The following is a 57,671-nucleotide window of genomic DNA, read 5'->3' on the forward strand; positions in this document are numbered from 1 at the left end:
CCGCCACTCGGGCTCACTCCCCGAAATCCCACTCGGTCCTGCGCTTCGGCTTGAACCGCGCGCGGCCGCCGTTCGCCGCGCGGATCGGACCGAAGACCTCGTCCATTCCGTTGGCTTTGATCTCCCAGACCCATTCCATCAGTTCACCGAGCCGGCCCTTGGGAAATCCGCGCTCCTTGAACCATGCGAGGTATTCCAGCGGCAGGTCGTGGATCGGAAAACCATGCGGCGGGTGCTCCTTCCGCCCGTATTTGCCGAAAGGCATCCGGGTCCGGCCGATCTCCTCGAGCAGGTTCCGAAAGTCCTCGCGGTCGATTTCGTTCACGCCCGTATCATGACCGGGATGGATTTCCCGTGCAATCCCGCCGCCCCGGGCTTCACTTCGCTGCGCATGCCGGTCCAGCCGACACCGCCCAAGCTGTTCGAGGATTTCGAAGCCGGACGGATCACCCGCGAGCAACTCCACGCGGGCCTGGCGTGGCATGCCCGGGGGCTGGTCGAGGAAATCGTCGAAGCCCACGAGGATCCTCACGGCACCTGGTGGGAGGGCATGCTCGCCAAGCGCGCCGCCGCCCGCCTGGCCAACCGCCACGGCATCTGGCGCGTCCGCCACGTGCTGGCGGCTCTCTCCCGATTGCCGGACTTCGAGCCGGCACGCTTCCTCTGGAATGCGCTGCATCCCGACGTGCCCCTCCACGTCTTCTTCCGCCTGAGAAGCCGGCCCGCGCTGCGGCTCGTGACGATCGCCAACCGGCACGGACATCTTCACGCCACGATCGAGTACGACAGCGACGCGGGAGAACGTCGCCGCGAGACCTATCTGCTCACGCACTCACGCCACGGCCTCGAAGCCGATCCCCGGCCGATCTATTCCTGAAGGCCCACCTGTTCTGTTCGTAGTTCCTCCTTCAGGAGGTCTTCCGGCGCCGTGGAAAAAGCCAGACCCGATCAGCAACCACAGCCACCGCCTCCGCAGCAACCGCCGCCTTCCGCTTCCGCGAAATCGTCGGCGGTCGGCACCCGGCCGAGCTCGAGGGTGAGTCCGACATACTTGCCGATCGAGCGCTGAAGCGTCTCAAGCTCGCCCTGGGCATCGAGGAAGCTCTTGGCCACCGGATTCGCCAGCAGCTCCTCGCGCGCCCCTTCGAACTCGCGAATTTCCGCCTCGCCCAGTTCGACGCCGGACTGCTGCTTCTGCTGCAGCTGGCTGCCGCGCTCGTGCACGCTCTGATACATCAGCTTGGCGGCATCGTCATCGAGGAAGGTCTCGACCTGCTTCTGCAGTTCGAGGAAGCGTTCATCATCCGCGATCGCGGCGCACAGTTCGCGGGCTTTGGTCATCACGGCGGAGTCGTCGGCGAGCATCGTCATGGCCCCGCCGTAACCTCTCTTTCGCCTTGTGGCAAACCCAGATAGCACGAAGTCGCCCGGTCACACCCTCTCCGAATTTCCCCGCCGGGTTCATGTTTGCTTCACACGACAGGTGTCGTCTTCCGGGGTGAAACGATTCCGTCGCTGGTTCCTCCGCCTCCTCGGTTGGCTCGTCGTGCTGGTGCTCGCGGCTCTCGCCGTCATCGGCTGGCTCGGCTCCTCCCATCTGGTCAGCCCGGAGCGCCGGGTGCTCCAGGGCTACCATCGGCAGATCCTCAGCGATCCCGCCGACTTCGGACTCGCCGTCGACCGATGGTCCGGGCCGGCCGACACCCCGGCCTTGGTCGTCACGGCTTCCGCCGCACCCGGCACGGCCCGCAAGGCGCGCGAACTCCGCCGACTGATCCCCGACGCTCCCCGGTGGGCCAGCACCGTCGGGACGGTGGTCCTGCTGCATGGTCATCGGGGCCGGAAGGAGGACCTGCTGCCGGTCTGCGAGCGCTTCTGCGCCGCGGGTTTCCGCTGCGTGGTGATCGACCTCCCCGGCCACGGCGATCATCCGTCGCGCTTCGCCACCTTCGGCCACGAGGAAGTCGGTCTGCTCGGCGAAATCCGGAATGCATTTCCGGATGATCATCCGTGTTTTCTCTTCGGCATGTCCCAGGGCGGTGCCATCGCCCTTCAGGCCGCCGCCAGCCAGCCGGAGCGCTGGAGCGGGGTGATCAGCGTCGCCGCCTTTGCCACCCTCGACGAGGCGCTGATGTCATCGGCCCGCGACTTCCACCCGGTGGCCCGTCCGCTTTCCCCGCTGCTCGCGATGTCCGTTGCCATCGCCACCCGCTGCCGCGCGGGATTTTTCCCTGCGGCGATCCGGCCCATCGATGCCGCCGGTGCGCTCGATCTCCCGGTGCTGCTCGTGCACGGCGGCGCCGACCGGTTCATTCCCGTCGAGCACGCCCGGCGTCTGCATCGAGCCCTGCCCTCTCCGCGCAAGGATCTGCTGATCATCGACGGTGCGGGGCACGGACGGGTTCTCGCCGCCGATGCCGCGAACACCTACGCCGCCTGCGCCCGCTTCATGCTGCAGGCCGCCGAATAGCCGCCACCGCAAATCCATGCGCCATTACTGCGCGATTTATACTAGCGCGAGCCGGGCACCCCCATAGATTGGCCCCAACGAAATTCCTGATCCATGGCGAAGCTGAACCTCACCCTGAAAGTCTGGCGCCAGAACGGCCCCAACGACCGCGGCAAGATCGAAACCTACGATGCAAAGGACATCCCCGAAGAGGCGTCGTTCCTCGAGATGCTCGACATCGTCAACGAGCGCCTGATCGACACGGGGGCGGCGGAGCCGATCCATTTCGACCACGACTGCCGCGAGGGCATCTGCGGCACCTGCTCGCTGACCATCAACGGCATCCCGCACGGCAAGGACCGCGGGATCACGACCTGCCAACTCCACATGCGGAAGTTCCGCGACGGTGACACCATCTGGATCGAGCCGTTCCGTTCCCGGGCATTCCCGGTCATCAAGGACCTCATCACCGACCGCACGGCCTTCGACCGGATCCAACAGGCCGGTGGATTCATTTCGGTCCGCACCGGTGCCGCACCGGATGCTCACGCCGTCCCCATCGAGAAGGAAGCCGCCGAGTCCGCCTTCTCCGCCGCCGCGTGCATCGGCTGCGGTGCCTGCGTGGCATCGTGCAAGAATGCGTCGGCCATGCTCTTTGTCGCCGCGAAGGCCTCCCACCTCGGGCACCTTCCGCAGGGCGAACCGGAGCGCGAGCGCCGGGCACTGGCCATGGTCCGCCAGATGGACGAGGAAGGCTTCGGCGGATGCACCAACCAGTATGAGTGCGAGGCCGCCTGTCCGAAGGAGATCAGCGTCGAGCACATTGCCCGCCTCAATCGAGACTACGGCGTGGCGATGTTGAAGGATCAGCTGGTCCCGGCCTGAGGACCGACCCGATGATCATCCCCCTCGATGGGATTGCCCGGACCCATCGCCCGCGTGCTGGCCGACAGTCTGGCACCTTCGATCGCCCGGTGGAGCTCCCGCCGGGAACTCGAGATCTCCGCGGCAGGGGGACCGCTCGATGCCGACCTGCAGGACTTCGCCGATGAGTTGGGCATCACGGAGCCGGCCGGGATCCGGGTTCACTTCACGTCCGAAGTCCCCCTGCCCGCCCCGGCTTTGCTGATTCGATTCGCGAAAGCAATCGGACTCCCCGTGTTTCACCCCGCCGGAATGGCACTCGGTCGCGCCATCGCCGCGAACCGCCCCGACAATGCCCTTCTCCGCCATGAACTCGTTCACCTCGCCCAGTATCAACGCCTCGGCGGTCACCTGCCCTTCATGCGCCGCTATCTCTTTGAATGCCTGCACCATGGCTACCTCGATTCGCCCCTGGAGATCGAAGCGCGGGAGAGCAGCTGAAAGCGTCGGATTCCAGCGGGCGGCCGAGTCGGAAAGGGGCGAAGATTCGTTGCGAAGCAGCCGCCACCGGCCGCTTGCGGACCCCGCAAATTTACTTTAGTTCTCCGAAATACCTGCGATAAGTCGGCATCAGCCGTCCCGTATCCCGCGTCGTCCGTATGCGACTTGGCTTCGTTCCCCTTTCCCTCTTTCTATTCCTGCTTCCGGTAGTTTCCGGAGGCGCGGTCACGCCTCCCGACCGCGCGGGCCTGATCAGCATGACCAGTTGGCCGGCGCTGTCGCCCGATGGGGCGAAGGTCGTTTTCGAGTGGCGTGACGATCTCTGGGCCGCTCCGGTCTCCGGGGGGCGAGCCTCCCGCATCACCGCCCACCCGGCCCGCGACAGCTATCCGGTGTTCTCGCCCGATGGCAAAACGCTCTATTTCTGCTCGACCCGTAGCGGGGCCCTGCAGTTGTTTTCCATGCCCTCCGAGGGCGGTCCGGCCACCCAGCACAGCTTCCACTCGGAGGGCGGCACCCTGGAATGCCTCGCCCCGGACGGCCGCACCGCCATCATTCGCGGCGAGCGCGACGAGCCCGGGTTCCGGCCGACCCGCCTGATCGAGATCGATCTCAAGCGCGAAGCTCCCGAGCGTTACGTCTTCAATGCCACCGGACGCTCCTCGGCGTGGATGCCCGATGGTTCCCGTTTGCTTTTCTGCCGCGATGGCGAGGCGCTCTACCGGAAAGGCTACAGGGGCCCCCGCGCCTCCTCGATCTGGGCCTACCATCCCGACAACGCAAGCTTCACCCCGCTGATCAAGGAAGAGGTCGAAGCACGTTGGCCGATGCCGCGTCCCGACGCGAATGGCTTCTACTACGTTTCCGAGCGCGACGGTTGCTTCAACGTCTGGAGCCACTGCCTTGAAAACGGCGACGACCGGCAACTCACGAGCTTCACCGACGACGGCGTCATGCTTCCCTCGCTCTCGGCCGACGGCTCGACGATGGTCTTCCGGCGCGGCTTCGACCTGTGGCGGTTTCATCCCGGCACCGACAAACCGCCCGAACCGATCGTGATCTGGCAGGCCGAGGATCTCGCCGACAACTCCAGCGAGGTTCGCGAAATCGACGGCACGGTCGATGCCGACTTCTCCCCGAGCGGCCTCGAGATCGCCTTTCGGGCCGAAGGTGAGCTGTGGGCGATGGATACCGTGCTGCGCGAACCCAACCGCATCACCCACACCGATGGCCGCGAGGACGCCCCGCGGTTCTCGAAAGACGGCCAGTATCTCTACTTCACCTACGACGACGGCCTGGAGCGCAACATCTGGCGGATGTCGCGGAAGGACCCCGAGGAGTTCTGGTGGCGCGCCGAGTCCTTTCACCGCGAACAGGTGACTTCCGGGCCGGAGCCGAAGAGCCGGTTCTCGCTGAGCCCCGACGGCACCCGCCTCGCCTGGATCGCCGGCTCTGGAAATCTCACGGTCGCCAATGCCGATGGCAGCGACCCGCGGATCATCTTCCGCTCGTGGAACGCCCCGACCTTCGACTGGTCCCCCGACGGCGAGTGGATCGTCTTCGCCGCCCAGGACCACAACTTCAACCGCGACATCTACATCATCCGCAGCGACGGCAGCAACGAGCCCTTCAACATCTCCCGCCACCCCGACTTCGAGGGTTCCCCGCGCTGGTCGCCCGACGGCAATCGCATCGCCTTCACCGGGCGCCGCCTCAACAACGAGATGGGACTCTTCTACGTCGACTTGCGGTTGGAGGAGGCCTTCCGCAGCTCCCGCGACCTCCGCGAGCGGGAGGCCGAAGCCATCATGCGCGACGACCCGCTCTACCAGCAGGAAGACCGCGACAACTCGCCGGAGAGTGATGAAGAACCTCCCCAGGAACTCGTGGAGCGGCCCCGGGAAGATCCGCCGGCCGGTCCATCGCAGGTGGGCACGGCGATGCAGATCGACTTCGAGGGTCTCAGCGACCGGGTCGTGCGACTCAACACCCGCGGCATCGAGCCCGAGCGGGTGATGTGGACCCACGATGGCGAGGCCATCCTTTTCCAGTCGAAGAACAGCAGCAACGACACCCTCTACTCGATCGAGCCCCGGCCCAAGGCGAGCATGGAGTCGATCGCCGACCACCGGGGCCTGCCGATCCGGGCCGAAGAGGACCGCATCTTCTGGATCGTCGACCAGGCACCCGCCAGCCTCCGGAAGGGAAAGCTCAAGCGCTACGAGGTCGAGGCGCGGATGGTCCGCGACCGCGTCGCCCACCAGCGGCTCTGCTACCGCCTCGTCTGGCGCACGCTGCGCGATCGTTTCTACGATGAGAAGATGAACGGCTGCGATTGGGACGCGATGCGCACCAAATACGAGGAAGCCGCCGCGCAGGCCCCGGACTCCCGCACCTTCGACCGGGTGATTTCGATGCTGCTGGGCGAGCTCAACGCGTCGCACCTCACCTTTGTTTCCGAGGAATGGCCCAAGGGATGGGAGAACGAAGGAGCCGAGTTTCAGAAGACCCGGCACATCGGCATCCGCTTCGAGCGCGAGGGACCGGGAGATCCCCTGAAGGTCGGCCACGTGATCGCCGACAGCCCGGCCGACAAGTGCCTGCCTCCCATCGAAGCGGGCGACACCATCGTCCGCATCAACGGCCGGCGCGTCGATGGCTCGATGCCCGTCCACCGCTTCATGAGCGGCCGCATGGACCGCCGCATCCAGATCACCATCCGCAAGCCGGAGGGCGAGACCCACGACTACGAACTCGAGCCGATTTCCTACGAGAAGGCCACCGTGCTCGCCGAGAAGGAGATGATCGCCGACAACCGACGCCGGGTGGAGGAATGGTCCGGCGGTCGTCTCGGATACGTCCACATCGCCCGCATGTTCTGGGACGAGTTCGAACGTTTCGAGCGCCAGATCTACGCCGCGGGTCATGGCAAGGACGGCCTCATCATCGACATTCGCGACAACGGAGGCGGCTTCATCACCGACCACCTGCTCACCGTCCTTTGCCAACCGCGCCACGCCCTGACGATTCCGCGCGACGGCAACCCCGGCTACCCGCAGGACCGCAAGGTGTATGCCTCGTGGCACAAGCCCATGGTCGTCCTCTGCAACCAGAACTCCTACTCCAACGCCGAGATCTTCGCCCACGCGATCAAGACCCTCGACCGCGGCAAACTTGTCGGCGTAACCACCGCCGGTGGTGTCATCTCCGCCGCCAAGGACCGCATTCTCGACGCCGGCACCCTCCGCGTTCCCTTCCGCGGCTGGTTCCTCCCCGGGACGGGTGAGGACATGGAAATGAACGGCGCCACTCCCGACATCCTGGTCGAAAGCGGCCCCGCCGACACCATCGGCAACACCAGGCCGCAACTCCGCACCGCCGTCGCGACCCTGCTCAAGGACGTCGAACACGCGACCGAGGAACCTTTCGTTCCGAAATACCGGAATCGCTGAAAAGCCGCTCGCGTGGTCTTTTCAAGAACCCCGGAGGAGTGACGCCCCGGACGACCGGGATGCCAACCCCGGGCCTCGGAATCCGGAACGACCACCGGGCGCGGAAAGGGCGGTGGGGAAGCCGTCAGCAATCCCCGGCGCTCTTCCCGCCCTCACGCAGGGTTTCATACCAGAGATGCACGCCCGTCATGATCGCCGAACCGAGAAACCAAATTCCCATGCCGGCAGAAAAGAGCATCGAATACCAAGCCGCCTTGATCGCAAGTCTCCAACCCAGCTCATTCACCGTCCAAATGACGGAGTAAAGACTTAGCCCCCCAAGCAACCCATCGAAGAGTACCACGCCGCATCTGCTCAATTTGGATCGACGAAGAATCGCATGCAGGTGGAGCCAAAGCATCAACCCCATGATCAAGGACCCGAGTATGAAGATCATCGGGGTCATCACACTCGGATCCATGTAGATCGCGGCGCTGACCTGACGCATGAGCAGCAGGCCAAGGAAGCCCACCGTGATCCACGCATGAATCCGATGGATCTGCTCAAAGCGCCTGACGTTGAGTCTCACGACGGTGTCGCGTGGCGGGCTGCATAAACGATCGAACCGACCGACGCCCACAGCAGAGCCACCACGGGCACGGATACCGGCGACATGCGTCCAAGCATCAGGAGCACGGGCAGCCACCCGAGGGTCAGCACCATGCTCGAGAGCACTATCACCCACCGTTGCCATGAAAAGCGGACGTGCACCACGCTCCATGCCACTCCCACGGTCATCGGCACCGCCCAGCCCCAGGCCCAGATTTGACCGAGTGGCTGGAGACCTTCTCCAAGTCCCAACTCCCCCGCCCGACGCGCGAGCTCGGCATCGAGTGCCCGCAAGGGACCGAGGAAATCCAGCACGCCCGCCACCACCAGCGCCATCGACGCGATCGCCAGCGTGGCGAACAGCGGATGGGGTTCGGGCTTTTGCGCAGCAGCTTGGGTCATGCCGGGCGGGACGCTAACGCCGAGCCCCCGCCATCACAAGCGTCGCCCGACCTCCTGCTTGCGCCCGTCGCGAACCGGGTGCCGTTCGGGATCCGCGAACGATCACTTGCCGCGGGGCCGCTTCAGGCCTAGAAACCCGCCGCCATGGCAGGCTTTCTATCCTCGATCTACAAGAAGCTCACCAATCAGGCGGAGGTCGACTGGGACGAGCTCGAGGCGGATTTTGTCGCCGGTGATCTCGGGCCGAAGCTGGCGATGCAACTGGTGGACGAACTTCAGGATCTCGGACGTGCGATCTCCGCGGATGATGTCGCCGAGGTCGCCCGCCGACGCATCGCCGAACGCCTGCCCAACGATCAACCACCGCCGCTCCCCCCCTCTGCAGACAAGCCGTTCGTGTTTCTCATCGTCGGCGTGAACGGCGTCGGCAAGACCACCTCCTGCGCCAAGCTCGCCCACTGGCTTCAGGGCCGTGGCGCCCCCACCCTGCTTGCGGCGGCCGACACTTTCCGCGCGGCGGCGACCGAGCAACTTCAGCGCTGGGGTGACCGCCTCGACATTCCGGTCGTCACGGGTCCGGCGAACTCCGATCCGGCCTCGGTCTGCTACAATGCCCATCAGCAGGCGATCCAACAGGGCGTGCGATACCTGATCTGCGACACCGCCGGTCGCCTTCACACCCGCCACAACCTGATGGAGGAACTTGCGAAGATCCGCCGGACTCTCGCCAAGCAGGACGAGAGCGCTCCCCACCTGACGCTCCTCACCGTCGATGCCACCACGGGCAGCAACGCCCTCCAACAGGCCAGGCAATTCCACGAGGCATCGCCGCTCGACGGGCTGATCGTCACCAAGATGGATGGATCGGGAAAGGGCGGCATCATCGTTTCGATCCACGACCAACTCGGCATCCCGCCGCGGTTCATCGGAACGGGCGAGGAACCGGAACAGTTCGCCCTGTTCCGGAAAAGCCAGTTCCTGGAGGAGCTGATTTGAACGACGCCCCCGCCATCACCGGACTTGGGGTCCTGGGTGCGCTCGGCAGCGACCTGGAGTCTCATCGCGCCGCCCTCGCCGAGGGGGCGCAGGTCCTGCGCCCGCTCTCTGAAATGAAGGGTGGACCCGAAGGCTTCGGCCATCACATCGCCGGCTGGATCGAGTCGCGGGAACGCCTCAACGACCGCAAATGGTCCCCCTTGTCGATGGCGGCCATCCACGTCGCGGCCGAGGCCCTGGCACTGGCCAATTGGTCCGACGCCGAGCGCTCCGATGCCGTCGTCTTCTTCGGCACGAGCCGCGGATCCCTCGCCGGCTGGACCGAGCCATGGCCGGAGCGCCGCGACTTCGATCTTCTCGCGGCGACCAACTCCCTGCCCGCCGAACCGGCAGCGGCCGTCTCCACCACCTTCGGCATCGCCGGCCCCTGGCAGGTCTGTTCCACGGGTTGCTGCGCCGGCCTCGATGCCCTGGCCCTCGCCGACCTCTGGATCCGGACCGGGAAGACCGCCCGGGCCCTGGTGGTCGCCGTCGACCTCCCCCTGGTCACGCCCGTCCTCACCGCCTACGCGCGCACCGGACTGCTCACCGACGATCCACGTCAGGGCATGATTCCCGCCGAAGCGGCCGCCGCCGTTTGTCTCGAGCCGGCCGGCAGCGATGGCCGGACCCGGCTTCTCGGCTGCCACGCGATTGCCGACGCGACCGCACTGGTCGGCAGCGGTCGCGATGCGGCTCGCCTTGCCTCCCTCCTCCGGGAAGCTTCGGAAATCCACGGCAAGCCGGACCTGCTCATTCCTCATGCCAGCGGCACCGCCAGCAACCATCGGCTCGAAAGCATGGCCATCGAGGACAGCCTCACCTGCCCGGTCGCGCGCTACAAACCCCACACCGGACACGGGGTCGGGGCCGGCGGGCTGTTGGAGCTTGCCCTCGCCTGCGCCGGCATCTTCCCCCGCGATTGCGGCGAGGCCTCACCCAGGAGCATCTTCAAGCTCGCCTCCGCACTCGGCGGACGACATTCCCTCGCCTGCATTTCACGATGACACCCGTCCGCCTCGAAATCTCCATCGACCGGCAGGAACTGACCCTCCTCGCCGGCGAAACCGTGCTTCAGCGCTGGCCGGTCTCCACCGCGGCCAAGGGGGTGGGTTTTGATGAGGGAAGTTATCGCACACCGACCGGGCGCTTCCGGATCTGCGAGAAGATCGGCGACGGAGTACCCGCCGATACGATTTTCCGTGGCAGGAAACCCCACGGCCTGTGGAAAGGCGGTCACGATGATTGCGATCTGATTCTCTCGCGCATCCTTCGTCTCGAAGGGCTCGATCCCGAAAATCGCAACTCCTTCGATCGCTACATCTACATCCATGGAACGAATCAGGAGGAACAGATCGGAGCGCCCGCGAGCTGCGGCTGCGTCCGCTTGAAACGTCGGGACATGATCGACCTGTTCGACCGGGTCGATTGCGGTGCCGAGGTCGTCATCCACCCGCCGACCCGGCCCCGGGGAAAGCTCATCTTCTTCGACTGCGACTCGACGCTTTCCTCGATTGAAGGCATCGACGAACTCGCACGCGCCGCCGGCCCCGAGGTGTTCGAGCAGGTCGAGTCGCTCACCCACTCCGCCATGAACGGCGAGATCCCGCTCGACGAGGTGTTTCGCCGGAGGATGGAGTGTCTCGCTCCGGATCGCGGACTCTGCGAGCAGGTCGCACGGCGCTATGTCGAGACCCTCACACCCGGCAGCGTCGAACTTCTCGATGCGCTGCGGGAGGAGCAGTGGACACCGGTGATTCTTTCCGGGGGCTTTGCTCCACTCATCGAGCCGCTTGCCACCCGACTCGGGATTCGACATGTCGAAGCCGTGCCGATGTTCCACGACGACGAAGGCCGCTACACGGGCTACGGTGAGGATTACCCGACCACGCGGAACGGCGGCAAACCTGAGATCATCCGGACTTGGAAGCAGGCATGTCTGCCGGAGAGGGTGGTCATGATCGGCGATGGCATCTCGGACCTGGAGTCTCGTGAGGCATGCGACCTGTTCATCGGTTATGGCGGTGTCATCGAACGCGCACGGGTGAAGCAGGACGCCGATCTTTGGATTACGGATTTTCGTCAACTCACCCCACAAATGATCGAAAGCGTCCTGGGCGCTTCCTCATAACTTACCTAATTGAAGCAAATTAAGGCATTGCATAAGCGGAGGAAGGGAGATAAGTCCGGCTCCTAGCCATGAGCAGCAAACCAAAAAAGACGGCCAAGAAGGCCGCAAAGAAGTCCGGAAGCCGCGGTAAGCGTTACACCCCCGCTCAGAAAAAAGAGGTGATCGACTTCGTCAACGAAGTGAACGCCGCAAAGGGCCGCGGTGGCCAAAGCTCGGCCTCGAAGAAGTTCGGCATTTCTCCTCTGACGATTTCCAGCTGGCTCAAGGCCGGTGGATCCGCTCCGAAGAAGCCCGGTCGCCGTCCGGGTCGTCCGGCCGGCTCCAAGGCCAAGGCGAAGACCAAGGCAAGTGCCGGTGGTTCGCTTGAGAAGAAACTCGTCGAGCTCCAGAGCCTCGCCAAGCAGATCGATGCCGCCGAGAGCAACCTCAGCTCGCTGCGTAAGAAGTTCGACAGCCTCAAGGCGTCGCTCTGATCGCCGAAAACAATCCTATCAACCAGCCCCGTCGCCTCCAAGGCGCCGGGGCTTTTTGCATCAACCACCCGAAGGCCAGAACACATCCTTCTCGATATCCGACCAGATGACTTCCTCACCCTCGAAGACAAAGCGCCCGAGAAACGATCGCTCGTCGAGGAACAGCGGCATCCAGTGGATGTCATCCTTCCACATCCGGTCATAGGGAATGTCGTCGAGGCGACACCACAGCGGTGCCGCTTCATCGGTCTCGGTCGGCTCGCCCTCAAAGCTGCGGGCGAGATAGACGTGGCACAGGATGTCCTCGACGTCCGACATGGCGAAGTGAAGTTCGCCGAGCTTCTTCGGTCTCTTCACGGTGATGCGGAGCTCCTCTTCGGTCTCCCGGATGGCGCACTGCACCGGGGTCTCACCCGGGTCGATCTTGCCCCCGGGCCCGTTGACCTTTCCCGCACCAAGACCCCGCTTCTTCTCGATCAGGAGGATCTCTTTATCGCGGACCACGAACATCAGGGTGGCGTGGACCGGGGCGCTCCAGCTTGCCCAGTCGATCGGTGAGTTCTCCATCGGCATGGCGGGTTGAAGCACGGCTGATGCCGCCACGCACGATCAATCGGTGGATGTCGCCGCGGCATACGCCTCGACGCTGTCGCAGGTGCACACGAGATTCCGGTCACCGGCGACATTGTCCACCCGCCCGATCGCCGGCCAGAACTTGTGCAGCCTCAGGCCTGGAAGCGGGTAGGCCGCCTGCTCGCGGCCGTAGGAGTGCCCCCAGTCATCCCCGCAGACATCCTCCGCCGGGTGGGGCGCATTCTTCAGCACGTTGTCCCTGGCATCGGCCTCACCGTTGGCCACCGCCATGATCTCGCCCTGGATCGCGATCAACGAGTCGCAGAAACGGTCGAGCTCGGCTTTGGCCTCCGACTCGGTCGGCTCGATCATCAGCGTGCCGGCGACCGGCCAGCTCATGGTCGGCGAATGGTAACCATAGTCCATCAGGCGCTTGGCGACATCCTCGACGGTGATGCCGCTCTTCGCGGAAAGTTCCCGCAGGTCGATGATGCACTCGTGGGCGACCAGGCCCTTGTTGCCCGTGTAGAGGATCGGGTAGAAGGGCGACAGACGCCGGGCGATGTAGTTGGCGTTGAGGATCGCGATCCTGGTCGCCTCGGTCAGCCCCTCCGCCCCCATCATGGCGATGAACATCCATGAGATGACGTTGATCGACGCGCTGCCCCACGGCGCCGAGCAGACGACGCCCGAGGCATCGCCAAGTTGTCGGTGACCGGGAAGGAATGGCACCAGTTGCTCGGCCACCCCGATCGGGCCGACACCCGGACCACCTCCGCCGTGCGGTATGCAGAAGGTCTTGTGAAGATTCAGGTGGCAGACGTCGGCACCGATCCTCCCCGGACTGGTCAGGCCGACCTGCGCGTTCATGTTCGCGCCGTCCATGTAGACCTGGCCGCCGGCGGCATGAACCCGCTCGCAGATGTCGATGATCGTGGCTTCGAAGACACCGTGGGTCGAAGGGTAGGTCACCATCAACGCCGAGATGCGTCCCTCGTGACCGTCGATCTTCGCCTGCAGGTCGGCGACATCGATGTTGCCCTGGTCGTCGCAGGCGACCCCGACGACCTTCATTCCCGCCATCACCGCCGAGGCCGGATTGGTGCCGTGGGCGGAAAGAGGAATCAGGCACACGTCGCGCCCGGTGTCACCGTTGGCCTCGTGATAGCGGCGGATGGCCAGAAGGCCGGCATACTCGCCCTGGGACCCGGCGTTGGGCTGCAGCGAGACGGCGGCGAAGCCGGTGATCTCCGCCAGCCAATCCTCGAGCTGGCCGAGCATTTCGCGGTAGCCGGTGCTCTGGTCGGCAGGAACGAAGGGGTGCATGTTCGCCACCGTGTCCCAACTCAGGGGAAGCATCTCGGAAGTGGCGTTCAACTTCATGGTGCAGGACCCGAGCGGAATCATCGATTCGTTCAGGGCGAGGTCCTTCGACTCGAGGCGCTTGATGTAACGCAGCATGCCGGTCTCGGTATGATGCGAATTGAAGACCTTCTGGGCGAGGAAACCGCCCTGCCGGTCGAGCGACTCGTCCCAGCTCCGGCCGTCCGTGCCGCGCTCGGGGGCATCCGCTCCAAAGACTGCCGCAATCCGGTCGAGGTCCTCCCACGAACTCGTTTCGTCGATCGCCACGCCGACGGTCGACCCGTCGATGCTCCGGAGATTGATCCCGGCCTCCGCAGCCGCCGCCAACACCTTTTCGGCGTCAACACCCGGGATGGTCAGTGAGTCGAAGAACGTCCCGTTGGACGGCTCGATGCCAGCGGTCCGCAGGCTCGCGGAAAGGGCCGCCGTCTTCGTCTGGATCACCACGGCGATGTGCCGCAAGCCGTCGGGGCCATGATAGACCGCATACATCGAGGCCATCACGGCGAGCAGCACCTGGGCGGTGCAGATGTTGGAGGTCGCCTTGTCACGGCGGATGTGCTGCTCACGGGTCTGGAGCGAGAGTCGCAGGCCCGGGCGCCCCTTGGGATCACTGGAGACGCCGATCAGGCGCCCCGGCAACTTGCGCTTGAGGCGATCGATGCAGGCCATGAAGCCGGCATGCGGTCCGCCGAAGCCCATCGGCACCCCGAAGCGCTGGGCGACGCCGACGCAGATGTCCGCCCCGAACTCACCCGGCGGCTTGAGCAGCGTCAGCGCCAGCAGATCGGCCGCGACGATGGCCACACCCTTGGCGGCATGAACCTTCTCGAAGAACGCGCTGAAGTCATCCACCGAACCGTGCGTGTCGGGATACTGGACCAGTGCGGCAAAGAACCCCTCACCCGGCTCGTAATTCCGCCAGTCGCCGACCTCGATTTCAATCCCGAGCGGCTCGGCCCGGGTCGTCACGACGTCGATGGTCTGCGGATGGCAGGCATCGGAAACGAACATCACCCGCCCCTTCGGCGCACCCGCCAGCGCCAGGCTCATCGCCTCGGCGGCGGCGGTGCCCTCGTCGAGCAACGAGGCATTCGCCACATCCAGCGCGGTGAGCTCGGTGACGAGTGTCTGGAAGTTCAGCAAGGCCTCCAGCCGGCCCTGGGCAATCTCGGCCTGATAGGGCGTGTAGGCCGTGTACCAGCCGGGGTTTTCCAGGATGTTGCGCTGGATGACTCCGGGGACAAGGGTGCCGTGGTAACCCTGGCCGATGAAGCTCCGCTTCACCTCGTTCCGCGAAAAGATCGCGCGCAGCTTGTCCAGCGCCGCCGGTTCGCTCAGCGGCTCCGGCAGCTCCAACGGTTTCTCGAGGCGGATCGCCGCGGGCACGGCGTCATCGATCAGCGTGTCGAGGGAATCGTAGCCGACGGTATCCAGAAGGCCGTCGATTTCGTGACCAATGGAGCCGAGGTGGCGGCTGGCAAAATCTGAATGCAGGGACATGGGAAGTTCGAGGGGCTGGCTGCCCGCGCAATGAGGCCGGGGACTGGAAAAACTCAACCGATCATCCCGCGGTAGGCGGCGGCATCCATCATCGCCTCAACCTGCGCCATATCGCGGACCTTCAGCTTGTAGATCCATCCCGCGCCGTAGGGATCGGTGTTGACCAGCGCCGGATCGGCCTCGACCGCGTCGTTCACCTCGACCACTTCGCCGGCCACCGGCGAGTAGATGTCGCTGGCGGCCTTGACGGATTCGACCACGGCGGTCGGGTCGCCCGCATCCACCGCCCGGCCCACCTCGGGAAGCTCGACAAACACGACGTCCGTCAATTCTTCCTGGGCGTGGTCGGTGATTCCGATGGTGGCGGTGTCGCCCTCAAGGCGCACCCACTCGTGGGATTTGTCGTAGCGAAGATCTTCGGGAATGTTCATGGACGGGAGTCTTATCCTTTCTGGTGGGTCGGCTTGTAAAACGGTTTCTTCACGATCACCGCGGGAAACTGGCGCCCCCGGACGTCGATCTGCACCTCGGTGCCCACCTTCGCACACTCGCGTGGCAGGTAGGCCATGCCGATGCCGCGACCGAGACTCGGCGAAAGCACGCCGCTGCTGAGTGTGCCCAGGCCTTTGCCGTCCGGTCCAACCACCGCATAACCGGCGCGTGGCGGAGCGCTCTTGCCGGTGCACTCGATCGCCACCAGTCGTTCGTCCGGCCCCGCTTGCTTCTGGGCCGCCAGCCGCTCGCGACCGATGAAGTCACCCTTTTCCAGATCCACGAAGAACCCGAGCCCGGCCTCGATCGGCGTCCGCTCCGGCGAGAGATCGCTGCCATTCAACGGATAGCACATTTCAAGTCGCAGCGTGTCCCGCGCCCCGAGTCCGCAGGGACTGGCTCTCGCGTCGATGAAACTCCGGAAGGCGGCGGCACCCTGCGAGGCCGGACAGAAATACTCGAAGCCGTCTTCCCCGGTGTAGCCGGTCCGGCACACGATGCCGCCACCCGGCAAGTCGGCGATCCCGTTGCGCGGCGGAAGATCGGTGTCCGGAAAAACCTTCGCCCAGGCAGCGGGCGACTCCGGTCCCTGCACGGCCATCCCGGCCCACTCGGCGCTCTGGTCGATCAACTCGGCCCCCGCCTCGCCGTGCGCCTTCAGCCACGCCAGGTCCTCATCGGCCTTGGCGGCATTCACCACGAGGAAGAACTCCCCAGCCCTCCGGCGATACACGATCAGGTCGTCGATCACCCCGCCCCGCTCGTTGAGCAAAAATGAATACTGGCCCTGACCGTCGCCCAGCTTGGCCACGTTGTTGGCCAGCAGGCGGTTCAGCCAGGCCTCCGCGGATTCGCCGCGGACGATGAACTGCCCCATGTGGGAAATGTCGAAAATCCCGGCGCTGCCCCGGACCGCCTGGTGCTCGTTGAGGATCGAGCTGTACATTACCGGCATGTTCCAGCCGGCGAAGGGCACCATCCGCCCCCCGAGTTCCTCGTGCAGGGCTTCGATCGGTGAGTGTAGCAGGTTTCCGGACACGCGGCGCAATCTGGGGAGCGGACTCCGCGAAGTCAAACCCGCGGGGAAATCCTGCCGATTATCGACCGCCTTTTGGCGCAAGTGCCTTTTCCATACGGTCGAGATAGCGGGAAATCGGGTCGTCCCTCTCGACTCTCGGCCGCTCGGCCAACTCCCGCTTGAGCCGCAGGTAGTCATCGAAGCTGCCACTCAGTTCACTCGCTCCGGAAATTTCCCAGTAGTCGAGAAAATCCCGCCCCCGCAGGGCTCGCGCCTCCATGATCGTCCGGGTGTCCTCCAACCCGAGGCGCAGACCCTCGATGACCTGCTCGTCCTCGCCGCCCGCCCAATCAACCAGCAACTCCTGATACTCGAGGAGCAACGGGCGGTAGGAGGGGAAGCAGCGATAGCTCAGCCGGTTCAGCGATTCCTGCGCGGAACGAATGGCGATGAGCCGGTCCGCCTCCGACAAGTCTCCGGCCTCCGCGTGCCGGCTCAGCGGTATCTGTTTCATCTGCCCGCCCAACTGGAAGCGGAGCCGCAGGGCACGGTCGAGTTCCCGCTCGGTCTCGGCAATGCTCATCGAGTCGGTTAGCGGGGCATCCGCCAACTTCGCCAGGGTCAGCGCCCACCACTTTACCAGGCCGTTCTGCGAGAGGTTCAGACTGGGAAAATGTCGACGCAGCAGGATCGGCATCTCGCCTTCGAAGCGGGCCACTTCTCCGCAGAACGAAGCCAGCGACGCCCGGCCGCCCGGCTGTTCCAGCAGGGCCATGACGAGGGCGCCCGACAATACCCGGAATACTTCGCGCGACACTCCGTCGAGCCGGGCATGGGTGGTATCCCCCATGGCGAGAACCTCATCGACCACAAAGGGCAGATCCTTCTTGAAGACACCTTCGTAGAGTTGCCGGTCGCCCGCCCCCCGCCGCCAAAGATCCGCCTCGAGAAGCCCTTCCACCAGCCAGACCGGAGCCTCCAGCGGCCCACCGAGACCACCGGGTGCCACTCCCTCGAGCGACCGATCGTAGATCAGCCCCCGCCACATCGCCCGGCGCATCTGCTCGTGATCGATCCCCCGGGAGAAATCGACGTGCACGTTCAGCAGGTAGGTGTCGCGGGTGAAGCGCAGCTCCATCGCCAGCGGACGCGCCCGCGGCGGATCTCCGGGCGCCCCGTGAAGCAGGATCTCGATCGGCATCACCACCGCTTCCTTCTGGAGTCCGAGCAACTCGTGAAGCCGCCCGCGCTCGCCCTCCGCCTGCAGCGCCAGCGACGCGCGCACATCCGCCGTTCCGCCGGACACGCCAAACTGGCCGCTCGCCGTTTCCACCCTCCCGCGGACGGCTAGCCCGGGGTTGACCCGGGGCCCTTCGAGCCGGGTCGGCGCTTCACCGGTATCCGGCACGATCGCATCGGTGTCGAGCAAGGGAATGGCCTTCGGAGGATCCTCGGCGACCAAGAGAGTCACCGCTCCACAAAACACCAGGATCGATGCCCGCTTCATCATCGTCCCGAAGGCGACGGGATCCCGGGCATCGACGGGGCGGACTGCATCACCAGCTTGCCTTCCTCGATGCGGATCCGCGCCATGTCGTCAATGAAATCAAGCGCCTTCTCAGAGCGGGTTTCAGTCTCCGAGCGGTAGACCGATGCCAGCTTGGTGAACGACGGCAGAACCAGGTGGAGGAAACCCTCGGGCACCGGAAGCTGGCCGAACCGTCCACCCACCGACGGCCGCGGCAGGCTTTCGTGATAGAGGCCCCCATTGCGGAAAACCTGGGTCGTCACCCGTCCGTCCGGCAGTTCCATCTGCTCGACGCGCAGGTACATCGAGAGCGTCAGCGTCCGCCCGGCAACCTCCCGTTGGATGATCACCTCGGCGCGGTCGTCCTCGAGCCTCACCGCGACGTCCCGGATCTTCACCTGATCCGCCAGAAACCCGGTCTGCTCCGCTTTCAACGTGTCGCGCAGGTAGAGATTGATCTCCCCTTCGGTCAGCGTCAGCGGATATCCTCCGTCGAACGCGTTCTTCATCACCTGCGGCAGGTCGCGAGACTTCTCGCCCACGGCCCCCGGGCCCCGGCCCTCCAGATCCGACAGGTCCTGCGGTTGCACGATGGCCACCACCGCCGCTCCCACCCCGACCGCCACGACGAGCAACAGCAAGCCCACGAGCTTGCTGAAGCACCCGCCTTTTTTCCCCGGAACGTCGCCGCTGTCAGCCATGGACCAGCGCTAGCGGATTCCCCGGGCTTTGCCAAGCCTGCCTCACGCGGCACTCTCGCCGGAACCGGAAGCTTTCGACGGCTTGGATTCCTTCTTCGACTCGGCCGGCTTCTTCGAGTCGCTCTCCTTCTTGGCCCCCTGCTTGTAGGAGTCCGACCGGTAGTCGGTCTGGTAAAAGCCCCCGCCCTTGAAAATGACGCCGGCCCCCGTGCCCAGCAGGCGCTTCACGGGGCCCGCGCATTCATCGGCCGGGCAGTCCTCCAGCTTCGGGTCGTTCATTCCCTGAAACACCTCGAACTGGTGTCCGCAGGTCTCGCAGCGATAATCGTAGGTTGGCATGGCTTTCGGTTGCGGGCATCGATCTACCACCTTTTCCGCACCTTGCAACCCTCCGCATGCGAATCGGATGGAGCACGAAGTCGACCGGCCGTTCGATCACGATGTCTCATCCTCGTCCTCATTCAGCGGAGAGGGAGGAATCTGGGTGAACCACGTTGCCTTGCAGGGCTTCTTCGGATCGCGCCCGGGATAGAAGATGATGTTGGTTCGGTCCCGGCTGCTGGCCTTGATGCCGGTCCGCAGGAAAAGCCGCGCACTGCCATCCCCTGCCTGATAGAGCGCCTGAAGGGTGAGCATCCTGCCATCCGTTCCGGGGCCGGCGCGATGCAACCGGGCCTTGCGTGCGGCGAGTTGGAGGGTTTCCTTTCCGACCCGGACCATTACCGGAATCCCGCAGAGATTCACCAAGCGGAAGCTGCCCTCGGGAAAGGCCGTGCTCGACGCGGGAAGGATGATGGCCTGCGCCTTCTCCCAGTCCTTCCGCTTGGGATCCCGGTTGAGAAAGATGTCGTAGTGCCCCGAGGTTCCGGGAATCGCGAATTCTCCGAACAGTTCCGGTTCCTCGTCGGGTCCCGCCTCGCCATTGGCGAACACCCGAAGCTTGCCCGCGCGGACCGGGAGCACCGGGCTCGGACGATTGAGGATCGTGGGAATCGTTTGGAAACCCTTGCGGGTGCGGATCGTCAGGGTCGATGGAGGTGCCGCCTCCGGATCGAGCGCGATCGCGCGCATGCCCGGCCCATCCCCCTCCCAATACGCGTCGGAATTCGAACCGACTGGAATCAGTGAAGCGGTGATTGACGAGTCGCTATCCGACCGCTGGGCCAAAGCCGCCGCAGGAATCGACAAGAATGCAAGCGCAAGAAGTCGTCGCCTCATGAGTTGCTCATTTCCTCAGGAGACAGCCAGCGGAAGGAAACCATCGAGAAACGACGACCGAAACGCAGGTTCGCCTGCGAAAGATCACCGATCCGCGGATTCTCTTGAGAGTGATCGATCGCGGCTTCGGTCGCATCGTCAGCCGGGTCCACATAGTCCGGCGTGCGACGGACCACGGCCTCGCACCATGCCTTGGCGACCGTGCCATCCGGGTTTCTTGCCTCCCCGTAGGTCCGGATGCGGAACGTGTCGCCGCGCACGGTGATCGCCGGTGCGATCGCGGTCAGGACGTCGCCCTGAGTGAAGTAGCCAGGCAGGCCGTAGAGCACGCTGTCAGGGCGATCCCCTGCGGTGACCACCTGGCCGATGTCCCGGGTGTCGGTGCGCGCGGCCCGGTCGAGCGAGCGATTGAACACCCGGGCGCTGACAATGGCCTGGTCGATGGCACCACTCCCGCTGGTGGAGCGATCCTCGACGAGGCGACGGTTGACGAAATCTGCGACCGAGAGGAACGGCCCGCGTTCCCGCACCTGATCGACGATGGCGTCGGCGAGACGCTCGAGATCGCTGTCCGACAGCGTCCGGAATCCGTTCCAGAGTTCCTCCTCGCGGACCGAGCGGATCAAGTCCGACCCCGCCATGGCCGGCAGCACCGAGCGGGACAACTGATGGGTGCCGGACGAGACGTTTCCATCAAGTGTCGGCACCTCGAGGTCCCGCATCGATCCGAGCAGGGCCGTCCACGCCGCGACCGAGGTGCTGTTGACATTGAAGGCGCCGTCGTTGGCGAGAAACTCGGCGGCACGGTGGAAGGCCATCGAGGAATCGCTCGCGAGCATCTGCCGGAGCCGATCGACGTTCCAGGCGGATGCGTCATCGTTGAAAACGTAGCGCCCGACCGGCAGCGGTTCCTCGCCGTCCCAGTCGGATCGGCTGCCATCGAAGGGAATCGAGGAGAGCATGAATCGATCCCACAAGGCCTCGTTGGCCTCGAATGACAGGTCGTAGATGAGGACTTCTCCGTTGTGACTCTCGGCACCCGTCCCACTCTGGATGAGGTTGTTGAAGACCCATGGTCGGTCGCCCTCCCAGCGCGAGCCGTCGGCGATCCGATCCTTGATGGCCGTGGCATCGAGATCCGAATTCATCGTCGCCTGGCTGTGTCCGATCACCAACGAGGGATGCCAGGTGCAGTAGGAAAGCTGCGCGTGCTGCAGCTGCCCCATCGAGATCACCCCGGTCTCGCGACGAGGAACGTCGTAGATGGTGCAGCGCGCAGGAAGCGAATCGTCGGGAGCCCCGAAGGGCGACGGCGGGAAGAAGTTCTGGAAGAGCTGGGGATCGGTCGGCTGGCGGAAGTAGATGTGGCTGTCGCTGCCGGGGAACTGCCAGCCGCTGGCAAACGGGATGTTGACCCAGTTCCCGTGGTGGAGCAGCCCGCCCCGCAGGTTTGCCGAGGCCATCCACGGCACGGTGTATCGCCCGGCCGGCACCTGCTTGCCCGTGGCGACATGCTCGGACTCGTCGTCGAACCAGATCATCCGGACTCCCCTTCTCCACAGCCGCGGCGGACGCCGGTTGTCGAGGACACCGATGTCCTGGGCTCCCGGGCGAAACTCGCGGAAAGGCGTGCCGTTGTTGGACGGATGGTTGTTCTTCTCAGCGCCGTACCACTTGTGATAGCGATTGAGGCCCCAATTCTGGCAGAGAAAATGTCCGACTCGCGGGAAACCGCTGTCGCTGTCGAGGTCCTGATAGCTGATCGAGCCCGGGTTCCCGTCGACCTGATAGACGATGAACTCATCGCTGAAGCCCGGCGTGGCGTAGAAGCTGTTCATGTCGGCGGAGAACCCGTAGGGCTGGTTACGGTTCGACGGGGTTTCCGGGGGAACCGGCACCGTGCTGTCCCAATAAAAGTTCTCGACGCCCGGAATCTGCTCGGCGGTCAGCACATTGGACGAGTAATCCTGCGGATCGAAGGCCACCGCCTTGCCGAAAAGCTTCGTCCCCGCCGAAGCCTCCACCGAAGGGGTGAAGACCTTCGTCTCACCGGGGGCCAGCTCCGTCGGCTCGGTGACAAACCCGAGGAAGCCCTCCGTCGGCCTGCCGCACATGTCGTCGAAGTAGAAGCGGTTGCCCCGGCTGTCGATCCGCGTGCCCCGCGCCGAGAAGCCGCCGTAGAGGGGATGGGAGAGCAGCACCACATACTCCTTGGCCGCGAGGGTGACGTTGAAGGGATTCCACAGGATCAGCCGTGGATAGATGTGTCCGCGCATGTAGTCGGTGGGTGCCCCATTGACCGAGTAGGGCGAAAAGTCCCATCCCAGTGAGGCCTCGATCACGACCGGTTGAATGGCGGGCTCGGTCGCGTTGACAAGGTCCCTCACAGGCCCCGACACCGAGCCCGGAATATCCATCCTCTTTGTCACCGGCGGACGTGGCTCGATCACGGCAGGACCCGCATCGCGGTCGAGTTCGTTCGCGAGGTCGGCCCAGGCCTTCAGGATGCCGAAGCGCGGGCTGGTCATGCGGTGGTGCTCGCCGGGGAGGATCACGTCATCCTCCCGAAGTCCGGCAAGATCGGCACTGGCGGGGATGTCTCCAAGGGCGAGAAAAGTCGACAAATCCTGCTTGAGACCACTCCGCTTCACATCGACGAAGAGCCCGCGGGCGTGGGAGGTGAGGTGATGCCCGAGCCCCGAAAGCTCGCCCTGTATCTGATCGCCGCCGGCTAGCGGGAGTAAGGCGGCAGTAGCGAGGCTGACGACCGACTCGAGCTGGCTGTCCGGCAGATCGGCATGACCTGCCAGAAGCGCGGAGCCGCCGCCGGGAGCGAACGTTTCGAAGTCGAAATCCTGCGAGGCTACGCGCGACGCGACAGGATTGGTCCCGGCGTTCCGGTCCGGGAGCGACACGAGCGCCTTCTGGTTTTCGTCCGAAACCCACCAGCCCAGGCGATCGTTCTCACCCAGCTTGACCGGTGGCACCGAGACGCGGTCGGACTCATCCTCGGCCGCCACCAGGGGAATCCATGAGTCCTCCGGAGTTGTGTCGGGGGCGGCATTCCCGCTCACCAGCCATTCAAGCACGCCTGGCCGTTCAACGACGCGGCCACTTTCGCCCACTCGACTGTCGGTCAGGTAAAGGTCGCTGTCGTGGTGATCAACGACGGAGAGTCCGGGCTCACCGGTGCCGAGGTCCTCGTCAGGCCGGGTCTTCCACACGCCGGTCCAGTGGGCATTGGGAGTGTCTTCGGCCAAAAGATCGGCATCGGCAGTGATCCGGGTGTCGGGTCCTGCGGCCTTCTGCAATTGACCAATGGCCATCACCAGCGCGAGGCGGGCATTGGCCCGGGCCTCGGCCATCGCACTACCACTCGCCGAAGCACGAAGGGTGACGGTCGAAAGCGAAAGAAGCCCGATGGCGAGCATCGAAAGCAGAACCATCAGGGAAATGGTGACCACCAAGGCAAAGCCTCGCGGCGAGCGAGTCCGCTCGATTGCCGGACCCGGGGACAGGCGCTTGAGTGGTGGATGGTTCGTCATTGCGGCGTCTGTGGGAATCTTGACTTGTCTATGCTTTACTCACAAATTGTAGTTACAATGTAAACAACACTCAAGAAGTTAGAGTCAGAGATTGAATGTCGAACGCCCCCGGGCACTTGTGCGCTTGGTGGTCGTTTCGGATGGCTTCGTCGAAGGTGAAAAGGGCTTGCTCATTGCAGTGACTCCCGGGAGTGGTTTGGCCGAATCCCGCAGATCGTTTTAGCGTTTTGGCTTTGATAAAGTTCTTAACATCATACACCGGAAAGCCCAAAGAAGTCGACTTTTAAGGGTGTAAATCATGTCTTTTCCGGCAAAATCGTGCCCAAGGATGGGTGTTCGAGCCCCGGGGGCTTCCATGCCCCTCCTTTCCGGACCGAACCGTCCCGAACCTGGGCCTGCCCTCAGGATTCCGCCCCGAACCAGTTCTTCGCCACCAGGAACATCATCGCCGGAAACTCGTCGAGACGGCGGCGCAGGTAATCGATCGCCATCGGCCAACCCAGCGCGAACGGCACATACTGGCGCACGATGCAACCCCGCTGCCGCAACTCTTCCGTGATCCTCTCCCGCGGAACGCCGTAGAGGGTCTGGATCTCGAAGCGTTCGGGACCGTGGCACTCCAGCACCCGGTCGACGAAGCGACGGATCCACTTCTCGTCGTGGGTGCCGAATTCGACGTAGTGGCCTCGCTCGAGCAGTCGCTCCCCGAACTCCAACATGCGCGACTTCATCTCCTCCTTGTTGGAAAGCGCCACCTCCGCGGGTTCCTGATAGATGCCGATCACCAACCGGACCCGTGAACCGGGCGGCAACCGGTCGAGATCGTCCCCGGTGCGCCGCAGCCGGGTCTGCAACACGGTGCCGACATGCGTGTGTCCGGCCTCGTGGAGTTCATGGACAAGGTCGAGGGTGAAGTCGGTCCAGTGCCGGCTTTCCATGTCGATGGTCAGCGCGACCCCCCTCTCTCGGGCGGCGGCGGCGATCACCCGCGCGGCCTCGGCCGATCCCGCGGCGTGCCCACCATCCTCCAGCGGATCGGTCGTGAAACTCGAAAGCTTGAGCGAGAGCGACGGCCGGCTCGCAGGATCTGGAAAACGCGAAGCGACCGCATCGATCATCTCAAGATAGGTCGCCTGATTGCGCTCGGCGATCTCCGGCGTCTCGATCGCCTCGGCCAGCAGGTCGAGGGTTGATGCCACCCCCCGTTCCTGCAGGGCTTCGGCGACTTGGAGCGCCCGTTCAATACTGTCACCCGCAACATAGGGCCGAGCGAAGAACCTCACCAGCGGCGACGGGATCAGGCGAACCAAGGGATTCACGGCAGGATTGAATGGGAGCGTCCGGACCTTGCCAACTTCAATTCGGAGAAACGCTGCAACTCCATCATCGCTGTCTCCGGCCCCGGTCGGTCGGGCGATACCAGCGGCGCTTCCAACAGCGCGAACCCCTCGGCATACGCCTCCCCGACTTCACCTCCGATCTCCCGGTTCACGCCGAGAATTCGCTCATCAAAACCGATGCCGCGGCTCCGCAGGTTCCTCTCGTGTTGGGAGCGGTGACACCGCAGCAGCTCCGCCTTCCACGCCGCCTTCTCCTGATCGAAGACCGTGACCAGGTCGAGCCGCATGCCGAGCGTCTTCGGGTCGCGCACCAGCAGGGCCAAGGGCTTCGCTTCCCGCCCGTTCCGCCAACACTCGAAGTAGCGGAAGGTCCGGCGGTGATCGGCGTTGCTGTCCCTGCCATGGGGCAACACCACGGCCTCCGGCCCGACCCGGTCGAGGATGGCGCGGACCCGCGACTCGTTGCCGCGATCGTCCCGCATGTGGCCCTGCTCGTCCTCGGGAAGGCGATGAAATCGCAAACTGTTCTCCGGCAACCCGAACCGCCGGCAACTTTCCCGCTGCTCTTCTTCACGCGCCGCGGTCTTGGCTTCCCAGCCATCGGCAAAGACGTCCTCCACGCCGCTCGCACCACCGGTGAGAACCTCGAGAAACAACTCGCAGCCACGCTCTAACAAGCACCGCATGGTCACGGCCACCACCTCGAAGTCATCCGGATGCGGCGCCAGCACCAGCCAGCGGCGTGGGGCGTCCCACGGACCCGCATCGATTCCGAACCTCGCGACCTTCACGGCTCGATCTTCAGGTCATCTTCCAGCGGAAGAAAGGTGAACATCCACTTCCAGCCCTTCGAGGTTTTCGGCGCCTTCACGAGCACGCGGTTCCAGCCCTTGTCGAGCTTCACCAGGGCAGGCTCGCGATAGGCGTAGCCCTCGTTCACGAACGGCCGCTCGTCCCGTGCGGTTTTTGCCGGCATGTACCCTTCGTTCTCCCAGCGGGGCGGCTCGAGCTCCTCGCCGTTCACCCACACCCGCCCGTCCTCGTGGCTCCACTTGCCGGAGATCATCGGCCCGGCGCGGCGGTCCGAGGTCGAAGGTGTGTTGAAACCGATCCAACACGGGATTTCCCGCGCCTCGTCCGACCAGACTCGGGTTTCGGCGTAGGCCGTCCCTTCCGTGGGAGCGCCGGGAAGCACGCCTCCCAGCCCGAAGAAGTTCCTGAAGTGAATTGTGCCGCCCGCGACCTCGAACGGTTCATACGAAATCCCCTCATGCACGACCGGGCCGAGCCGCTCCATCGACTCGGGAGGAAACGTCTTCGTCGTATCTCCCCCGTGCGGGAACGGCCCGATGACCCGCCATCGCATCGAGGTCTGGGCATGATAGGGAAACGGCCACTCGCGCGCCAGTCGGCGACCGACCGTCAAGAGGTCGCGCTCGAAGAGCCGGTAGGGTTCCAGCCGCGGATCGCCCGGCGAGGGAAGCTGCGACCACAAATCCGGATGATCCTCCGGCAACCCGCGCCAGAAGCGCTCCGCCGCCGCCACCATCGCCGGCAGCACCGGGCTTTGCGTGTAGATGTTTTCCTCGCCACCGGTGTTGATGTCCGGCCAATGGCAGAGGATGGCCCCCAGTGCCTGACCATCGCCTTCCGGCCGCCAGCACGGCTGCCAGTAGAAGGCGTGCGGCGGACCATCGAGGAAATCCATGTGGTTCACGTAGTTCACCGCCGAGTCGATAAACCTGACCCCCGGTGCCGGCTTCCCCTTCGCCCAGAGCTGCGTAATGCACTCGGCATCCGGCAGCCCGCCCGGCCGCCACACGACCACCTCGAGCCCGTGCCCGCGGAGCACCTCCACCATCTTCGGCAGGAAGGCCGCGTTCGTGATCCGCACCTCGTCCGAGCCGAGGTGAAAGCGCGGGATCGACACGCCCTCCTTGCGCAGCGGCACGATCACCTCGTCACAGAACTCGTCGAGCAGGTCGGCACAGATCTCCATCCCGCGCGGGTCCTGCATGCCGAAACCGAAGGCCGTGTTGAAATACTCGCTGTGGCCCGGCATGTCGATCTCGGGCAGCACTTCCACGCCGAGCGCATGGGCCTTGCGGAACAACCCACGGATCTGCTCGAAGGTGTAGAAGCGCCCCGGCTGGCGGGTCTGACGGTAGGACGACTTTTCATTCAGCACCGGATGCCGCTTCGACTCGATGCGGTAGCCCGGGTAATCGGTCAGGTGCCAGTGGAAGACGTTCATCTTGAGCGAGGCCATCGTCCCGATGAAGCGCTCGATCGTTTCGACCTCCTGGAAGTTCCGACCGACATCGTGCATGAACCCGCGCACCGGAAAGGCCGGCCAGTCGTGGACGTGGACGAAGGGCAGCTCGCCCTCGGCCGTCAGTTGCTGGAGGGTGGAAAGGCCGCGCAGCAGGCCGAGATCGCTCGCTCCAACCAAGCGCACGCCGCTCTCGTCGACCGCCATTTCATACGCCTCCGATCCACCGGCCACCGGCCCCAGGAAAACCGCCAGCTCCACCTCACCCACGGGCATGCGATCTAACAGACGAGAGGCCCGGCCAAGATCCCCCGAAGCCTTCACCGACCACCCCCCGGGCTCGAGCTTTCCCCCACCCCACTCGATCTCGCGCGGCAGGGGCACCAGGGTCGCGGGGGCATTCCGACGCGCGCCACTGCCGGGATCGAAGGCACCCCCCTCGTCCCTTTCGAGTAGCTCGTCCACCGGGATGCGCAGGAAGTAGATCTCCACGGGACCCTCGTAGAGAATCCCAAGGTGGGCGTCGTCCGCCGGTGCCAGGCAGGAGTAACCCGCACCGCTCCGCTTGTCGTAGAGCGTGTGCATCGACTCCGGCCAGCTCATCCCCAGGTCCTCGGAAACCTTGACCGTCATCGTGTGTCGGCCGCTCGTCGTCGCCGGGTTGGAAAAGAACAGGGTTTCGTCCCCGCCCGGCACGTCCCACTTCAACAGGCTCGCCATGCAGATGCTTTCCGGCAGTGCCTTGCGGTCAGTCGGGTGAAGCTGCCAGCTTGCCCCGAGGTCCTTCGTCGTCGCCACCGTCCGCGAACCGCCACGATTGTCGCGGCAGTTGATCATGATCACCCCGTCTTCCAGCTCCACCAGTTGCGCCTCGGTGGTGTCGCTCTTCACGCCGGTGCCGATTTTCCAGGTTTCCCCGCGGTCCTTCGACCAGATCATGGTCGACCACGGCTTGCCGTCGGCCGCGCGGTATTGTGCGGGAAACACGAGAGTCCCATCCTTCATGGTGATTCCGGTTCCCGGGCCGTTGAGCAACAACCTCCAGGCCGGGTCCTTGACCTCCCGGGTGATGTTGCGCGGCTTCGACCAGGTCCTGCCGTCGTCGTCGCTGTGGACCATGACGAGCTGACCCGTCTCGTCCGGCTCCAGCCCCGGCCCGGATCCGTGCCATGCGCGATTGCCATGACTCCAGAGGGCCGCGATCCAGATCCGCCCGGTCACGCGATCGACGAACACGCAGGGGTCGCCCACGCCGTCGCCACCACCCGGGCCCATGTCCATCGCCACCCGCATCGGCTCCCAAGAGCGGCCCCCGTCGGTCGAGCGCGAGGCGCCCACGTCAATGTTCCCGGGCAGGTCGCGACCGCCGTCGTAACGAATGTCATAAACCGCAATCAGCGTGCCCTCCTTGGTTCGAACCATGCCGGGAATCCGGTAGGCCTTCGACCCGTCGTCGCCGTGCTGCCGCAGCGCCACCCCGATGCGCTGGGCGCCCGGTGCCGACCCGGCAACCACGTCGATCACCTTGCCCGAAATTTTCACCCGCGTCACCCGGGCATCGACCCGACCGTCGATGTCGGCATCGTCCTTGAGCCGAACCGACACCCACCACCAGTTGTCACCGCCGGAAAGCTCCGCGTCGCCGGCAAACACCGCCTTCGGACCACGGCCGGCATCGCCGAAGGGGTCGCCCCATCCACCGCTCGGATCCTCATCGCCCGGCACCAGTTCGATGGCGGCAAGGTCCTCCGGACGCGTCGTCCCCTCCATCTCCACCTCGACCGCCTCAAGCTTCAGCGGCTTCAGGTTGCCTTCGGTCGACACCCGCAGTCCGAGCACCGGATTGATCGCCTTGCGTTTGAGCACGGGGACCACCGGTTGGGCGACATCGACCTCCAGCAGTCGCATCGGCTTCTCCTCCTCGAGCTTCAGCAGATCCAGCATCACGCCCGACTTTTCCGGAGCGTTGCAGCGGATCCGCAGCCTCGAAACGCCGGCCTCCAGCGGCACCTCGACCGGCGTCAGGAATCCGCCGACCTTGACCGCCCCGTCGCCGTTCCAGACTTCTTCGTAGTCACCCCCTGGCCCCGCCGCATCGATCCGGAAAAGGAAGGGTTTGCGCGCGGTCCAGCGCTCGGCCCAGAACGACAGCCGCGAAGGCTTGGTCAGTGCTCCGGCCAACTCCAACTCCAAAGCCTGCTCGCCGCCGCCGGGCAACCGCAGGGACTGGTTGCCCGCCTTCGCGTGGCCCTGGTGGACCTCCGCCTGACCGGAACCCGCCGACCAGGTCCCCAGCGGCGTGTTCAGGGTCTCGAAGGCCCCGGCCGGATAGTCCTCGAAGGACTCCACGCCGGAAGCCAATGCCGTCATTCCCAGCAGGGTGAAGCAAATGCGCCGTTTCATGCCGCGACTAAACGCAGCACCACGCCCAAATCCATCCCGGAACCGACTGGTCATGAAGACCAACCAGTAGCCCTTCCTTGCTCCCCAGACTTGCATGGACAAAGTGATCACCTATTCAAGTTCATTCCAGACGCCCGAGAGGCACCCGATGTTTGATTCCATTCATGACCTCCAAAAATTGAAGAGCATGAGTTGCGGCATGCCACGCACTGAATTTCCGTCCCGACTCGGCGGCGGAAAGCGGCGGCCTCGCGGCTTCGCCCTGGTGGCCACCGTCATGATGATGCTTTTGCTCGTAATGATCGGTGTCGGGCTGCTGTCTTTGTCGTCGGTCTCGCTGCGCTCGTCCCAGCAGGAATCCGCCGCTTCCGAAGCCCGGGCCAATGCTCGACTGGGGCTGGTGATGGCCATCGGACAGCTTCAGAAATTGTCCGGGCATGACCAGCGGATCACTGCGACCGCAGGGCTGCTGGATCAACCCGCCCCGGGGAAGCGTCACTGGAGCGGTGTCTGGTCGACCGAGGACTGGGATCCCTCCAAGCCGAATCAGCGTGAGTTCCTCGGCTGGCTGGTCTCCGATTCCCAACTCGATCCCGCGCGCCCGGCCGCCCCGGAGAGCGCTGAACAACCCGTGGTCCCCGGCGAAGCGGTCACGCTCGTGGGCAAGGGCAGCGCCGAGGCAAGCCCGGATGACGAGGTCAAGGCCCGGCTCGTCACGCTCGGCGACGGCAGCGAACGGACTCGCGGTGGCTACGCCTACTGGGTTGGAGACCAGGGAGTGAAGGCCAGCTACGGCGTCGCGGAGCATGGTGAACGTGATCCCTGGAGCGAGGCCAGCCAGCTGGCCACGATGACCCGGGTGGGCATCGAGGCCGCCGGAATCCCGGCACTGGACACATATCCCGAACTCACGGGTGACCAGGTGCGCAAGGGGGCCACGTCCGTGCTCACCATGGACGTGGCGCATGGTCCGGGCACGGCGAGGCAGGTCTTCCACGACTACGCGCCGCTTTCGCTTTCGTTGCTCACGGATGCCCGCCTCGGCGGACTCGCGCGGGATCTCTCGACGGCCTTTGAACTGGAGGATCGGGAATTTCATCGCCTGGAGGAGTTCCACGGCACCAACGAACGGAACCGGACCCCTGGCTACAACGACCTGAGCCGCCGCTACCGCGATCCGAAGTTCTACGGCGACCGGGAACGCAGCAGTCTCGGCTACCTTGCCGAAATCAAGAACGGCAGCTCGATCTTCCGCGGCCCCACTTGGGACCTGCTGCGCAACCACTACCGGCTCTACAAGCGCGAGTGGGACAGCGCCGGCTCGTGGCGGCGGGCCTATCCGCCGACCGGACCCAAGAGCTTCGCGGCCCGCGGCTTCCTCCCCCACTCGTATGCCAAGACCTACCAGGGCCCCGGAGCCTCCCCGCCGTTCTTCTACCACCCGGGGGTCGCCCGCTTCTACGGCCGCGCCAATCGCGGCTTCTACATGGACCTCAACTACCTCGACAAGCCGCGGGGAGGTTTCGACAACGATTCCGCCGACGGAATGATCCATGCCCGCTCGCCGCGCCTGATGCCGCTGGTCAGCCGCCTCACCATCACCTTCAGCGTGCTGCAGATTCCCACGCCCAGCGAGGAGGACTGGAGCCTCGGCATCGCCTTCGACCCCTACCTGGAACTGGTCAACCCCTACAACGTGCCCATCTCGTTCCAGTCGATCGGGATGTTCACGGCGAAGATCAACCTGTTCGGCGGGCGCATCCGTTTCACCGACCGCGCCAGCGGACAACAACGGGAAGCCCCGCTGGGGGACTACTTCTCCCAGAACTTCTACAACCAGGGCTCGTTCATCTTCCGCATTCCCCCGCCCCCCGGCCAGGACGCCTGGGTGCTGCAACCCGGCGAGGTAAAGGTGATCAGCCCGGTCAAGACCGGCCGCCAGGACATCATCCGCAACCAGATCAACCGGGTGACCGGGCAGTTCGCCTACAGCGAGGATGCCGGGCTCTACTATTTCTACTCCCAGAACAACAAGTGGCAGGTGAAACCGAAGGACGGGAGCATCGTCGAGTTCGAGATCACCGGCAACGACGGCCCGGAGCAGGACATGTTCACCGTTCATCTCCATTACGCAAAGGACCACGATGGAGGTGCCAGGGACGTGATGACCCACATTCCCCCGGTGAACATGTTCTCGGAGAACGACAGCTTCGACGACCCCCACATCACCAAGATCGGGTATGCCCGGGGAAACAACGGACCCGAAGGCCCGATCGAGATCCGCCGGTCGCTCAACACCAACCAGATTCCGAGGGAAGCCTCGGGACCTCAGGCCATCGCCGCCCTCGACATCAAGATGAAGACCGCGCGCTCGGACACCCCGGTGTTCTGGTTCAACCCGCGCGGCCAGGCCTTCGACACGCGCGACTACGACGGCGGACAGCGCACTTCGCCGATCTGGGACTCCCGAGTGGTCCCGATCGGCGACATTTCCGAGCTGCAGCTCGTCGCCAACCCCGACGGCAACGGCTACTGGGGAGACAGCCACACCGCCCTGAGCGGTTCCACCCGGGTGGTGCTCTACGAAGTGCCGCAGCTGCCGCTCACCTCCCCCGCCCAGCTCCAGCACGCGGACTTCTCGCTCACCGGCAGCGGCGGCTCGCTGATGCTCGGCAATTCCTTCGCCCACCCCGGCATCGCGGACCGCACGTCGATCATCACCCGGCGCGGCCGCGTGGCCAACGCCCACACCGACTTCAGCCAGCTCCAGACCCTCGCCGACATGGCCTGGGCCGGCAACGAGATGCTGTGGGACCGCTATTTCTTCTCCGGCATGAACTGGGGCGAATCGACCCTGCCGCTCACCGGCGCGCAACAACCTTACCCGAGCCAGGACGCCGCGGTGGACGCCCTGCTCGCCGCCGACCCGGATGAAAGCCATCCGCTCATGAATCCGCGCATGATCCTTTTCGATCCGTCCTACTCGGCCACCCGTCGCGAGGAGTTGAAGGATTACGCGAAGCTCGCCGCCCATCTCTCCGTGGAGGGCGGCTTCAACGTCAACTCGACCTCCGAGCGCGCGTGGCGCGCCGTGTTCTCGACCCTCCGCGCCGCCACCATCACCTACTCCGGGGACGGCACCCCGAGGACCGAGGAAGCCGACAACGCGTTCAGCCGTTTCACCCTCCCGACCGCGGAGGCCTCGAACCTCTGGGAAGGCGGATTCCACAACCTCAGCGACGGACAAGTCGAGGCACTCGCCGAAGCGATGGTCGAGCAGGTCCGCGAGCGGGGGCCGTTCATGGGCTTGGCCGACTTCGTCAACCGGCGGCTCGACGACGGCAAAGGTTCGGCCGGCACCGATGTCGGCGTGCTCGGCGCGCTCCAGGCGGCCATCGAGAAGGCGGGGCTCAACGACCGACCGGCCGTCTCAAACCCGGTGTCCGCCAACAACATCGAACACCGGCGTTACGAGGTCGCCGGCGATAGCCGGTCCTTCAGCACCTACGTCGGCACGCCCGGCTACGTGATGCAGGCGGACATCCTCAGCGCGCTCGGGTCCAACCTGCGCGCCCGCTCGGACACCTTCATCATCCGCGCCTACGGCGAATCGCGGGATTCATCCGGCGGGGTCCGGGCCCGGGCGTGGTGCGAGGCCACCCTGCAGCGCACCCCGAGGTGGACGGAGCCGACCGATCTCGAGCCCACCATCACCGATCCCTCCTACTCCGGCTCCGATCCCGCCGGCGACCTGGTCGTCCGCCCGTGGCGCTCCAATCCGGACTTTCCCAAGCAGAACCGGACCTTCGGACGCCAGTTCATCATGACCGATTTCCGCTGGCTCAGCCCGTCCGAAGTCTGACACTCCCCTCTCATCCGCCGCCCCACCCACGCCCATGAAACCGGGACTTCCCCTCATCCTTTGCACGCTCGGCCTGCTCGTCGCCACCACCCACGCCAGCCGGGCCCAGGAATCCGACGAGAATCGCCCCACCGCCCGCTTCACGGTGTGGGGCGACTGGACCGGAAAGGACCTCCATGTCGAAAACCCCGGCGCTTCCCCCGGAAGGGACGAACGCTACATCAAGCTCGACCTGCTCGACCTCGGCTACTCCGCCGAGATTCCCTTTACCCGCGGCAAGCCGATCGCCCTCTGCGCCCAATTGGAAATGGATGGCGAAACCCTCTGGCAACCGCTGATCGAGGTCAAGGTGCCCCCGGCAGTCCGCGAACCGCTCGTCATGATCTTCCCCGAAGATGAAGGCACCACCCGCTACAAGGTCTACGATCTCGACCCGTCGACCTTTCCCTTCGGCAGCTATCAACTCGTCAACCTCACCAAGGTGCGGCTGTTCGCCAAACTCGACGAGACCGGCATCCTGCTCGAGCCGGGCGGGCATGGGCACTTCAAGGAGTTGGGGCCCTCCAAACTCAATGTCTGGCTGCGCGTCGCCGCCGAGGGCCAGGACAGGAACGGTCATATCATCTATTCCTCGATGATGAAGAACCGCACCGACAAGCGCATGTTCATGTTCTTCCATCCTTCCGAATCCTCGCCGGACGCACCCTTCGCCGCCCGGACCCTGGTGGACTTCGCGCCGTCGGAACCCGGGTCCTGATGGCCGGAATCACCGCGGTTCCCTCGCCACCACGGTGAATTCGAGCGCCACGGAATCGCCGTTGGCGAGCGCGGGATGCCGCACCGGCTTCAGCTTCACCATGCCGGCACCGATTTCCTCATCGGCGACCCGCAGCACCGAGTCGTGCGCGTGCCAGAAGATGGCGAAATCCCCGCTGAGGTCCGGGGCGTACAGATCGTCGAAGCCGCTCCCACTGAATTCCCACTCGACCGGTTCTGTCCATTCGCGGCCGTCCATCCGCCGGACCATTTCCCTGACCGCAACTCGCTCGCCCGAGGCGGGGACGATGCGGGCCGTGAATCGGCTCACTCCCTTCCGACAACCGGCAAGGTGGAGCAGAAGTTCCAGATGCAGTGGTCGGACCTCTGTCACGAACAGGGTCTCGTGGACCCGGCCCCGCTCCGTGCAGAGCATGACCTCGAGCTCACCCGGATGGCGCTCGTCACCTTCATCCGGGTAACAGACACGCGCCGGCAGGCGAAAGGTGCGACTCGTCGCGTCGTAGCGGATCCCGCCCAGCTCGAAGCCATCCCCGTCCGATGAGAAGGGATGCAACCGGCGCAGTTCCTCGACCAACTCATCCACCTGCTCCCGGCTCTCATTTGTGACCGGTCGCACGGCCTCCGCCTCCTGAAGCCGGGCCCAGCGTTTTTTCTCGGCCACCGGCAGCAGTGGAAATTCCCGGAGCAGCATCTCGCTCGCCGGGACAGCCTCCACCGACCGCGCCTTGCCCTCGTCGCGGGAAGCATGGCGATCGCATGCCAAGAACAGCCCGCACGCCATCATCGGCATCAGCCAGGCCTTCACGCGTCCGGTCCGGGTTCGATCGGCGGCAGGGCGGCGGGATCCTTCATCTGCGGATGCGCGTCCCGCACCATCCGCGTGTTGGGATTGTGATAGAAGCGAAGCGTCGCGACCGGCAGCTCTCCGCCGTGCGCGAACTCGACCCGCCACCTTTGCGCCGTGATGTCGGGAAAGACGGGGTGATGACCCGTGCCGACCGAGTAGTTGTCCCACACCACGGGAATCCACGCCGCGCCGTCGTGATACCAGATGCGCATGAACTGCGTTCCGGGAAAGCTCGCGTCCAGGCCGTTGGCGGTGACGTCGGACCCGAAGTCGAACTCGACGACCGCCCGCGAATCCACCGCGCCGATCCGCGCCTGGGTCGCATTCGAGAAGTCGTGGAATGCCTCCCACTCCCCCGCGTGGGTGCCGATGATCATGCGGTGTTCGCGCGCCTTGAGGATCTCCACCTGGGTCGGCGATTCGATCTTCAGGGCATGGACCCAGGGACAGATGAAGTTCTCACTCGCAAGGTCCACCAGCACGGCGTCGCCCTCGTGGGCCACCACATCCACACCCTCCCCCGGACCCTGGATTTCCATCATGCGTTCGGCCGGATACATGCAGTCGAAGGGAATGCCCGCGATCATCAGGGGCTGCGTCTGGAAAAACGGCCGCGGAGCGAAGCGGAGTCGCAGCTGCAGGCGCCGCAGGTTGACGTGATTCGAATGGGCGAACTCGAAATTGAATCTCAGGAGGCGTTCGTAGCTCACGCTCGTTTCGCCCAGGTCGAATGCGATCTTCGCAACGCCTTCGAACCCGGTGAGCGACGGATCCTTGAGAGCATGGGTGACGCCGAACTTTCGCACGCCCTGATCCAGGTCGAAACCCTCGCTTCCCTTGGTTTCGAACACCACCGCTTCGTGCAGGTTGGCACCCTCGATCGTCACCTTGCTCACCAACGGCAGCGGTGAGTTGCGGAACATTGCCGCCTTGTCGGCATCGAGCCAGTTGAGTTGCTGCAGCGGCAGCGCGACGTGCAGGTCGACCTGCTGCCTGCCTTCCTTGAGTGCGGTGTAGATTTTGAAATCCAACCCGCAGAGCAACTCGATTGCGTAAGCCCGCCGTCGATCGTCGAGATTCCGGTTTCCGGCAATCTCGCGGATCATCGCCGGCGCGCCGGACCCGATGATCCTCCGGGTCGCCGGGACCAGCTCCATGTCGCGGGGCAAGGCATGCAGCTCGCGGATTCCCGCAGCCAGCGCCGCCGGGGCCTGATCGCCCAGCAGTTCGAGGACCAGGCACCAGTTGCGGAGATAGTATGAGTGGACCTGCCCGCCCCACTCGCTCACCGCCGTCCCCTCGAGACGGTCGGGATTCCACAGCTCCCGCTTGCCGGTGATCGCGAGGTTCTTCTTCAGCGCATTGAGGGTCAGGATGGTCCCGGCCGAGCGGATCCACACCGAGGTCACCCCTTCCCCGCCCTGGAAATCCAGCGGAAACGCCGACTTGAGGAAGCCCCCCTCCCAGTTGTCGTCGAGCGTCAGCTTGTAGCGGAAATGCCGCATGTGCTCGAGGAACACCTCCTCATCCGCCGCCGCCAGCGCCAGCGAGCCGAAGATGAAGGCGAGCGAACTGGTGGCGTGGGAGTTGTCGCCGTCTCCCATCGACGCCTCCATGCGCTCGACGAACTCCTGCACCGCGGTCGCATGACCACCGCCGATCTGGACCGCCAGCAGACCCGGACCGGACATCGCGTGACCGCCGCCGTGACGACGCGAGTCGTCCCGCGCCATCCGCCTTCCCCGGCCGTAGGCATAGGTGCCGTTGACGCAGACTTCGCCGGCGTGCCGGATCACGCCATCCAGCGTGCGCCGGTCCATCGCGATCGGCGTCCGCGAAGCCAATGCCAGACCGAGCGCCAGATGCCCCGTCCCGTAGTGCTGGCCGGCGATGCCGTAGCCGAAGCCGTTCACCTTGTGCCCGGCCATGAAGTCATTCTTGCAGACGTCGAGCACCTGGTGGTAGGCCGCCTGAATGCCGGCGAGGATCTGCGGATCCCGCGTCTTCAGATAATACTCACTCAGGAAGATCAGCCGCATCGTCCGCTCGGCGGTCCACTCGCTGGGAGCGTCGTGGTAGGCCACCCGATAGGCCGCCTTGCGCACCGCCTCGTCAAACTTCGGATCGCCGGAGGACATCAGCGCCAGCGCGCACCACGAGGTGTCCCAGCCGTCGCGGGTGTAGCCGGCGAGCCGCGGCCACGAGCCGTCGTCGCGCTGCTGCGCGGCCAGCCAGTCGACCTGGCGTTCCACCGTCAACGCCGTCTTCGCGCAGTCCCGTGGAAAGTGCTCGGCAAAGCTCCCAGTGCGGCCGATCGGAAAGCGCAGTTCAACCAGGCTCTCCTCGTGGATGCCCTTCAAAGGCAGCGCCGCGTTGGTGTGCAGGATCCTCGGCTGCACCTTGCCATAGCTGAGCGCGGCGAAGGCCCCCTTGATGCGTTTGGTCCCATCCGGCAACTCCCACCTCGCCTGCCCGGTCGCGTGCAGGTTCAGGGATTGCGCGCAGCTCCTCCCGTGGACCTCCCGCGGCTCGTCCAGACTCAAGGACGGACTGCCGTAGCCGGCCTGCATCCCGATGGATGGTTGCTCTAACAAAGACCGCTCACCATCTTCACCAACCAGCACGACATCCATCCACATGGCCCCGTCGCCGTGGATGTTGTCGTCGAACTGGTGGCTCTCGAGCGTGATCACCCCGCCTTCGGGCACGGCGATGTCGAACTCCTGCACGCCGACCGACTGGTTGCCACCCTCGCCACGCCACAACTCCCGCGTCGCCACCGGCAGCGGCTCCTCGCGGCCTTGCGGAACCCGCATCACCGTCAGCCACAAGTCGCCCCGCGCCTGAGCTTCATCCAACTTCTCGCCGAGCATCAGCTGCAGCTCGCGGCGGTCCTTGTGCATGAAATCCCAATCCGGCCGATAGGCGTTGCCGGACTTCAGGAACTCGCCGTCGATCCCGACAATCAGATCGCCCTCCCGGAGATGCCCGTCGGCCGGTGAACCTTCCGCCACCGAGACCACCTCGGCCGCCGCCAGCGCCAATTCGCCGGTCTGGGACTGGATCACCTTCGGAACCAGAGCCGCGAAGGCCGGGCGACCCTGCCACTGGGGCACGTGCGAGCGCACCCGCACCCCGATCGGCCCGAGCCAATGACCCCAGCGTTTCGCCTCCTCGGCCTGGTCCGCGGCCTGCGGCATCCAGCCCATATGCACGTCCGGATATTTTTCGCGGTAGGCGCGGATGTCGACCTGCTCGAACTCGCGGATGACCGGAAAGGTCACGGTGAGCGGTGCCGGCCCCGGATTGACGACCGGGGCGACGGTTGTTCCGCCATCGGCAGTAGCCGCGAAATCGACCCCGCCCGGCTGCGCTACCGTCGTGGATGACTCCGCCGTCGCCTCCGACGGCTCGGGGCGAGGGTGCCGATTCTGAATCAACCACGCCACGACGAGTATCAAGGCACCACAGGCGACGACAGCCCCCCACAGGGTTCCGGCCGCCGGGCTCTTGCGCCCCGACGACGGCGCGGCGCCCGTCCTCGCGGTGGCGGATGGCGAAGACTCTGCGGCCTCGATCAGGAACTTTTCGCCACAAGCCGCACAGCGGCCGTGTCGACCCACCCACGAGGGATCAATCTCAACCGACTCATCGCATTTCGGGCAGCGTGTCTTCATGCTTTTGACTACTTGTCTCGGGGCTGCCGCGGAACGTCAATCCAAGCGAGCCAGCCACCCGGATTCCGGGGCTCCAGACACTGGATGGAGGCCGGGCCCACGCGAGGGAAGGATTCCGGTTTGCTCGATCTACCAGTTGCACCGGCTGCGACCTGCCCCGGGTCCCCTCTAAAGATCCCTGCGGCAGACCCCGCACCACCCGGATGAGGCGTCATCAAGTCGTCCCGGTCGAAAATATTTCCGTAACCTGGAGCCGGCTAGTGCCCGTTCCTTACCAGAGTGGGACTCTTTTCATCCAGATTCGACGACGAGGTCGTGGCTCAACTAACCTCCCATCAGGCGGAGTTGCTGGCCTACGTCCACTCCCTGATGCCGGGAGACCCCTCGGTGAAGGATGTTGTTCAACGGACCAACGTCGTCGTCTGGAAGAAGCGCTCGAAGTTCAAAGAGGGAACGAATTTCCGGTCCTGGATCTTTGCCATCGCCCGCCTGGAGGTCCGGGCCCATCACAAGGAGCGCAAGCGCAAGTCCTGGCTGGTGGTCGATGATGAACTCGCCGACCGCATCACCGCCACGATGATCGAGTCCTCCGATGCCCAGCCGATCGATGAGTTGCGGATCGCGCTGGAAGCGTGCATGCGGAGGCTCAAGCCCACCGAGAAGGAGCTGATCGACCACCGCTACTACTCCGACCAGACGCTTGAGGACTACGCCCGCTCGCAGGACCGCACGGTGGGCTCGCTCAAGGTCTCCCTCTTCCGGATCCGCGCGACCCTCAAACGCTGCATCGAATCGCAGATCACCACCGGACCGACCTCCGCCCACTGATGCCGATGTCGCCGGTCCAACTCGAAACACGGATCCAGGAACTCGTCGAGGGAGCTCTCGACGAGGAACGCTGGCCGGAACTTCGCGAGGAGTTGATCCGCTCCGAAGAGGCGCGCCGGATCTACTGCGCGCACGCGCGAATGCACGCCGTGCTCGAGCGTCGGGTGAGAGGACTCAAGGCGGTGCTGGCTCACGAATCCCTGGTGCCGGTCGAGCAATTCGAGCAGGCCCGCAACCGAAAGTCGTTCCGCCATGCCACCCTGTCAGCCGCCGCCGCTCTGGTCATCGCCGCTCTGGTGATGTGGAGGGTGATCCTTCCGCCCGCACCGGCCGCCCTTGCTTTCGAAGCATCTCCCGGTAGTGAGTTCACCCTCACCCACGCCAACGTGGAAGCCGCTCCCAAAGGCGGGGAACTGGAGATCGGCTCGCGACTCGTGCTCCACCAGGGGGTGATGGACCTCACCTTTGCCTCGGGCGTCCGCTCGATTGTGCGGGCTCCTGCCGACTTCACACTAACGAGCGGGGACCGGCTGCAACTCGAGGAGGGAATCGCCTGGTTTCGGGTGCCCGAAAAGGCTGTGGGCTTCCGTGTCACCACTTCCGAACTCCAGGCCACCGACCTCGGCACCGAATTCGGTGTCATCTCGAAACCCGACGAAGCCGATCAGGTGCACGTTTTCGACGGCCGGGTGGAAGTCGTGACCCGCGGCGGATCAAGGACCCGACAAGTCCTTGAGGCCGACCAGGCTCGAAAGACCACGGTGGTGGGCACACTGACCGGGACCAAGGCGGACCCGGGGCGCTTCCTCACCGAACTGCCGTCCGCGCTTCCCTACCTGCACTGGTCTTTCGACGAACCGAATCCCGAAGAGTGGCGAGTCGACGGCAACCTCAGCTCGGGCGAAAACTCCCGCTTGACTCCAGGCGCCCACGACGGCGCCTCCACCATCGAATCCGGCCCGGGGCGTTTCAACCGGGCGCTGGTTTCCTCGGATTTCGACAGCTTTGCCGCCAGCGACCGGATCGGCCCCGACGGCAGGACCCCTTTCACGCTCGCGTACTGGCTGAAGGTCGAGCCGCGCTCCGAAAGCCCGCTGAGGCTGGTCGTCCTCGGCTGGGGAACCCGTTTCGAGGCTCCCGGCGGAGACCTGGCCTTCCTGACCCATCTCAATCCGGTGGAGGACGGAAATGCCGTTGGGATCACCCTCGGCGACACGTGGTGGCAGGGCATCACCCCGATCGACGACGGCGAGTGGCACCACCACGCCGTGGTGCATACCGGGCGCCACACGGCAAGCGGCGATCCCGAGGTGATTTGTTACCTCGACGGACGTCGGGAACCACTGGCTCGCCACGAGGATGAATCAAGCGATCGAGACCCGGGCGAAGCACACCCCGTGATTCTGGACACCACCGGACCCGATGCGGCGCCCGTCACCTTTTTTGCGTCCGGCAAGTGGCGCGGGCAGGCGAACCCGCACGATTCCCGCATCTCGCTCGACGAAGTCTTCCTCATCGAAGGAGCCCTCGGACCCCCACAGATCCAAGGCCTGCTTCAGAGCAACCATTACCCGAACCCGAGTAACTAAGAACACCATGAGACTCCTGATCCCATCCACATTGATCATGATCGCCCTCGTTGCCATCGGCCACGCGGCCCCGATCACCTGGGAGGCCACTTCCACTCCGATCACCTCGCCGAGTGACGTGATCAACGACGGCATCCCGGCCCCCGACATCACCTACATCAAGGATACCTGGCCCAGCGGCACTTCCTCCCATCTCGCCGCCGGCGGGGCGGTCGATTTCGGCCCCGGCGGAACCGTCAACGGCGTGGTTTTCACCGGTGCCGGAGGCAGCGACGACTACTGGACCGCCGAGGGCGGCACCAGCACGGGCGACGCCACTCTGGATGCCATCATCGGTAGGCACGCGGCCTTCGGCAGCACCGGCGACCCTTGGGTGCTGACCCTCGGTGGGCTGACGCCAAATACCGCCTACAAGATTCAGATCATCGGAATCCACGACCTGAGAACCGCTGGCGGGATCAACAGCCGGACGACCACCTACCAGGATCAGGACGGCGGCTCTGCCAGTCCCACCCTGACCCGTGGCACGGGCGGATCCGTGATCGGCACCTTCACCACCGGACCGGCCGAAACCTCGATGAACATTGATGGCATCGGAGCCTCCGACCCCGGTGCCGGCGCCGTGGTCTTGCGGGTGATCCCGACCGGCCAACCGCTGATCGGCAATGCTGCCGTCGACAGCATCACCGCGAGCGGAGCGAATGCCAGTGCCACCCTCGAGGATGTCGATGCTGACGTGACCCTGTTCTGGGCCACGACTGACTATGGCACGAACCTCACCGACTGGCAGACGAATGGCAGCTCTGACGGCCCCAGCCCCGAGGTTGTCGGACCCGTTAACCGGACCATCACCGGGCTCGCCATCGACACCGCGTACACCTGCCGCTTCCATGCGGTGAACACCGCACCCGACCCCGATCTCGAGGACTGGAGTTCGCCGGCCACCTTCGCCACCCCCCTGACCGGCAAGGCGGTGACCGACCTCTTCGCGGACCCCTTCTCCCCCTTCGAGATCGATCTCGACTGGACCGACAACTTCAACACCGAGACCGGCTTCATCGTCCAGCGCTCGCCGAGCGGCGCCGGCACCTGGACCACCGTGGCCACCCTGCCGGCCAACACCGAGTTTCACACCGACGTCTACACCGGAGTCGTCCCAGGGACGACCTACGACTACCGCGTTCTTGCCACCAACGCCCAGGGCGACTCGGACCCGTCGAACGTGGCGACCGCCACGGCGGATCCCGCCTCACCGCTGGCGACCCAAGTGCTCGTCAACTTCGACGGGACACTGGTCGGGACCACCTACACTCTCGATCCCGGCGAGACCGACACCACGGGAACCTTCCAAGGCAGTGGAGCGCCTGCCGTTTCCGGAGGTCTGGCCACGATCAACCCCGGAAACGCCGGCGGGATCGATGGATTCCACTTCAACCCGGGCCCGTTGGGTGACCTCACTCTCCAGAACTGGGTCGCGGAGGCGCTGATTTACTTCGAGGCTTTTGGCGGCGGCCAACTCACCGCCATCGACGTCCAGGGCGACACCAGCCTGCGGATCAACAATGCCGGCACGGGGCTCCAGGCGGTCTATTGGAATGGAAGCTCCAATGGCGTGCAAGACACCGGCCTGCCACCGGCAGAGGTGCGGGTGCATGTCGCCATGGCATGGGATGCCTCCACCGGCACACTCACCGGCTACGTCAACGGGTCCTCGATCGGCCCGATCAGCCAGGGTGCCTTCGCCACGCCCGACCTCACGAACGTGAGCTTCGGCTACTTCGGCCGCGCCGACTTCGACGGGCGCGGCATCGATGGCGTGCTGGACGCCGTGGCCTTCCAGAGCGGCGCCGCAGCCTTCGACCCGGGATCGGATTTTCTCATCCTCCCGGCCGGGACCGGCTACGCCGGGTGGATCGCCGGCTTCCCCGGTGTCGGTGCGCTCAACGGACTCGATGACGATCCGGATGGTGACCAGCTGAGCAACGGCATCGAGGCCTTCTTCGGCACCGACCCGAGCCAACGCAACGCCGGAATCGGCCAGCTCTCGACCGACGGGACCATCACCAGCTTCTCCCACCCGCAGGCCGAGCCGGCGCTCAACGACATCGCGGGCTCGTACCAGTGGTCGCTTGACCTTGAGAACTGGTATGCCGGCGACGGCACCGACGGCCCCCTTGGCGGCCCGACCGTCTCGATCCCGGGCGTCACCCCGACCGGGGGCACCGCCGACGTCACCGCCACCGCCAGCGAGGCACTATCGCGATTCTTCCTCCGCATTCAGGCCGCTCCGTGAGGCGCGGTTTCCCTTTCATCAACCAACCAACCGATCCTTCCAACCAAATGAATACGAACTGCATTACACTGCTCGCCCTGGGGGCCCTGACCGGACTCGGCACGGCGGCCACCGTGACCCAACAAGTGCTCGTGAACTTCGATGGCATCATCGCCGGCAATGCCTACACGCTGGGTGCCGGGGAAATCGACACCACCGGCACCTTCGGCGGCCGAGGCAACCCTGCGGTCACCTCAGGCGAAGCGGACCTGACCGGAGGCTTTCAGGGATTTTACTTCGACTCGTCCTCGCTCGGCGCTCTGACCACCCAGAACTGGATCGCGGAGACCCGGGTTTCCTTCGACGCGTTCGGCACCGGCCAATTGACGGTTATCGACGTCCAAGGCGACACCGACTTCCGCATCAACAATGCCGGCACCGCCCTTGAGGCCGTCTACTGGGACGGCAGCACCGCCGGCAGTCAGACCGCCTCGCTACCCTCCACGGGCACGACAATCCACATGGCCCTCGTCTGGGATGCCACCGCCACCAGCCTCACCGGCTACATCGACGGCACTTCCATCGGCACCGTGGACAACGGAGCCTTCGCCACCCCGGACGGCAACGTCAGCTTCGGCTACCTCGGGCGCGCCGGTTTCGAGGGCCGCGGCATCAACGGCCAACTCGACGGGGTCGCCTTCTCGACCTTCACGGGGACCTTCGACGCCAGCACCGACTTCCAGATCATCCCCGAGCCTTCCTCCATCGCCCTGTTCATCCCCTGCGGCATGATCCTCCTCCGTCGCCGCAGGAAATAGCCGCCACGGCGATTCCCAACTTCATCGACCCGCCCCTCCACGGCGCCATGCCGGGTTCGGGCGGGTTTCGATTGTTCCATCCTTCGCACCCATGATCTCCAAGCTCTCCACCACGCTCATCCTCGCCCTCGGCGGCATCCTGCAAGCCTCCGTGACGACCCACCTGCAGGTCGCGTTCGACGGCACCCTCGACGGCACGACCTACACGCTCGGTGCGGGGGAGACCGACAGCACCGACACCTTCGGTTCCCACGCCGGAGCCTCGGTCAGCGGCGGGAAAGGCCTGCTTGGCGGAGGCGGCGACGGCTTCCAGTTCGACCCCGCCGCCATCGGGAACCTGACCGGCTTGAACTGGGTGGCGGAAACGATCGTCTCCTTCGACTCCTTCAGCGGCGGCCAGCTCACCATCATCGACATCCAGGGCGACACCGACTTCCGCATCAACAACACCGGCAACGCACTCGAGGCCGGCTACTGGGACGGCTCGACCTGGGAAGGCGTGAGCACGGCCCTGCCCGCCCCGGGCACCGCAGTCCATCTGGCGCTCGCCTGGGATGCCGCCGCCAGCGCCCTGACCGCCTACCTCGACGGCACCCCGATCGGCACCGTGGACAACGGAGTCTTCGCCACCCCGGACACCTCCAACGTGAGCTTCGGCTACCTAGGGCGCAACGGCTTCGACAACCGTGGCATCGACGGCCAACTGGACGCCGTCTCCTTCGCCACCTCCGGCAACCCCATCCAGCCAATCGACTTCCTGCTCCTGCCGAAGCCATCCGCATTCAGCCTGGCCAACGGCGATTTCGAAACCCAGTCCGGCTCCGGCGAGGTGCAGGAGGTGGACGGCTGGTTCGAGTCCTCCGGGGTCGACTTCCACGACTGGGTGAATGTCGACCCCAGCAATGCCGCCCAATATCCGTCCGGACAGGGCAACATCCTCAACCTATCCACGTCCGACGGCTTCATCTATCAGCTCCTCGGACCCCGGACCGATGCCGACGGCGGACTGCGCGTCTCGGGCAATGCGATCCTCCGCCATCCCGGTGATCCACGGGAGTTCCGTCCATTCCGCGTGAGCGTTTACGAAACCGATGCCGGCGAGAGTGGAGCCGACGGCGTCCATCCTTCGGAGCTCTCAGGTGCCGGCTTGCTCGACTCAAAGACCTTCACCGCTGCCGAGCTCGGTTTCTCCTCCACGCCGACCGGGCCGGAGCTGCAGCCCTTCAGTGTCGATCTCTCACTCGGCGGCGCCACCACCGGCAAGCTGCTCTGGATCGTCTTCGATGCCGAAGCCGGAACCGATGAGACCGGGCTCGACGACTTCGCCGTCCAGGCGCTCTTCAGCGACCCCGGGCCGGCCACGCCACCCTCCATCGAATACGCCACCGAACATTTCATCGACCCCTCCGACAGCGAGGCGGTCAAGCTCGAGAAGGCGGCCAAGATCCTGCCAGAGCCCAAGCAGGTCGACTGGCAGCGGCTGGAAAACACCTTCTTCATCCACTTCGGGCCCAACACCTTTAATGGAGCCGAGTGGGGCACCGGCTTCGAAACGCCGGCCGATTTCAACCCGACCGCCCTCGACGCGACCCAGTGGGTCGATGTGATCAAGCGGGCCGGCGGCAAAATGCTCGTGCTGGTAGTCAAGCACCACGAGGGCTTCTGCCTCTACCCGAGCCGCTACACCACCCACGACGTCGCCTCGAGCCCGTGGCTCGGTGGCACCGGGGACGTCGTCCGCGCCGTCGCTGACGCCTGCGCCGCCGAAGGGATCAAGCTCGGCATCTACCTCTCGCCAGCCGACCTCTATCAGATCGAGTCGCCCTTCAGCTACACTGACGGTTCCGGCTACTATGGAAACGGTAGCGCGGTCCGGACCTCCACCATCCCGACCGATCCCGCGACCTTCGGCAGCGACCCGTCGCAGGGCCGCACCCCGACACCCGGTTTCGGCTCATTCCAGTACGAGGTCGACGACTACAACCGCTATTTCCTCAACCAGCTCTACGAGCTGCTCACCGAGTACGGCGACATCGCCGAGGTCTGGTTCGACGGTGCCAACCCCAAGCAAACCAACCCGCCCCAGAGCTACAACGAGGCCGAGTGGTATGAAATGATCTACGCGCTGCAGCCGGACGCCTGCATCGCCATCGGCGGACCCGACGTCCGCTGGGTCGGCAACGAGACCGGCTACGCCCGCGAGACGGAGTGGAGCGTGATCCCCGCCCCGCTCTCGAGCGCCACCGCAACCGACCTCGGCAGCCGCGCCCAGCTGGTCGCCGGCAAAACCCTCAGCTGGTTCCCCGCCGAGGCCGACACCAAGGTGCTCTCCGGGTGGTTCTGGAAGGCGTCCCACGCGGTGAAGACCACCCAACAACTGCTCGACATCTACCACGCCTCGGTCGGCCGCAACGCCAACCTGCTTCTCAACCTCTCGCCCGACACCCGTGGCCTGATCCCCGACGGGCAGATCGCCCCGCTGCTCGAGGCCTTTTCCGTGATCGAGCAGACCTACGCGACCGATCTCGCCGCAGGAGGCAGCATCACCGCGGACTCGACCCTCTCCGGTCAACCCGCCTCAAACGTTCTCGATGGTGACCTCGACACCTGGTGGGAGCCCGAGGCGGGCAACTCGACGCCAACGGTCACGCTCACCCTGCCCTCCGCCACCACCTTCGACCGCATCGTCCTGCAGGAGGCGATCGCCACCCGCAGCCAGCGGATCGAGGCCTTCGCGGTCGATGCCTGGAACGGGTCAGGCTGGAGCGAGATCGGCAGCGCCACCACGGTCGGCCACAAGCGCATCCTGCTGCTCCCCGAAACGACCACCGACCGCGTCCGCATCCGAATCACCCAGTCGCGCCTCGAGCCGAGCCTCGCAAATGTCAGCCTGCACCAGGGCGCCACCGTCGTGCCATCACCGGTCATCGGGAATCGCGACGCCGCCGGCCGGGTGGCGATCACCGCCAGCGGCGGAAGCGCCATCCATTTCACGATCGACGGCAGCGACCCGACCCCTGACTCGCCGCTCTACACCGGACCGGTAGACCTCCCGCTCGGCGGCACCGTGCGGGCCATCAGCCATGACGGCAACTCGTCGAGCTTCGCCGTCAGCAGGCTCTTCGCCGGCATCGCGCCCATCGGCTGGCAGGTCCACTCGGTCGACAGCGAGGAAGTCCCCGCCGAGGCCGCCGCGCTGGCGATCGACGACGACCCCGACACGATCTGGCATACCGGTTACTCGTCCGGCACCACGCCCCACCCGCACCACCTCGCCGTCGATATGGGCGAACGCCGCTGGATCCGGGGTTTCACCTATCTTCCCCGCAACGACAACCTCGCGGGCGTCGTCCTCACCTACCGCTTCGAGGTCAGCGCCAATGGCAGCGACTGGACCGAGGTCGCCTCCGGCGAGTTCGACAACATCCGCAACAATCCGGTTCTCCAGGAAGTCGCCTTTGCCGCCCCGGTCGAGACCCGCTACTTCCGCTTCACCTCGCTTTCTGAAGTCAACGGCGATCCGCACGCCAGCGCTGCCGAGATCAACATCCTGCCCGGCGGGCTCGACGGCTTCCTCCGCGAGTCCGGCCACCAGACAACCCAACCGGAGTCCGACCCCGATGGCGACGGCCGGCCGTTGCTGCTGGACTACTACCTGCGCCTCGCCCCGGGCGCTTTCGCTGGTACCGCACCAATCCGCATCGACCCCGGCACCATCCCCCCCTCCGTGGTCGTCCAGCGCCGCCATCCGGTGCCCGACGTCGCCGCCACGCTCCGCGCCTCACACGACCTGATGTCGTGGTTCGATGCACCGGTGGATGCACTCGCCACCCTCGACCTCGGCAACGGTTCGGCGCGCGACACTTACACCCTCGGCGCCATCGCCGCCCCGCTCTTCCTGCGCCTACGGGTGGTTCGTTAAGGCCTCCCGACGCTCCCGGCCGCCTCATACCAACTCACGGAATATCCTGGTAGAATGGAGAATTTGGAAAGGTCTGATAATCAGTCGCTTCGCGATAGGGGAGTGGTCCGGGCGATTTTGCGCAATCTCGGCGTTGTTCGTCGATTGCGGTGCCCGCACCGCGCCCTCCTCTCGCCTTGACCTTGCGCAAAATCGCTCCGGCCATTCTACCAGCCTATTCCGTTCATTGGTATCAGAGCCTGTCTGAAAATTGCTGCCAGTCGCGCCGACCGGTGGATTGGTCGTGAAACCAGCGGCCAACATCATTTTTCAGACAGGCTCTCGAGCACGATCTCGTTCACCCGTCGGACGTCCTCCGCGTGTCCACCGGGCTGCGAGCCGCGCGCCCAGGTGAAGTTCGCGAGCTCGGCGTCGAGTTTCGCCAGCGAAGCCTTCAATTCCAGGTTCGCGGACTTGGCCGCATGCGCGCGCAGCAGGCGGATCTTCTCGAAAGTCTCGATCCCGTCCCGCAGCCGCTCGAAGCGCACCGACGAGCGGTCGCCGGGATAAACCAGGAAGCAATCCCCCGACGGCCACGAGGTGAAATCGGTCGAGACCAGCGGGTTCTCGACCCATGAATGGTAGGCCCAGCGGAGGAAGCCGTCGAAGCCGTTGGCTGCTGAGAACAGCGGCAGCCACTCCGACTCCGCAGGCGGCGAAAAGGTGAAGGTGTTCGGACGCGGCGGATGAGTGCAGACGTAGAAGGTCGTCTTGTGCCCCGCCACCCGCCGCTCGTCGAGCAACTCACGCGGAAACCGGTCGGTGTGGTTGATGATCGGCGACATGTCGTCGACGTCCTTGAGCAACTCGCTCGGATGATTGATCGCGGAGGCCACCCGGAGGCCCGGCGCGTGCTTCGCCAAGGTCGCCAGCGCCCCGCGCATCTGCGCGTCGGGTCTTTCATCCACCGCGATCCGCGTCCGCTCCAGCCAGCCTTTCTCCTTCAGATGCCGGGTGAAGTCTTCCAGGAAGCTTCCCCAGAATTCGTCGAAGGCCGGCGTGCCCGGTTGCAGCGCGAGATCGACATGACGCCTCTCCGCCTCGTCGAAGTAGCGGAACTTCAACGACCACGGCAACATCGAGTAGCAGTGAATGCGCGCCTCCCCGAGGCCGCAGCGCTCGCTCATGAAGCCGACCCACCGGTCGAAAATCGAGTAGTCATAACTCCACGAACCGTCCGCCTTCTTCCGCCACTCGATCATGCTCGGGAAGTGGTCGTAGGTCTGACCGTTCCACGGTTCCTCGATGATCGAGCAGGTGATCGTCTTCTGTCCGGCGTCGGCCAGGCGTTTCATCGACGGCTCGAGCAGCGCCAGGTGCAGATCCGACCATGGCTCGACATCGTGCCACCGCGCCACCGCCTGCGGGTGCTGCCACAGGTCGAGGTGGAAAGCCCAGCGGTCCGGTGGCGGCAGCACCGCCGCGAGGACCCGCAACCGCACCGGAACCTCCAACCGGTCGGAGTCGGAAACCACCACCAGCGAGCCGCGGTATTCGCCCGCCGGCACGTCGGCCGGGACATCGATCGCGATCCACACCGGGCGGTTGCGACCCGCCGGCAGCGGCAGCGAGCTTGCCGAGTCGAGGATGTCTCCCTGCGGCACGCCATCGGCCAAGGTGTAGCGGACGAAGCGCGGCGCGATCTCGATCCGCTGGTCGCCGGAACTCAGCTCCGACGGACCGAAGCAGACGTTTTCCTGCGAGCGCTCCGATTGCAGCACGACCTGCGCACTGACCCGCTCGCCTCGCCAGGCGGTCAGCTCGATCCCCCCGGCGAACGGGCGCAAGCCCCCGATTTCCCCCTCCGGCGGATAGCGGAGATCGGTGGTGCCGATGCCGCCGCCGAGCCCGCCCGCCGGCTCCTCGGCATAGCCCTCGATCTCCACCAGGTGTCCGCCATTCTCCGCCCCGCGCGAATTGTCGAGGAAGGTCGTGCGCAGGTGGCGGACCTCGACCGGGTCGAAGCGGAACCTCACCCCCTCCGCCGTGGCGGCGATGCTGTTTCCGGTCATGTCCCCGAGCAGCTTCCACTCCTTGCCGTCGATGGAACCCTCGACCTTGAACTGGTAGATGCGACCGTCGGCCCAGTACGGCCAGACGTGGACCACCGACAGGCTTGTCGGCTCAGCAAGGTCCACCTGATGCCACACCGGCAGATTTTCGCAGGCCCAGTGATCGGACACGTCGCGATTGCCGTTCACCGCGCGGTCGGGCGTCTGCGAGTCCCAGTGCCCGCTCGCCGTGACTCGCGCGTCGAGGAACAGGTTCGCCCGTGAAGCCGCCGCCGGGTCCGCAAGCGGCTCGTAGCTCACCTTGCGGACCGGTGCGGCACTCACCAGCAGGCTGGCCGCCAGCCACGACAGCGCCAGCCGCGTGCCCATCCCCTGCGGTCGGAAGAGTCGGGGGGTATTCGATTTCATCGGAAGTAGATCAGTCGGGATCGAAAATGCCGGCACATGCTCACGGCCGGCGACCGGTGAGATGGAGCGACTTCTTCGGTGCCTGCAGCACCAGCGCATACATCGCGTTGAAAAGGTCATCCTCGCCCATGTAGGGAGCTCCCATGTGGGGCTGGGTGAATTTCAGCCCGTAGCCCGGCTGCCAGGCGAGCGAGAACCACCACGCGTAGTCACGCATCATTTCCGAAAACCCGTCGGGGTCCACCAACTGCAATCCTAGTAGTCCAAGTCCTCCGCCGGGCTCGCCGTAGGCGTGGCTGTTGCGGAACCACGGATGTCGCTCCTTCATGATCCCGATCATCGCGTCCCGCATGTCCGGACGTTCGCCCCGGAGGTGGCAAGCCATCGCGAACAACCCGGTGCGCGACCAGAACTCACCGAGATCCTTGTAGGAACGGTTGTAGCCGAGCGCGCCGTGACCCCCGTCCGCCGGATCGGACCACGACATTTCCATGTAGGGCAGGAGCATTTCCCAAAGCCGGTCCTCCATCCCGCAGCGCATCGCCAACGCCTCGAAGACCAGCAGGTGGCAGGCGGGTGCCACCAGGGCCTTCTGGTCGTAGGGAAGACCGTCGGGACCGTGTCCGAGCGCGGGCACGTCCCACTTGCTCATGTGGCGACCGTCATAGGCCCAGTCGCGCATCGCCTCGAGATGCGGCAGCACCCGCTCATCGCCGGTCCGCAGGTGCCACTCGGCGTAGAGGATTCCCATGAACGCGCCACCCCAGAAGCCGAGATTGCCGTGCTTCTCCGGGCGATCGAAGCGTGACAGCGACCACTCGACCGCGCGCTTCACGAGCTCCTCATGCTCGGCTTTCTCCGTTGCCAGCAGGGCCAGTCCCGCCAGGGTCGTGCGCTTGATGTCGCCGGACCACGCCCCGTCCTCCTGCTGGTTCTTCACGAGCCACCCGAGCATGTCGTCCACCAGCCGGGCCGCCTCCGGATCCTGCTTCGGATTCATCGTGGTGAAGGGCCGGGTGCGCCCGAGTTCGACCGGCAGGTTGACGATTTTGCCGCCCCGGATGACCCCGAGATCGAGGCTCGTCTCGCCGGCGGCCAGCGCAGCCTCGATCGCCCGCCCGAGTGCTGCTTCGTGACTCTCGTGGAACCAGGTCCAGCCGGGCGCCAGGTCGTTCACCGTCAAGGGGACCCCGCCCACCGAAACGATCGCATCGCCCCGCCGCAGGCCGGCCTTGGCGGCAGGTCCCTCCGGGCGCACCTCGATCACCGACAGCACCGTGTGCCGGTGCTCGGTCATTGCGGTGAATCCCAGCAGGCCAACCCCGAGTTTGTCCGGCCCGAGGCCGCCATTGGAGCGCCCGAAGAGCTTGCCGCCCGGCTCGAGGTGGATTCGGGCCGCGCGCGGCTCGGCGGCCACGACCATACCTTCACGGCTGGTCAGACGCAGTCCGAACGCCTTGCCCTGCAGTGCCTTCATCAATTCCGGCGGCACCTCCAGCCAGGCCCGTGCCCCTGCCGCCACCGCCGGCTTGCGCTCCTCCAAGGTGATCCCCTCGCAAGTCAGCTCCGCCGCCGTTCCGAATCCACCCCCGCTCCAGTCGCGGTCGATCACGAAACGCACGGCCTCGGCCTCGATGGGTTCCGCGAACTTCACCACCACCGGACCGCGCCGGTCCGCCACCTCGGCCCGATCACTCGATCCGGCGGCCACCTCCTTCCAATCATTCCCTCCATGCCGGGCCTCCACCCGCCAATCCCTCGGCACGCCGTTGGTGAAGCCTCCCTGCCGCGGCAGCAGGCTCACTCCGTCGATCCGCCGCGGAGCGGAAAAGGCGAGACCGATCCAGTGCGGCGGCTTCGGCTGATCGCCTCCATACCGTGAATGCCAATCGGTCTTGGTATCGCCATCGAAGGCCTTGGCGCCCTCCGCGCCGGGCTGCTCGGACGAGGCGATCACCGCCCAGGCGGCCCGCGGCGCCACACCGCCCGGCACCGCCGCTTCGGTCGTCGCGAAGACCTCGCCGGTGGCCGGGTCCAGTGCCTCGATCGCGACCTTTCCCGGAGCTCCGTCGGTGGTTCCAAAAAGATCGACGGACAGGATCCCCCGCCAGGCCCCGCCCGCCGCCTTCTCCTTCTCGGAAAGCCCGGGCACCGGGATCTCACCGACGGCGGAGTCTCCCGGCGGCAGCACCACCGCCCGCTCGTCCCCCGGCAGATGCCAGGTCGCTTCGCGGCTGAACACCGGGTCCGGAAGCAGCGCGGCCCGGGGAGACCCGGCGACCATCAGCGGCAGAACGAGGGCAGTTCGAACAAGATTCATTGAGGAAGTAGTGTGGGCTTCGACAGGCACGGCAGACAAGCCATGCCTTGCCCCTGCGGATTCTGAATAAGAGCGGACGATCAACCTTCCCGTATCCCGGGATCGACGACAGACAAGCTTCTCAGGACCGGTCTTCCCCACCAACCAGCCGGGCGAGTCTCCTGACGTCTCCCGAACCTCCAGCGATGCCGCTGCGCTGGTCGGACGCCGAAACCGATATCGGCTAAGACAGATGCAGCAGGAGAAGCCGTGGCCTGTGGCATGGGGCGCTGTTGGACTGGAGCGCCCGACTCGTCATCCTCGGGCAGGCGCACCGCGAGTTCCACCTTGAGGCGACCGACGCCTTTCGCAAGCCGCCACACGTCGCCGCTCAGGTAGGGCGCGTAGAGGTCATCAAAGTCACTACCGCTGAACTCCCACTCCAGCGGGCCGGACCACTCGCGGCCATCCATGCGGCGGATCAGTTCGCGCACGGGAATCGACTCGCCCGAGGAAGCCGAGGCACCGTCTTCCACCGTCGCCTCCGTGATCAGGAACTTCTCGTCACAGTGGCCGCAGCGACCATGGCGACCCACCCACGAGGGTTCGATCTCAACCGACTTCCGGCACTTCGGGGCAACGTGTCTTCATTCCTTCAGGATTCGTCTGCTACTGCGGGCCCTCCCCGCGTCGTTCAGGGCACGACCACCGCCCTGAATCAGAAGCACCACCGGTTGGTTGAGAAAACCACCACAGCGGCGTTGGAGCCCGGGGAGTTCGACCACTAAGGATAGTATTTTCACTCCAACTTTCTGGCCAGATCCAAGCGAAACGAATGATGTGCATCACGAAAATCAGTCGAGTTCTCCTCCGTCGGGCAGCCTTTGCGCTGGCATGCGTCATCCTTTCAGGGGCGGACCGTTCCCGCGCTGACGTGGTCTTCTCCGACACCTTCAACTACGGCACCACCAGCGCCTTCATCGCGGAAGGCGGGTGGACGTTCTGGAGCGGCACGGGTGGCAGCGCAGCCGGCAGCGGGTTTTGTTGGGGAAATCCCATCGTCCTCGAATACGAGCACCCGACGCCGCTGGCGGCCGGAGAGACGATCACCATGGACGCCGTCCTGAACCGACCATGGAGCGGTTATCTCTACGGTATGCGAATCGTTCTGTGGGACGGCACCGACGATGCCAGCCGGGTCGAGGTCGCCGGTGACAGCTATCAGGGAAATGCCCTGCCTCAGGTTTCCTACGCCGTGACCCCGGCGGACATCACTGCCGGACGCACCCATGTCATCTTTCGCTACAGCCATGATGGCAACTGGGGCGAAACCCAGGAGGTCAGCTTCGCGGTGGACGCCGCCCCGACCGGCTGGACCTGGGGCAACGCGGCGGGGGGCAGTTGGGCGACGGTCGGTGACTGGTCGCCGGACGGCCCCGCCGATGCCGCGGATCAGTCAGCATCGATTCACCTGCTCGACATCACCGGTGAGCAAACCCTCACCCTCGACGGCAGCTACACGATCGGAAGCATCATCTTCGGCGACGCTGCCGGAGCCGACGGCAACTGGATCCTCGATCCCGGCACCGGCGGTTCGCTCACACTCAGCGCCCCGACCACGGGCCCGCCTGGCATCGAAGTCTTCAACCAGACCGCAACCCTGAACACCACACTCACCGGCACCGAGGGGGTGACCAAGTCGGGCCCGGGCACGCTGGTCCTCGGCGCTGCCAACACCTACACCGGCGGCACCACCGCCCCGATCGACCGCGACGGTTGGAACACCTACGGCGCCGAATGGGATGCGAACAAGATCGTCTTCACCGTCAATGGCAAGCCGACGATGACCTACCCGAAGGTGCCGGACAAGGGAGCGGCGCAATGGCCCTTCGACCAGCCGTTCTACCTGATCTTCTCGATGCAGATCGGCGGCAAGTGGGTGGGCGAGGCCGATCCCGACGACTACCCGGCCCACCTCGAGATCGACTGGGTCCGGGTCTACGAAAAACGGGAGTCCTGAAAGCGCCCACGCCACGCGCACCGTTCGCCTCCCCCGCCGCCTCCCCCGGAGAGGAACGAAGCGGCGAACCGGGGCTAAGGCGGCTGGACCCGCTCCGCCCCAACTCACCCATTCTTAAGCTTTGAATCGGGAGCATTCGGGTTTCAAGTTCGGGCGTGTCCCACGTCACCCGCGAAACCCTGACCTCCGTTCTTGAAGAGATCGCCCTGCTCCTCGAACTGAAGGGCGAGAACCCTTTCAAGATCCGCGCCTACCGCCAGGGTGCCGAGATCGTCGGCTCCTTCGACGGCGACATTGTGGCCCGCGCCCGCGACAACGACCTCGACGGCATCAAGGGCATCGGCGCGGCGCTGCAGGACAAGCTGCACGAACTGGCCTCCACCGGTGAACTGGAGTTTCACCAGAAGCTCCGGGCCGAGTATCCGGCGGGCATTTTTGATCTGTTCGACGTCGAGGGACTCGGCCCGAAGAAGGTCGCCGCCCTCTACAACAAGCTCGGCATCGACTCCCTCCCGGCCCTGAAGCAGGCCTGTGAGGACGGCAAGGTGGCGGAGCTGTCCGGCTTCGGAAAAAAGACCGAGCAGAAGATCCTCGAGGCTCTCGCGCGGCGGGAGAAGTTCGCCGACCGCTTCCGGCTCCACACCGCGACCCATGCCGCCGAGACGATTCTTGAGGCCCTGCGGGACCACCCCAAGGTACTGCGTGCGCAGTATGCCGGGTCGCTGCGGCGGTCCAGGGAAACCGTCGGCGACCTCGACTTCATCGTCGCCACCGACTCGCCCGCCGAGCTGACCGAATGGTTCTCCCGACTCGATCAGGCGAACGAGGTCATCGCCCGCGGCGACACCAAGTGCTCGATCCGGCTCGACAACGGGCTGCAGTGCGACCTCCGGGCCGTTTCCAACGACCAGTATCCGTTCGCCCTGCAGTACTTCACCGGCTCCAAGGAGCACAACGTCGCGCTCCGCTCGCGGGCCCTCAAGCAGGGGCTTTCGCTCAACGAATACGGATTCTCCGCGGCGGGCAAGGCGACCCAGCACGAACCCATCCCCGCCGTCCACGACGAACGCGACATCTACCGCACGCTGGGCCTCGACCTGATCCCCCCGGAACTTCGCGAGAACCGCGGCGAGATCGAGGCCGCCGACGAGGGCGTGCTCCCCCGCCTGGTCGAGCTCGAGAACCTGCGCGGCACCTTTCACAACCACACCACCGCGTCGGACGGCCACGCCACGCTCGAGGAAATGGGCGGGGCGGCGATCGAACTCGGGCTGCGCTACCTCGGCATCGCCGACCACTCGAAGGCCTCGTTCCAGGCCAACGGGCTCGACGAGGAGCGGCTGCTCAAGCAGGTCGAGGAGATCGGCACGTGGAACGACAACCACGGCGAAGAACTGTGGATCTTTTCCGGCAGCGAGGTCGACATCCTCAAGGACGGTTCGCTTGACTTCGCGGACGATATCCTCGCCCGGCTCGACTACACCGTCGCCTCGGTTCACGGGTCCTTCACGCTCGATGAAAAGACCATGACCAGGCGTCTCATCCGGGCGATGGAGAACGAGCACGTCACCATGCTCGGCCACCTCACCGGCCGCCTCCTGCTGCGCCGCGACGGCTACGCCGTGAATCACGAGAAGATCATCGATTGCGCGGCGGAGACCGGAACGATCATCGAGATCAACTGCAACCCCCACCGCCTTGACATGGACTGGCGCTGGTGGCGCAAGGCCCGGGACCGGGGCGTGCTCACCTCGCTCAATCCCGACGCCCACCGCCCCGAGCAATTCCAGTTCCTGAAGTTCGGCATCGGCGTCGCCCGCAAGGGCTGGCTGAGGAAGGAGGACGTCCTCAACACTTTCCCGCTGGAGGAGGTGAAGGAATTTCTTGGAAAGCCCAAGAAGCAGCGGTGAGGGACCGCCGATCTCCGAATCGGCAAATGCAGCGTCCAGATATCCTGCCGATTCGGAGATCGGCGGTCCTCCCTACCTACCACGGCAGCACCGTGTCCCACACGCTCGCACGCGCGCAACGAAGCACCGCCTCGGCCTCGTCCATCTTCTTGAGGCCGCCCTTCTCCTCGAGCTTCTTCCAGCCCCGCTTCACGGCCTCCAACTCCACGGCGATCGCCGCGATCCGCATCACCACGTGAAGCGCGATGAGCGCCGCACCTCCGCCGAGAACCCAGCTGGCCGCCTGCTTCTTGCCGGAGAAGAAGGAAAACACCAGCAGCAGCGCCAGCAGCCCCGGCAGGATCCGCAGATTCCACCAGCCCGTGCGGCGACGCTTGGCCACCGCGGCACCTTCCATCTCCATCAGCCGCAACCCTCCGTCCCGCAGCGCCGAACCCAGCGCGGCCGCATCCCGCAGGTCCGAGGCCTTCCTCTTCTCGACCCCGAGACGCTCGTACAACTCGGCAACGGTCAGCGAACACTCGGTCCGCTGACC

40 protein-coding genes (1 of these 40 running past the window's edge) are annotated in these 57,671 nt (G+C 65.3%); 18 read left to right on the forward strand and 22 right to left on the reverse strand.

Annotated features, from left to right (window positions below; translation table 11 throughout):
* Positions 1-13: 13 nt before the first annotated feature.
* Positions 14-325 carry a DUF3820 family protein gene (locus ACG2LG_RS14590; RefSeq protein WP_396260137.1) on the reverse strand — a complete coding sequence of 104 codons (312 nt, stop codon included), beginning with the start codon at positions 323-325 and terminating at the stop codon, positions 14-16.
* Between the two features lie 18 nt (positions 326-343).
* On the opposite strand from ACG2LG_RS14590, the gene ACG2LG_RS14595 reads away from it, so the two are divergent.
* On the forward strand, positions 344-877 hold the full coding sequence (locus ACG2LG_RS14595) for a hypothetical protein (RefSeq protein WP_396260139.1): 534 nt from the start codon (positions 344-346) through the stop codon (positions 875-877).
* 71 nt (positions 878-948) lie between these two features.
* Here the strand turns inward: ACG2LG_RS14595 and ACG2LG_RS14600 are convergent, their stop codons facing one another.
* Positions 949-1,371, reverse strand: a complete 423-nt coding sequence (locus ACG2LG_RS14600) for a YlbF family regulator (protein ID WP_396260140.1) — start codon at positions 1,369-1,371, stop codon at positions 949-951.
* 127 nt (positions 1,372-1,498) lie between these two features.
* Between ACG2LG_RS14600 and ACG2LG_RS14605 the strand changes: the two genes are divergently transcribed.
* The 4 genes from ACG2LG_RS14605 (at position 1,499) to ACG2LG_RS14620 (ending at position 7,266) form a co-directional block, all read left to right on the forward strand.
* Positions 1,499-2,470 (forward strand): alpha/beta hydrolase, encoded by a 972-nt coding sequence (locus ACG2LG_RS14605; RefSeq protein ID WP_396260142.1) that lies wholly within the window; start codon positions 1,499-1,501, stop codon positions 2,468-2,470.
* 93 nt (positions 2,471-2,563) lie between these two features.
* Positions 2,564-3,334: a succinate dehydrogenase/fumarate reductase iron-sulfur subunit gene (locus tag ACG2LG_RS14610; protein WP_396260144.1), complete on the forward strand. Its 771-nt coding sequence runs from the start codon at positions 2,564-2,566 to the stop codon at positions 3,332-3,334.
* Between the two features lie 27 nt (positions 3,335-3,361).
* The gene (locus ACG2LG_RS14615; RefSeq protein ID WP_396260146.1) at positions 3,362-3,814 is read left to right on the forward strand and encodes a hypothetical protein; all 453 of its coding nucleotides are present in this window, start codon (positions 3,362-3,364) and stop codon (positions 3,812-3,814) included.
* A gap of 257 nt (positions 3,815-4,071) precedes the next feature.
* A complete protein-coding gene (locus ACG2LG_RS14620) occupies positions 4,072-7,266 on the forward strand; it encodes a S41 family peptidase (RefSeq protein WP_396260148.1) in 3,195 nt (1,064 codons plus the stop codon).
* A 124-nt stretch (positions 7,267-7,390) separates the two neighbouring features.
* Here the strand turns inward: ACG2LG_RS14620 and ACG2LG_RS14625 are convergent, their stop codons facing one another.
* A complete protein-coding gene (locus tag ACG2LG_RS14625; RefSeq protein ID WP_396260150.1) occupies positions 7,391-7,834 on the reverse strand; it encodes a hypothetical protein in 444 nt (147 codons plus the stop codon).
* On the reverse strand, positions 7,831-8,256 hold the full coding sequence (locus ACG2LG_RS14630) for a hypothetical protein (RefSeq protein WP_396260151.1): 426 nt from the start codon (positions 8,254-8,256) through the stop codon (positions 7,831-7,833). The genes ACG2LG_RS14625 and ACG2LG_RS14630 overlap by 4 nt, the downstream gene beginning before the upstream one ends.
* A 144-nt stretch (positions 8,257-8,400) precedes the next feature.
* Between ACG2LG_RS14630 and ftsY the strand changes: the two genes are divergently transcribed.
* The 4 genes from ftsY to ACG2LG_RS14650 all read left to right on the forward strand — a co-directional run bounded on the left by ftsY (position 8,401) and on the right by ACG2LG_RS14650 (position 11,895).
* Complete coding sequence (gene ftsY, locus ACG2LG_RS14635; RefSeq protein ID WP_396260152.1) at positions 8,401-9,252, forward strand: signal recognition particle-docking protein FtsY; 852 nt, start codon at positions 8,401-8,403, stop codon at positions 9,250-9,252.
* Entirely contained in the window at positions 9,249-10,298 is a 1,050-nt protein-coding gene (locus ACG2LG_RS14640; RefSeq protein WP_396260154.1) for a beta-ketoacyl synthase N-terminal-like domain-containing protein, read from the forward strand. The genes ftsY and ACG2LG_RS14640 overlap by 4 nt, the downstream gene beginning before the upstream one ends.
* On the forward strand, positions 10,295-11,422 hold the full coding sequence (locus ACG2LG_RS14645) for an HAD-IB family phosphatase (RefSeq protein ID WP_396260155.1): 1,128 nt from the start codon (positions 10,295-10,297) through the stop codon (positions 11,420-11,422). The genes ACG2LG_RS14640 and ACG2LG_RS14645 overlap by 4 nt, the downstream gene beginning before the upstream one ends.
* Before the next feature lie 68 nt (positions 11,423-11,490).
* Entirely contained in the window at positions 11,491-11,895 is a 405-nt protein-coding gene (locus tag ACG2LG_RS14650) for a hypothetical protein (protein WP_396260157.1), read from the forward strand.
* Between the two features lie 60 nt (positions 11,896-11,955).
* Here ACG2LG_RS14650 and ACG2LG_RS14655 read toward each other — a convergent pair whose 3' ends face one another.
* The 12 genes from ACG2LG_RS14655 to ACG2LG_RS14710 all read right to left on the reverse strand — a co-directional run bounded on the left by ACG2LG_RS14655 (position 11,956) and on the right by ACG2LG_RS14710 (position 29,853).
* On the reverse strand, positions 11,956-12,468 hold the full coding sequence (locus ACG2LG_RS14655; protein WP_396260158.1) for an 8-oxo-dGTP diphosphatase: 513 nt from the start codon (positions 12,466-12,468) through the stop codon (positions 11,956-11,958).
* A 36-nt stretch (positions 12,469-12,504) separates the two neighbouring features.
* Positions 12,505-15,336, reverse strand: a complete 2,832-nt coding sequence (gene gcvP, locus ACG2LG_RS14660; protein WP_396260159.1) for an aminomethyl-transferring glycine dehydrogenase — start codon at positions 15,334-15,336, stop codon at positions 12,505-12,507.
* Between the two features lie 53 nt (positions 15,337-15,389).
* Positions 15,390-15,767: a glycine cleavage system protein GcvH gene (gcvH, locus tag ACG2LG_RS14665; protein ID WP_396260161.1), complete on the reverse strand. Its 378-nt coding sequence runs from the start codon at positions 15,765-15,767 to the stop codon at positions 15,390-15,392.
* An 11-nt stretch (positions 15,768-15,778) separates the two neighbouring features.
* Positions 15,779-16,867 carry a glycine cleavage system aminomethyltransferase GcvT gene (gene gcvT, locus ACG2LG_RS14670; RefSeq protein WP_396260162.1) on the reverse strand — a complete coding sequence of 363 codons (1,089 nt, stop codon included), beginning with the start codon at positions 16,865-16,867 and terminating at the stop codon, positions 15,779-15,781.
* A 58-nt stretch (positions 16,868-16,925) separates the two neighbouring features.
* The gene (locus ACG2LG_RS14675) at positions 16,926-18,353 is read right to left on the reverse strand and encodes a hypothetical protein (RefSeq protein WP_396260163.1); all 1,428 of its coding nucleotides are present in this window, start codon (positions 18,351-18,353) and stop codon (positions 16,926-16,928) included.
* Positions 18,353-19,015, reverse strand: a complete 663-nt coding sequence (locus tag ACG2LG_RS14680) for a hypothetical protein (protein WP_396260164.1) — start codon at positions 19,013-19,015, stop codon at positions 18,353-18,355. The genes ACG2LG_RS14675 and ACG2LG_RS14680 overlap by 1 nt, the downstream gene beginning before the upstream one ends.
* 102 nt (positions 19,016-19,117) lie before the next feature.
* On the reverse strand, positions 19,118-19,414 hold the full coding sequence (locus ACG2LG_RS14685) for an FmdB family zinc ribbon protein (protein WP_396260166.1): 297 nt from the start codon (positions 19,412-19,414) through the stop codon (positions 19,118-19,120).
* 96 nt (positions 19,415-19,510) lie between these two features.
* Positions 19,511-20,146, reverse strand: a complete 636-nt coding sequence (locus ACG2LG_RS14690; RefSeq protein ID WP_396260167.1) for a hypothetical protein — start codon at positions 20,144-20,146, stop codon at positions 19,511-19,513.
* 143 nt (positions 20,147-20,289) lie between these two features.
* On the reverse strand, positions 20,290-23,739 hold the full coding sequence (locus tag ACG2LG_RS14695; RefSeq protein ID WP_396260169.1) for a hypothetical protein: 3,450 nt from the start codon (positions 23,737-23,739) through the stop codon (positions 20,290-20,292).
* Positions 23,740-24,239: 500 nt separating this feature from the next.
* Entirely contained in the window at positions 24,240-25,157 is a 918-nt protein-coding gene (locus tag ACG2LG_RS14700; RefSeq protein ID WP_396260170.1) for a proline dehydrogenase family protein, read from the reverse strand.
* On the reverse strand, positions 25,154-25,969 hold the full coding sequence (locus tag ACG2LG_RS14705) for a PIG-L deacetylase family protein (protein ID WP_396260171.1): 816 nt from the start codon (positions 25,967-25,969) through the stop codon (positions 25,154-25,156). Before ACG2LG_RS14705 ends, ACG2LG_RS14700 begins: the two co-directional genes overlap by 4 nt.
* Positions 25,966-29,853 (reverse strand): family 20 glycosylhydrolase, encoded by a 3,888-nt coding sequence (locus ACG2LG_RS14710; protein ID WP_396260172.1) that lies wholly within the window; start codon positions 29,851-29,853, stop codon positions 25,966-25,968. Before ACG2LG_RS14710 ends, ACG2LG_RS14705 begins: the two co-directional genes overlap by 4 nt.
* Positions 29,854-30,052: 199 nt before the next feature.
* Between ACG2LG_RS14710 and ACG2LG_RS14715 the strand changes: the two genes are divergently transcribed.
* A complete protein-coding gene (locus ACG2LG_RS14715) occupies positions 30,053-33,715 on the forward strand; it encodes a hypothetical protein (RefSeq protein ID WP_396260174.1) in 3,663 nt (1,220 codons plus the stop codon).
* A gap of 34 nt (positions 33,716-33,749) precedes the next feature.
* Positions 33,750-34,472, forward strand: a complete 723-nt coding sequence (locus ACG2LG_RS14720) for a hypothetical protein (protein ID WP_396260176.1) — start codon at positions 33,750-33,752, stop codon at positions 34,470-34,472.
* Between the two features lie 9 nt (positions 34,473-34,481).
* On the opposite strand, the gene ACG2LG_RS14725 is transcribed toward ACG2LG_RS14720, so the two are convergent.
* Together ACG2LG_RS14725 and ACG2LG_RS14730 are read right to left on the reverse strand one after the other, a co-directional pair.
* Positions 34,482-35,300 (reverse strand): hypothetical protein, encoded by an 819-nt coding sequence (locus tag ACG2LG_RS14725; protein WP_396260178.1) that lies wholly within the window; start codon positions 35,298-35,300, stop codon positions 34,482-34,484.
* The gene (locus tag ACG2LG_RS14730; RefSeq protein WP_396260179.1) at positions 35,297-39,019 is read right to left on the reverse strand and encodes a DUF6288 domain-containing protein; all 3,723 of its coding nucleotides are present in this window, start codon (positions 39,017-39,019) and stop codon (positions 35,297-35,299) included. Before ACG2LG_RS14730 ends, ACG2LG_RS14725 begins: the two co-directional genes overlap by 4 nt.
* Positions 39,020-39,334: 315 nt before the next feature.
* On the opposite strand from ACG2LG_RS14730, the gene ACG2LG_RS14735 reads away from it, so the two are divergent.
* The 5 genes from ACG2LG_RS14735 to ACG2LG_RS14755 all read left to right on the forward strand — a co-directional run bounded on the left by ACG2LG_RS14735 (position 39,335) and on the right by ACG2LG_RS14755 (position 48,448).
* Positions 39,335-39,847: a sigma-70 family RNA polymerase sigma factor gene (locus ACG2LG_RS14735; protein WP_396260181.1), complete on the forward strand. Its 513-nt coding sequence runs from the start codon at positions 39,335-39,337 to the stop codon at positions 39,845-39,847.
* Positions 39,847-41,436 (forward strand): FecR domain-containing protein, encoded by a 1,590-nt coding sequence (locus tag ACG2LG_RS14740; RefSeq protein WP_396260183.1) that lies wholly within the window; start codon positions 39,847-39,849, stop codon positions 41,434-41,436. Before ACG2LG_RS14735 ends, ACG2LG_RS14740 begins: the two co-directional genes overlap by 1 nt.
* Positions 41,437-41,443: 7 nt before the next feature.
* Entirely contained in the window at positions 41,444-43,729 is a 2,286-nt protein-coding gene (locus ACG2LG_RS14745; protein ID WP_396260185.1) for a hypothetical protein, read from the forward strand.
* A 47-nt stretch (positions 43,730-43,776) separates the two neighbouring features.
* Positions 43,777-44,526, forward strand: coding sequence for a hypothetical protein (locus ACG2LG_RS14750; protein WP_396260187.1), 750 nt, complete (start codon positions 43,777-43,779; stop codon positions 44,524-44,526).
* A gap of 91 nt (positions 44,527-44,617) precedes the next feature.
* Positions 44,618-48,448 carry a discoidin domain-containing protein gene (locus ACG2LG_RS14755; RefSeq protein ID WP_396260189.1) on the forward strand — a complete coding sequence of 1,277 codons (3,831 nt, stop codon included), beginning with the start codon at positions 44,618-44,620 and terminating at the stop codon, positions 48,446-48,448.
* Positions 48,449-48,750: 302 nt separating this feature from the next.
* Here the strand turns inward: ACG2LG_RS14755 and ACG2LG_RS14760 are convergent, their stop codons facing one another.
* From ACG2LG_RS14760 to ACG2LG_RS14770, 3 genes are all read right to left on the reverse strand, one after another.
* A complete protein-coding gene (locus ACG2LG_RS14760; RefSeq protein ID WP_396260191.1) occupies positions 48,751-50,907 on the reverse strand; it encodes a glycoside hydrolase domain-containing protein in 2,157 nt (718 codons plus the stop codon).
* Between the two features lie 40 nt (positions 50,908-50,947).
* Positions 50,948-53,227, reverse strand: coding sequence for a DUF6288 domain-containing protein (locus ACG2LG_RS14765; protein ID WP_396260193.1), 2,280 nt, complete (start codon positions 53,225-53,227; stop codon positions 50,948-50,950).
* Positions 53,228-53,307: 80 nt separating this feature from the next.
* Positions 53,308-53,802: a hypothetical protein gene (locus ACG2LG_RS14770; protein WP_396260195.1), complete on the reverse strand. Its 495-nt coding sequence runs from the start codon at positions 53,800-53,802 to the stop codon at positions 53,308-53,310.
* A 338-nt stretch (positions 53,803-54,140) separates the two neighbouring features.
* On the opposite strand from ACG2LG_RS14770, the gene ACG2LG_RS14775 reads away from it, so the two are divergent.
* Together ACG2LG_RS14775 and polX are read left to right on the forward strand one after the other, a co-directional pair.
* Positions 54,141-55,226: a family 16 glycosylhydrolase gene (locus ACG2LG_RS14775; RefSeq protein ID WP_396260197.1), complete on the forward strand. Its 1,086-nt coding sequence runs from the start codon at positions 54,141-54,143 to the stop codon at positions 55,224-55,226.
* A gap of 155 nt (positions 55,227-55,381) precedes the next feature.
* A complete protein-coding gene (gene polX, locus ACG2LG_RS14780) occupies positions 55,382-57,136 on the forward strand; it encodes a DNA polymerase/3'-5' exonuclease PolX (RefSeq protein ID WP_396260199.1) in 1,755 nt (584 codons plus the stop codon).
* Between the two features lie 76 nt (positions 57,137-57,212).
* Here polX and ACG2LG_RS14785 read toward each other — a convergent pair whose 3' ends face one another.
* Positions 57,213-57,671, reverse strand: partial view of a hypothetical protein gene (locus ACG2LG_RS14785; protein WP_396260201.1) — the 3' portion only. The gene runs 96 nt beyond the window's last position; only the last 459 of its 555 coding nucleotides appear in the window; its start codon lies beyond the right edge, outside the window; its stop codon occupies positions 57,213-57,215.

Source organism: Haloferula sp. A504 (assembly GCF_044385805.1).
In the GTDB taxonomy this organism is placed as follows: Bacteria; Verrucomicrobiota; Verrucomicrobiia; order Verrucomicrobiales; family Akkermansiaceae; genus Haloferula.

What these genes read in the sequence shown, in the direction of transcription:
- ACG2LG_RS14765 (WP_396260193.1), bottom strand. Translation starts at nt 53,227, where the DNA reads ATGAATCTTGTTCGAACTGCCCTCGTTCTGCCGCTGATGGTCGCCGGG.
- gcvH (WP_396260161.1), bottom strand. Translation starts at nt 15,767, where the DNA reads ATGAACATTCCCGAAGATCTTCGCTACGACAAATCCCACGAGTGGGTG.
- ACG2LG_RS14645 (WP_396260155.1), top strand. Translation starts at nt 10,295, where the DNA reads ATGACACCCGTCCGCCTCGAAATCTCCATCGACCGGCAGGAACTGACC.
- ACG2LG_RS14655 (WP_396260158.1), bottom strand. Translation starts at nt 12,468, where the DNA reads ATGCCGATGGAGAACTCACCGATCGACTGGGCAAGCTGGAGCGCCCCG.
- ACG2LG_RS14710 (WP_396260172.1), bottom strand. Translation starts at nt 29,853, where the DNA reads ATGAAACGGCGCATTTGCTTCACCCTGCTGGGAATGACGGCATTGGCT.
- ACG2LG_RS14675 (WP_396260163.1), bottom strand. Translation starts at nt 18,353, where the DNA reads ATGAAGCGGGCATCGATCCTGGTGTTTTGTGGAGCGGTGACTCTCTTG.
- ACG2LG_RS14620 (WP_396260148.1), top strand. Translation starts at nt 4,072, where the DNA reads ATGACCAGTTGGCCGGCGCTGTCGCCCGATGGGGCGAAGGTCGTTTTC.
- ACG2LG_RS14745 (WP_396260185.1), top strand. Translation starts at nt 41,444, where the DNA reads ATGAGACTCCTGATCCCATCCACATTGATCATGATCGCCCTCGTTGCC.
- ACG2LG_RS14630 (WP_396260151.1), bottom strand. Translation starts at nt 8,256, where the DNA reads ATGACCCAAGCTGCTGCGCAAAAGCCCGAACCCCATCCGCTGTTCGCC.
- ftsY (WP_396260152.1), top strand. Translation starts at nt 8,401, where the DNA reads ATGGCAGGCTTTCTATCCTCGATCTACAAGAAGCTCACCAATCAGGCG.
- ACG2LG_RS14610 (WP_396260144.1), top strand. Translation starts at nt 2,564, where the DNA reads ATGGCGAAGCTGAACCTCACCCTGAAAGTCTGGCGCCAGAACGGCCCC.
- ACG2LG_RS14685 (WP_396260166.1), bottom strand. Translation starts at nt 19,414, where the DNA reads ATGCCAACCTACGATTATCGCTGCGAGACCTGCGGACACCAGTTCGAG.
- ACG2LG_RS14740 (WP_396260183.1), top strand. Translation starts at nt 39,847, where the DNA reads ATGCCGATGTCGCCGGTCCAACTCGAAACACGGATCCAGGAACTCGTC.
- ACG2LG_RS14730 (WP_396260179.1), bottom strand. Translation starts at nt 39,019, where the DNA reads ATGAAGACACGCTGCCCGAAATGCGATGAGTCGGTTGAGATTGATCCC.
- ACG2LG_RS14755 (WP_396260189.1), top strand. Translation starts at nt 44,618, where the DNA reads ATGATCTCCAAGCTCTCCACCACGCTCATCCTCGCCCTCGGCGGCATC.
- ACG2LG_RS14715 (WP_396260174.1), top strand. Translation starts at nt 30,053, where the DNA reads ATGCCACGCACTGAATTTCCGTCCCGACTCGGCGGCGGAAAGCGGCGG.
- ACG2LG_RS14690 (WP_396260167.1), bottom strand. Translation starts at nt 20,146, where the DNA reads ATGCGCGCGATCGCGCTCGATCCGGAGGCGGCACCTCCATCGACCCTG.
- ACG2LG_RS14600 (WP_396260140.1), bottom strand. Translation starts at nt 1,371, where the DNA reads ATGACGATGCTCGCCGACGACTCCGCCGTGATGACCAAAGCCCGCGAA.
- ACG2LG_RS14595 (WP_396260139.1), top strand. Translation starts at nt 344, where the DNA reads ATGGATTTCCCGTGCAATCCCGCCGCCCCGGGCTTCACTTCGCTGCGC.
- gcvP (WP_396260159.1), bottom strand. Translation starts at nt 15,336, where the DNA reads ATGTCCCTGCATTCAGATTTTGCCAGCCGCCACCTCGGCTCCATTGGT.
- ACG2LG_RS14720 (WP_396260176.1), top strand. Translation starts at nt 33,750, where the DNA reads ATGAAACCGGGACTTCCCCTCATCCTTTGCACGCTCGGCCTGCTCGTC.
- ACG2LG_RS14750 (WP_396260187.1), top strand. Translation starts at nt 43,777, where the DNA reads ATGAATACGAACTGCATTACACTGCTCGCCCTGGGGGCCCTGACCGGA.
- ACG2LG_RS14650 (WP_396260157.1), top strand. Translation starts at nt 11,491, where the DNA reads ATGAGCAGCAAACCAAAAAAGACGGCCAAGAAGGCCGCAAAGAAGTCC.
- ACG2LG_RS14760 (WP_396260191.1), bottom strand. Translation starts at nt 50,907, where the DNA reads ATGAAATCGAATACCCCCCGACTCTTCCGACCGCAGGGGATGGGCACG.
- ACG2LG_RS14615 (WP_396260146.1), top strand. Translation starts at nt 3,362, where the DNA reads ATGGGATTGCCCGGACCCATCGCCCGCGTGCTGGCCGACAGTCTGGCA.
- ACG2LG_RS14695 (WP_396260169.1), bottom strand. Translation starts at nt 23,739, where the DNA reads ATGGTTCTGCTTTCGATGCTCGCCATCGGGCTTCTTTCGCTTTCGACC.